A 55,478-nucleotide genomic window follows, 5' to 3' on the forward strand; every position below is an offset into this window, starting at 1 on the left:
GCCGCGGCGGGAACGCGCATCGTCTACCTGCCGGGCAATCACGACGAATTCCTGCGCGAATATCTCGGCACCTATTTCGGCGAGATCGAGCTGGTCGACCGCACGATCCACACATCAGCGACCGGCAAGACCTATCTCGTCATCCATGGCGACCAGTTCGACGTGGTGGTGATGAACATGAAGTGGCTCGCCCATGTGGGCGACTGGGCCTATAACGCGGCCCTGCGCGTCAACATTGCCATCAACTGGGTGCGCCGGCGTATCGGGCTGCAATACTGGTCGCTGAGCGCCTGGGCCAAGCAGAAGGTCAAGAATGCCGTCTCGGTCATCGGGCGCTTCGAGGAGGCGCTGGTGCACGAGGCCAAGCAGGTGGGCGTCGATGGCGTCATCTGCGGCCATATCCACTTCGCCGACATTCACGACCGGCTGGGCATCCAGTACATCAATACTGGCGACTGGGTGGAGAGCTGCACGGCCATCGTCGAGAATCACGACGGGCATTTCGAGCTGATCAAGTGGACCGAAATGGTCACCGCTGAACCGCGCAAGACCCGCTTGCGCAAGGTTGCCGGGCAGTAACACCGTCGCCTCAGCGTCACCCCGGCGTCATACGCGCGACGCGTGAGGGGGGCACGATCCTGGCATTGCGAGCAATCGTGGTGCCGCCATGGACATCGATCCCAGCCGTTCCTCCCGTCGCATCCTCATCGTCACCGATGCCTGGCGACCGCAGATCAATGGCGTGGTGCGCACGCTGGAAAGCCTTGCCGCGCAGTTGCGAAGCTGGGGGCATGAGGTGAGCTTCCTCACCCCCGAGCCGTTCTGGACCGTGCCGGTGCCGACCTATCCAGAAATCCGGCTGAGCCTCGTGTCGCGCCGGACCGTGTTCCATTTCATGGCGCGGACACGCGCCCATCACATCCACATTGCCACCGAGGGGCCGCTGGGCCTTCTGGCACGGCGCTATTGCCTCGAGCGCGACAAGGCCTTCACCACCAGCTTTCACACCCGCTTTCCCGAATATGCCTCGGCCCGTCTCCCGGTGCCCGAGGAGTGGAGCTATGGCTACCTTCGCTGGTTCCACGACCCGGCAGCCGCAACCATGGTGCCGACGCTGTCGCTGCGCGATGAACTGCTGGCCCACGACTTTTCGCATCTGACCCTCTGGGGCAGGGGCGTGGACGGCAATCGCTTCCGTCCGGGCCCCAAAACCATGTTCACCGACCTGGCCGGCCCGCATCTGCTGTATGTCGGCCGCGTATCGGCGGAAAAGAACGTCACGGCCTTTCTCGACCTCGACGTGCCGGGCAGCAAGATCGTGGTCGGCGACGGGCCGGATCGGGCGCATCTCGAGCGCGCCCATCCCGATGCACGCTTTGTGGGTTACCTGCATGGCGAGGCGCTCGCCGCGGCCTATCGCAGCGCCGATGTGGTCGTGTTCCCGAGCCGCACTGACACCTTCGGCAATGTCGTCACCGAGGCGCTGGCTTCGGGCACGCCGGTCGCGGCCTATCCGGTGACCGGACCGCGCGACATTCTCACCGACCAGCGGGCGGGCACAGTGTCGGAGGACCTGGCGGTGGCCGTGCGCCGATCGCTGACGCTGCGTCGCGAAGATGCGCGGGCACTGGGCGAGCAGTTCACCTGGTCGGCCAGCGCGCTGCAATTCCTGTCCGCCCTGGTCCCTGCAACGTTGCAGCAACGTCGCCTGACAAAAGCTGGCTAGGGGCAGAATTGCCCTTGCTTCGGGCGCAATTGCGAGTCAGTGGAAGAAACGCGGCGTGCTTCCCTGCGCCGGGAGTCCTTTTCAATGTCACCGGCCTTGTCGCGCTTGGATACACCCGAGCTGCGCGCTTCCATTTATCAGTTTACGGTCTATCTGCCCGGCGGCGTCGCCTCCGTTTTCCTTGGCATCTGGCTCAATGAGCATGGCCTGCCGGCCGATCAGATCGGCATCATCAATGCGCTGCCGACGCTCGCGCTGCTCTTGCTGAACATGATCGTGGGGCGCGTTGCCGATCGCGCGGATGACTGGCGCACGGCGCTGATCGTCATTTCCATGGTTTCGGCGCTGGCGCCGCTGCCGCTTTACTTCGTCTCGGAATTCTGGGGCATCCTGCTCGTCTGGTGCCTCTGCGCCACCAGCAATGGCCTCGTGGCCCCGGTCATCGATGCCGCCACGGTGCGCATGGCTCGTCGCAATGGCAGCGATTTTGGCGCCATCCGGGCCTGGGCGACAGTGGGCTATATCGTCGGCGCCGGCGGGCTGGGATTGCTGCTGAATCTCCTGGGTTCGGCGGCCTTCGTGTCGCTCTACGTCGCCATGGTGGTGTTGCGCGCCGTCCTGTCTTTCCTGCTGCCGCGCTTCCGCGCGCCGTCGCCTAAAGTGACGTTGGCCGATGCGGCGCCGGACGCCGTGCCGAGCAAGCTGCGCGATGCGCTGCAGCCGTGGTTCGTACTGCCGCTCCTCGCCTTCGCATTGGTCAATTCCTCCAATGCGATTATCGGCAGCTTTGGCGCGCTGCTCTGGCACGAGAACGGCATTCCGAGCTATTTCCTCGGCCCGCTGCTGGGCTTTGCGGCTGTCGGCGAAGCGGTACTGATGTTCGCCTGGCGGCGCTTCGGCGGCCGCGTCACGGCCCGCAACATGATCCTTGCGGGCGCGATTGCCGGCCTCGTGCGCTTCACCATCATGGCGTTCAACCCGCCCGTGGAAGTGCTGTTCATGACCCAATTGCTGCATGCCTTCAGCTTCGGCATGGGCTATTTCGGCGTCGTGCACTTCATCGCCAACTGGACCAACGAGGCCAATGCTGCCGAGGCCCAGGGCTTTGCTAACATGCTCAACCAGGCCATGGCCATGACCGCGCTGGTGGTGTTCGGCGTGCTGGTGGAGTTTTTCGGGGCACAGGCTTTCTTCTATTCCACCGTCACCTCTTTGCTTGCCGTCTGCTGCGTACTGCTCTCGCTCAAGCTCCGGCCGCCCAAGGCGCTGGTCTGACCCATTCTCCGGCGGCTTTCCGTCGCCACTCGCTTTTTTGAAGGCCGATCATGTCCCGCGCCCTGACCCTGTCGCAACCGACGCCGACGACGCGGGCAACGCTTTTCTACCTCACCTTCTACATGGCGCCCGGCGCCTCGGTGATGTTCCTGCCGATCTGGCTGAGCGAGAAGGGCATCACGCCCGAGCAGATCGGCATCATCAACGCCGTGCCGATCTTCGTCATCCTGCTGTTCAACCTGTTCATCGGCCGCATCGCCGACCGGGCCAGCGACTGGCGGCAGGTGATCGTCATCGGCGCCCTGATTGCCGGCATCGTTCCCATCGGGCTCTTCTTCGTCAGCGAGTTCTGGGGCGTGCTGCTGTTATGGACGCTGACCGTGCTGCCCATAGGCGCCATCACCCCGGTGCTGGATGCGGCGGTGATGCGGCTCGCCACCCGCACCGGTGGGGACTATGGCTTTATCCGCGCGTTCGGCACCGTCGGCTACATGGTCTTCAACGGCCTGACCGGGTTCCTCGTGGTCTGGTACGGCCCGGCGGTTTTCGTGCCGCTCTTTGTCGGGCTGGCGCTGCTCCGGGCGCTGGTGTCGCTGCAACTGCCGGCCTTCCGCGCGCCGGCGGAAGAGCCCACCGTAGCGGCAGTGACGGGCAAGGTGACGGCCAGCTCGCTGCGCGAGATCGCCAAGCCCTGGTTTATCCTGCCGCTGTTCGGCTTCTGCATGATCTTCGGCACGCATCTGGTGCTCAACGCCTTCGGCTCGCTGCTCTGGAAAGAGCAGGGCATTTCCGAAGCGGTGATCGGCCCACTGATCGCCATCGGCGCCTTTTCCGAGGCCTTCGTCATGTTCGTCTGGCGCCGCTTCGGCGGTCGGGTGACGGCGCGCAACCTGATCCTCGTTTCGGCGCTGGCCTCGGTGCTGCGCTGGCTGGCCATGGGCTTTGCGCCCGATGTCGCCTGGCTCCTGCTGCTGCAGGCGACCCATGGCATCACCTTTGCGCTCGGCTTCATGGGCTGCGTCCACTTCATCGCCAACTGGACCGATGAAGGCATTGCCGCCGAGACGCAGAGCCTCTTCGTGGTCGGCCAGCAGATCTTTTCCATCATCGCGGTGACCGGCTTCGGCGCGCTGGTGCCGCTCCTTGGCGCCCAAGCCTATTTCGTTGCCTCGGCCTTCGCCCTGGTCGGCGCCTTCTGCATCTGGCTATCGCTGCGAATGCAGCCACCCAAGGCGGGTTGAGGTTACACGGCCCGAACTTCGGCCAGCCGGCCAATGGCGTAGTCGTCCTTCCAGCAGACCGCGGCTTCCCACGCGGCGGCGGCCTGTTCAGCGGCGTCGCGCGCTTCGCCCATGAGGCCGGCGGCGTTGAAGGGCAGGGCGAGGTCCAGGTCCGGCACGTCGACATGGGCCTCGTCCCAGTCGATCAAGGTGACCCGGTCGGCGGTCATGATGATATTGGCCGGGTTGGTCGGATTGCCGTGCACGACAGCAGTCTCGCGGCCCGCCAGCCTTGCCCAGGCATGGCGGCAGCGCGCCACGGCCTCCTCCGGCATGGCGTTGAGATCGATCCGGGTGCCGGTATCGGCCGTGATGAGATCAGTAGAGCTGCGCCAGCCGGGGCGCTGCGGCCAACCTCCGGTCAGGCGATGCAGCTCGCGCAGCGTTTGCGCCACGCGTTGCCAGTCCGCCTCACTGCACGGCGGACCGCCTTCGATGAAGCTCATCACCACGATGCCATCGGCAAAGAGCCGGCCATCCGCCGTCGGAATGGGCATCGGCACCGGAAAGCCTTGGCGGTCGAGATGCGCCAGCAGCTCCGTTTCCCAGGCCAGATCGGCATCCCTCCGCGTGCCGCGGCGCGCGACGGCCTTCAGACCGTTGAGTCGTACGCTCCAGACGTCGTTGGACGAGCCGCCGGTCAGGGCCTCGATCCGCTCGACGTCGGGCCCCCAATGCCCGAGGCTTTCCCATCCCATTGGTCGCTTCCCTCCACCAAAGCGTCGGAATCTAGCGCAGGGCTTCCTCCCCAGCAACGCGGGCGACCACAACGAAAAAGCCCCGGATCGCTCCGGGGCTTTTGTCATTCATGAAGCTTCCTCAGCTCAGGCGGCCGCTGGCATGAGCGAGGGTCGTATAGACCTTCCCCTTGTCCGAGAGCAGGTATTCGCGGGTTTCGGCGGCCGGGTTGGGGCCGGCGGCAGCGCGCTTCAGCAGTTGCTCGAACTCGGTCATGTAGGCCTGGGCGGTGCGGGCGAAGTCGGGCTCGCGCTGGATGCGCTTGCGCACTTCGTCATAGGTGCCCTGGCCGGTCAGCGTATAGATGCGGCGGGTGAAGACATTGCTCTCGCCCGACTGGTAGCGGGCCCAGGCTTCGCCCAGGGCCGCATCGTCGATGGCGCGGGCGATTTCTTCGGACAGACCCGAAAGGGCCTGCGGCTGCTGGCCACCGGCCTGCTTGGCCGAAGCATTGCGCAGCACGTCGCGGAGCCATCCGCCGCCTTCGGCCTCGATCGGCTGGCGCGGGGCAGGGGCGGGGGCCGCTTGCACGGGCGTGGGTGCCGGAGCCGGCTGCTCGATCACTGCAGCGCTGCGGATCGGATCGACCAGCGGCTGGCGGGCCGGTTCGGGACGCCAGGCTTCACGCGCGGGTTCCGGACGCTGTTCCTGGCGCGGCGGCTGGTAGGCCGGCGGTTCGGGCTGGCGCGGCTCGGGGGCACGGGCGGCGCGCTGCGGGGCGCGACGATCGGTGAGATCGTGGCTGGCCGGCTGGGCGCGCACGATGGCGTTGAGCTCGCTGAGGGCCTCGATCTGCTCGGCAACCACGCGGCGCATAGCGGCGGCGCTGGCGCGGGTTTCCTCGGGCAGTTCGTTGACGCCACGGGCCAGTTCGGCGCGGGTGGCTTCGAGCTCGCTGCCCACTTCGCGGGCCGTTTCGCGCATGGCGCGGGCGGTCTCAGCGAAGCGCTGGGTGGCTTCCTCGATGGCGCGCTGCATTTCCATGGCCATGCGCTGCTGGGCTTCCTGCAGGGCCTGGTTGGCGCGGCGGCTTTCGGCATCCGCCGTCTCGTGGAATTCGCCGAGCTTGCCGGTGACTTCGCCGGTGGTCTCGTCGAGCACGCGGCGCAACTGGCCGGTATTCGACGCGATGGCGTTGCGCACCGAGCTGGTCGAGTCCGAAATCGTGTCAGCCAGCGAGCTGGTGGTCGAGGTGAGCACGTCGGTGACGCTGCCGGCGGTCGAGGCCAGGACGTCGCTGACGCGACCGGCATTGTCTTCCAGCGCCGAATTGACCTGTTCGGTCTGGTCGGCAAGGGCCATGCGCACCTGGGCCGAAGTCTGGCTGAGGGCGGCGGCGGCGGCCTCGGCGGCGCGCTGCACCGCATTGTCCATCTGCGAGACGTTGGAGTTGAGCGCGGAGGTGAAGCGCTCGTTGGTGGCGTAGAGTGCGTCGTTGACGCTGCCGGCGTTCTTTTCGAGCGCCTCGGTGACCTGGCTGGTGGTCACGGCAAGCGCGTCGGTCACGGTATGGGTCGTGGCGTTGAGCGCCTCGTCCATGGCGCGACGGGCACCGATCAGGCGGCGTTCGGTATCGTTGACCGTGTCGGCGATCGACTGGGCAAACAGGCGCATGCGGCCGTCGATATCGTCGGCACGAGCGGCAAAGCTCTGGGCCAGCGCATCCATGGCACCGCGGCGATCCTCGAGGTTTTCGAGGGCGGTGGCGCTCGATGCGTCGAGCGACTGGGCGGCCTGGTTGAGGCCGGCGGCTTCGGTGTCGAGACGCCCGAGGATCGAGCCGAACTGCTCGACCATGCCGCGGATCGAGCTCTGCAGCGCGCCCACGTGCTGGGTGACCATGGTGCCGGCCTGTTCGGTCTGGCCCATCGCTTCGCGCATGGTGTTCGAATAGCTGGCCGTCTGCTGGGCGACGCTGGTTTCGAGGCTGGCGAGATTGGCGGTCGAGGCGTCGAGCACGCGCTGCAGCAGCAGGTTCGAGTCGTTGAGCTTGTTGAGGGCGTTGGTGACGTCGGTGAGGATGCGCGTCGTCGAAACCGACATGATGGCTTCGGCTTCGCGGGCATTCTCGCCCAGGGCGTCGCGCAGGAGGTTGCCGTGGCTGGCGAGGGCCGTCTGCAGCTCAGCGGACCGGGAATTGACCAGCTCCGAGAACTGGCTGGTGTGCTGTTCGACGGAGCGGTTGATGGTTTCGAGGCGGGACTCGATGGCATCGGCGGCGTTGACCGCCCGGACCGAGACCAGTTGGTCGATATTGGTGGCCGCCAGACGGATCTGTTCGAGCGCGCCGCGAACGGCGGCGTCCATGCGGTTGGCGGTGTTCTCGACATCGGCCGAGATGGCGCCGGTGGCCGCGGTGATGCGGGTGGCAATGGTTTCCTCGATGCGGTCGGCGCCCGCTTCGAGATCGGCCATGGACTGGGTGATCGAGGTGCTGATCGAGGCGTTGAGCGCGGCGAGGCGCTCGGCGGTGATGTCGGCACGGGCGGTGATGGCCTCGGGCAGGGTGCCCAGGCGCTGGTCGACCATGTCGGCAATGGCCTTGCGGGCCGAATTGACGCCGGTCTCGATGAGCTCGGCGGCCTGGCGGGCGCTTTCGCCCACGGTGAGGCTGGCGCTCTCGATGCGTGCGGCGACGCCGGCCTCGGCGTCGGAAATGCGGGTAATGGCGCTGTCGAGACCGGCGCCAAGTGTCTCGTTGACGCTGCCGACCTGGTTGGCGACACGGCTCGACATCTCGTCGAGGCGCGCTTCCATGCTGGAGGTGACCTGGCGCAGCGACCCTTCGATGCTGTCGCGGGCGCGGGCACCATGCTGGTCGAGCGTGTCGGCCAGTTCGCTGGTGTGCAGGCCGATGGTCTCGCCCATCGAGGCGGTGTGGGTCGCCAGTGTGTCGGAAAGGGCCTGGGTGCGGGCGGCAAGCGCGTCCGAAAGCTGCTGGGTGCGGGTATTGACCGCGCCGGCCAGTTCCTGGGTGCGCAGATCGAGGCGGCCGACGAGATCGCCGCCGCTGTTTTCGATCTGGCTGGCGAGGGCCGTGGTGCGCTCGTCGATCTGGCTGGACAGGGCCGCAGTCCGCTCGTCGAGCTGGCCGGCCAATGCGCCGGTGCGTTCTTCGAGCCGGTTGACCAGGGTAATGGTGCGCTCGTCAACCTGGCTGGCAAAGTCGCCGGTGCGGGTCTCGAGTTCGAGCGAGAGCGCATTGGTGCGCTCGGAAATGGTGTCGGCAAGGCGCTGGGTGCGGCCGGCAATAGCCTGGTCGAAGGTCTGCGTGCCGGTCAACAGCGTGTCGCCCAGTTCCTGCGAACGCAGGCGGATGGCTTCGCCCAGCTCGGCGCCACGGCTGGTGAGGGTTTCCTCGAGCGCGCTGGTGCGGGTGAGGAAGGTCTCTTCCAGGGCGCTGGTGCGGCTGGTGATCGCTTCGCCCACCTCGATGGCGCGGCTCGACAGCATGGCATCGAGCCTGCCGGTACGGGTGTCGAGCGCTTCGCTCAGGAGTTCGGCATGGCCGTCGAGATTATCCGAAATCTGCTGGGTGCGGCTGTTGAGCGTTTCGGTCAGGGCAGCGGTCTTGGCGCCGATGACGTCGCTCAGCTCCCGCGTGCGCTCGGCAACGATGTCGTTGAAGCGACCGGATTCCTCGTTCAGCGCCATTTCCAGCACATTGGCCCGGGCGGCAAAGCTGACACCCTGCTTGTCGAGGCGCTGGACCAGGTCCTCGCCCTTGTCGCCAATGACGTTGTCGAGGGCGTGCAGCTTGTCGTCGAGCAGGCCCGTGATCTCGGTGAGGCGCTGGTCGAAGAGGCTGAGCGAGTCCTGCCCGGCGGTCGAGAGCGTGAGGCGCGCGCGCTCGGACGTGTCGTCGAGGGCGCCATTGATCTCGATGATCGCCGATTGCAGGCGGCTGTCGAGGGAATTGAGCTGGATCGAGACGGATTCGTCGAGCTGGCGGGTGAGGGTGGCCAGCAGCAGTTCGGCCTCGGTGGAGCGGCTCGAAATGTCGCCCGAGACGCGGGCGCCGATGGCTTCGAGCGCTTCGCTGACCTCGAGGCCGCGATCGCGCAGCAGGTCGACCAGAGTGGTGCCGCCCTCGGAAAGGAGGTTGGCCAGGGCCGAGGTGCGATCCTCGATGGCCGAGGAAAGGGCGCCAGTATGAGTTTCCAGCGTGCCGGTCATGCGCGCGGCGCGGCTGTCCAGCGCCTCGGTCAGATCGGCCATGCGGCTGTCGATCGCCGAGGTGATTTCGAGCGTGCGGTTCTCGAAATTGCGGGCGGTGCTGGCGGCATGGTCCTCGAAGCCGAGCGACAGGCGGCCGGCGCTGTCGTCGAGCGCGGTGAGGAAGTCGCTGGTGCGGTTGTCGACGAGGTTCACGAAGCCATCGGCGCGTTCGGAAAAGCCGATGGTCAGCGTATTGCCGGCGGTTTCGAGGGCGCGGGTCAGGTTGCCGCCGCTTTCGACGATGGTGCCGGCAATGCGCTGGCTGATCATGTCGAGATCGAAGACGAGGCCGGTATGGCTTTCGGTGATGGCCTCGCGCACGCGCTCGGTATTGGTGAGCACGCTTTCGCGCTGGCTGGCCAGTTCGGCAATCAGCGCACGCATGCGCGATTCATTGTCGGAATAGGTGCGTTCGAGCGCGGTGACCTCGTTATGGATCATCACTTCGAGTTCGCCGGCGCGGGAGAGGGCGCGTTCGAGCCCGTCGCCCAGGGCGTTCACCTCGCGGCGAACAGCCTGGCCCACCGAGGCAACCTTGTCGGCGGCGGTCACTTCGGGCTCGGCCAGGCGAATGGCGGCCTGGGTGATCGAGGAGGCGGCGTTGCGCAGGTCGGCGGCGCGGCGGAACAGCGTTGCCACGGCAAAGAAGCCGAGCACCGGAATGAACATGATGGCCAGGATGGCCACGAATTCGATCGACCCGAGGAAGGGGCCGGGATTGGCCATCTGGGCGCCGTAGCGCATCCAGGCGACGACGCCGACCGCGGCGATCCAGACGATCGACAGCAGCAGCGCGAGCCAGTTGGGCGCGGCGGACGAGCGATCCTGGAGGCTGTAAAGGAGTTTCGAGGCCGACACGCGGTCGTCATTGGCGACTGCGCTGGCCTGCTGGGCAATGCGATCGGCGGCGCGCAGACGTTCGGACCGGGCCGGATCAGGCTTCTTGTCCTGCTTTTTTTCCTGCTTCTTGTCCTGAGCGGGCTGTGCCGGCGGGTCCAGATTGAAGACCGAATCCTTCAGGGCATCCTCTACGGCCGAAAAGGCCAAGGCTGCCGGGTCGTTCTGGGGGGTCGGATTCTTCGCCATACTCTTTACAACTCTCGCGTCGGCACAACAGCTTCACGGCGGGCTTTACGAGTAGTCATGGCAGGCCCGCCCTTTCCGGGCCGGTCGCCAAACCGGAACAATTCGATGCAAATGCCCCGCATCGTTCCCCCAACCCTCGCCGCCGCGCGCTGGTTCAAAGCTCATTCATACATTCAATTTTATGCAAACCGAACGGTTTCTTACCCAAAGGTTAATTTTCGGGTGGGAAACGTTAAGGAATGGATGGGCAAACAAAGGCAAAGATGTGGCTTAATCCCCTGTTCATGCCCTCGCCATTAGGCTTGTGCACAAGGTGGGCTCCGGGCCTGCCGGCATAGGCAGGAGCAAGCCAGAATGGCGCAGAGAGCATTCATCGAATATGCGTCGCAGGAGAGCGCCAAGCGGCCCATGCGGCCGGTGGATCTGGTGCACCTCGCCAAGCAGTGCCTGGGCGACGAAAACCTCGAGCTCGAAATCCTGCGTCTCTTCGAAACGACGCTCACCACCTATTTCGGGCGGCTGAAGCTGGCGACCGGCTTCGATGACCTCGCCATCAATCTCCATTCCATCAAGGGCGCCGCCGCGGGTGTAGGGGCCTGGGGAATTGCCGACCTTGCGGCAGCCCTCGAGAAGGACCTCAAGGCCGGACGGCCGTTGGCGCCTGAACGCATCGAGGACCTGGGCATGGAAGTCGAGGAAGTGCGCGACTTCATCGCCCGGATGCTGGCGAGCGACGCCGGCTGATATCGCCTCATCGTTATGCTTTGAGGCCGGGAGCCCGGCTTAATCGCCCATTAAGCATAATCGCCGACAGTTCTATCCAGGAACTGGAGGTCACCATGCGTCTGTCTTTCGTGGTTGCAGCACTCGCCGTCATTGCGTCCCCGGCGATGGCCGCGGACTATCCCTATTATCAGCCGCCGAACTTCGACTTCGAAGAGGATCGCGCCGCAGGCGGATGGACGGGCCAGTATCTCGGTATCACCGTGGGTGGGCTGAGGCCGCGTATCGACGTGCCCGGCGCCACCGTCATCGAGGGTAATGGCATTGTCGGCGGCGTCTTCGCCGGCGTCAATTTCCAGCAGGATAACGGGCTCGTGCTCGGCGCCGAAGCGGATGCCGAATATGCCGGCTTCCACGGGACCGGCACCTGCGCCGTCGCCACCTGGACCTGCCGCGGTACGCTCGAATACCAGGGGTCGCTGCGCGGCCGCGTCGGCTTTGCCGTCGATGCCTTCCACGTCTACGGCACGGCGGGCCTCGCCGTCGCCCATATCGGCGGCTCGACCACCAGCCCGGCCAATGCGCAATTCCGCGATTCCGATACGTTTATCGGCTGGACGGCGGGTGTTGGCGCCGAAGTGGCGTTCTCCGACGCCTGGTTCGTGCGCGCGGAATACCGCTACACCGACTATGGCAGCCGTGACATGACCTTCGACGGCGCCTATCCCGGCGTCAAGGCAACCTCCCACGCCGTGCGCGCCGGCCTCGCCTACCGGTTCTGACGGCCAGGGCCTTTAGTGACCCCCGGTCTTCTGCCTAGGTGCGGAAGACCGGCACCACCCGGACCAGCAGCCCGCGGTTTGACCGCGGCATTGCCAGCGCCTATAGAGCGCCCCATATGAAGTCGGGTATCGTCGGGCCTCTCGCCCGCGACAGCATTCAGCAGATCCATGTCCATGTCCAATGCCGCCGCGGTCTCGCCCCGGCCTACCGCCGAACCTTTTCGCCTGCGTCGTACCTTCGCGATCATCTCGCACCCTGACGCCGGCAAGACCACGCTGACCGAGCGGCTGCTGGCCGCGGCGGGCGCGATCCAGCAGGCGGGCGCCGTGCGTGGCAAGGCCGGTCAGCGCTCGACCCGCTCGGACTGGATGGAAATGGAGCAGCAGCGCGGCATTTCCATCACCTCCTCGGTGATGACCTTCGACTATGACGGGCTGACGCTGAACCTGCTCGACACCCCGGGCCACTCGGACTTTTCCGAGGACACCTATCGTACGCTGACCGCCGTGGACGCCGCCATCATGGTCATCGACGCGGCCAAGGGCATTGAATCGCAGACGCTGAAGCTCTTCGAAGTCTGCCGCCTGCGCGATATCCCGATCATCACCTTCATCAACAAGGTGGACCGCGAGGGCCAGGCGCCGCTCGACCTGATCGACGAGATCCAATCCAAGCTGGCGCTCGACCTGACGCCAGTGCTCTGGCCCATCGGGCAGGGCGTCGATTTCGGCGGCTATATCGACCTCGTGGAAAAGCGGGTGCTCAATCCGCAGGGCAAGATCATTGCGGAGTTCGAAAGCCTCGAAGACCTGCTGGATGTGGAAGAGCTGGTCGACAATCCCGTCTTCATGACGGCGCTCGAAACGCTGGAAATGGCCCAGGCCATGCTGCCCGGCTTCGATCTCGAGACGTTCCACCAGGGCCATTTGAGCCCGGTGCTGTTCGGTTCGGCGCTCAAGGGCGTTTCGGTGGCCGAGCTCCTGCGCACCCTGGGGGACTGGGGTCCGGAACCGCGGCCGCAGCCGGCATTGCCGGCGCCGATCGAGCCCAATGACAAGAAGGTCACCGGCTTCGTGTTCAAGGTGCAGGCGAACATGGACGCCAATCACCGCGACCGCATCGGCTTCGTGCGCCTCTGCTCGGGCAAGTTCGAGCGCGGCATGCGCCTCAAGAACGTGCGCTCGGGCAAGGACATGGCTGTGTCCAATCCGATGTTCTTTTTCGGCAATAATCGCGAGCTCGCCGAGGAAGCGGTGGCGGGCGACATTGTCGGCATTCCCAATCACGGCACGCTGTCGGTGGGCGACACGCTGACCGAGGGCGCCAATATCAATGTGACCGGCATTCCAAATTTCGCGCCGGAAATCATCCGCCGCGTGCGCCTCACCGACGCGATGAAGACCAAGCAGATGTCCAAGGCGCTCTCGGATCTCGCCGAGGAAGGCGTCACCCAGGTGTTCCGCCGCATGGTGGGCGCCGACTGGATTGTGGGCGTGGTGGGCCAGCTCCAGCTTGAAGTTCTGGCCAGCCGAGTGGCCGGCGAATACGGCGTGCCGATCACCTTCGAAAGCATGGGTTTTGAAGTGGCGCGCTGGGTCGAAAGTGACGATCCGGAAGAGCTGAAGCGCTTCATCACGGCTCAAAAGGTCAACATGGCCGAGGACCGCACCGAGGCACCGGTCTTTCTCGCGCAGAATGCGTGGTGGGCGGATCGGGCCAAGCAGGACTGGCCAAAGATCCGCTTCCTCACCACCAAGGAACGGCATTGAGCGCACCCGATCGCATCGGCGAATTCGTGGCGGCCTTCGGCAACGCCTTTGCCGATGGCTCAATCGTTCGGCTGAAGCTGGGCGGCTATCACGGGCCGGAAGCCGATCTCAAATCGGTCGAGGGTCGCAAGGTCGCGATCAAGGCAGGCGAGCGCCTGAGCCTGGTCTTCCGCTACAAGACGCGCGACATCACCAAGAATCTCACCGCCGACGAGGCCGCCGCCTTCCTTGCCGAAGGGCTTGCCGCGCAGTATCGCAGCGCCCGGCTGGAAACGACCGGCTTCGACCTGCAGTTCGAGCGGCAGGGCGACAAGCAGCGCCTCAAGCGCAGTGAAGTGGCGGGCCGCGAAGCTGTCGATGCCGGTCACGACAGGACGAAAAATCGGGCGCTGACGGACACTTCGGCTCACTGGCTGCATGCTCTTGGCATTACTGGCAAGGACGGCGCCGTGCGCAATGATGCGCAGGACAAGTTCCGCCAGATCAACAAGATGGTCGAGATTTTTGCCCCGCTGATTCAGCAGCTTAAGGCAAAGAATCCGCGCATTCTCGATATGGGTGCGGGCAAGGGCTACCTCGATTTCGCGCTCTACGACTACCTCGCCAACCGCGCCGGGCAGTCGACCGAGATTGTCGGCGTCGAACTGCGCCCGGCGCTGGTGGAATCCGGAAATGCGCTGGCCAAGGAGAGCGGCTTTGCCGGCTTGCGCTTCGAGGCAGGCAGCATCCTCGACTGTGACGCGAGCGGCGCCGATGCGGTCATTGCGCTCCATGCCTGCGACACGGCGACTGATGATGCGATCTATCAGGGTATCAAGGCGGGGGCAGGGCTCATCGCCGTCGCCCCCTGCTGCCACAAGCAGATCCGACGCCAGATCGAGGCCGGCAAGCCCGATGCCAATCTCGACTTCCTCCTGCGCCATGGCACATTCATGGAAAAGCAGGCCGAAATGGTCACCGACGGCCTGCGCGCGCTGCTGCTCGAAGCCAATGGCTATCGCACGAAGGTGTTCGAGTTCGTCTCCGACGCCCATACGCCCAAGAACAATCTGATCGTCGCGCAGAAGGGCAATGCCGGCTCGCGCGCGGCGGCACTTGAGCGCATCGCGGCGGTCAAGGCTATGTTTGGCGTCGAAAAGCACTATCTTGAAGGTCTCCTCGACCTCTGATTATCGACTGATACAGGCTCCCCATGACCAAGATCACCTATGTCACCAGTTCGGGTGAACGCATTGAGACCGACGGCCAGAATGGCTCGACGGTAATGGAAACCGCGATCATGAATGCCGTTCCCGGCATCGTGGCCGAATGCGGCGGCGCCTGCACCTGCGCGACCTGTCACGTCTATATCGATGATGCCTGGCGCGAGACTGTCGGCGGCCCTTCGATGATGGAGGAAGACATGCTCGACTTTGCCTTCGACGTGAAGGATTCGAGCCGCTTGAGCTGCCAGATCAAGGTCCGCGATGCGCTGGACGGGCTGGTCGTACACGTGCCGACGCGGCAGGGGTGAGGCGGGCTTTCACTCGACGAGCCATACCCCATGTCACCCCGGCGAAGGCCGGGGCCCATCTTGAGGTTTCAGGATGGATCCCGGCTTCCGCCGGGATTACAGCCAGTGGGTGGGACAAGTTTCACGCTAAAAGCACCTGTTGTACACATAAGGCGCCGCCCAATCGGGCTCGCCCTCATCCACCGCGTCGTAGAGGTAAAACTGATCCGGCGTGACCCATAGGGCGAAAAAGGCGGGGCCGCCGGCAATCGGCTTCCAGTCGGTGCCGTCACCCGTGGCGATCAGTTCGATGGCCGCGTCCGCTTCGGTCTCACCCGGGCCAAGGTAGACTATGTGGGAATTGTCGGCTGGCTCGATCCGCACCGGCAGATCGCAGATGGCGAGATTGGTGCTGGGATCGGTCACATCCCGCGTAGGAACGGTGATGGACCAGGCGCCGACAAAGGGCGCTGCCTTGCCCGGTTCGATTGCGTTGTCGACGACCGGCCTTGGCAGCGGCGCCATGGCGGCGGCGCCCGGAATGCCGAGCAGCAGTGCGATGGTCAGGGCAGGGAGCAGGTTTCGCTGTGTCATGACTGGGTCCATGCGATGGCGAGGTGGTCCGATTTTAAGCCATCCGAGGCAAAATATTCTATGCCCGTCTCCGGCAAAGATTCATTTGGCGGCACGGCCTGCAAATTGTCGCTGACGTTCCACGCGCGGCGTCTGTAGGGAAATATATAAGCTATTGATTTTCAACATCTTGTTGGCATGTGGCGGTTAGACTATTTTCCCGCATCTCTGGAACAGGACGACTATGGGCTCCCTCAACACATTTCCGTTGAGTTTTAAGGTCAAGGGCAAGCGCATCATCATCGTCGGCGGCGCCGACGAGGCCCTGAACAAAGTCCGGTTGGTCGCTAAGACGACAAGTTCCATAGAGATTTATTCCCGCCAGATCGAGGTCGATTTTTCCGCATTCCCGGTGGCCCTTTTCGAGCGGGCGCTGCGCGCCGAAGACATTGCCGGCGCGGCTTTGGTGTTCGTTGCCGAAGAGAGCGCCGATGCCGAATTGGCGAAGGCCGAGGCGCGGCGGCTCAATATTCCGCTCAATGTCGTCGACGTGCCCGCTGAATGCGATTTCTACACGCCCTCCATCGTCGAGCGCGCGCCGCTGACCGTCGCCATCTCGACCGAGGGCGATGCACCGGTGCTGGCGCGGCTGGTGCGGGCGCAGATCGAGGCGCTGCTCTCGCCGGGCCTCGGGAAAATCGCGAGTCTCGCCGGTGGCTTGCGGCAGCGCGTTGAGGGCCTGATTCACGACGGCGCGGCCCGCCGTCGCTTTTACGAAGACCTCGTCACGCGCCCCGGCATGGACCGCGCCGGCGCCGAAGCCTTGCTGGATACCCATGCGAAAAACGGTTCGGGGCAGGGGGTGGTCTGGCTGATCGGCGCCGGTCCGGGCGCCGAAGACCTCCTCACGCTGCGCGCCCAGCGCCTGCTGCAGCAGGCCGACGTCATCGTGCATGACCAGCTCGTGCCGCCGGCCGTGGTCGAGATGGGCCGCCGCGATGCCGAGCAAATCTGTGTCGGCAAGGCGCGTGGGCATCACTCCTTCAGCCAGGCGCAGATCAATACGCTGATCGTGCGCCTCGCCGGCGAAGGCAAGCGCGTGGCGCGGCTCAAATCCGGCGATCCGATGATCTTCGGCCGCGCTGGCGAAGAAATTGCCGCCCTGCGCAAGGCCGGTATTGCCTACGAAATCGTGCCGGGGGTCAGTGCGGCTATGGCCGCCGCCGCCGATACGGCGACGCCGGTGACCCTGCGGAAAGTGTCGAGCGGCTTTGTGGTCGCCACGGCGCATGGCGCCGAAGACAGCGATCTGGCCCACTGGGCGGCGCTCGCCGGTTCGGGCCTGACGCTGGCGCTCTACATGGGCAAGGCCATCGCCGCCGATGTTGCGGCGCGGCTCGTGGCGCATGGCGCTGCTTCGAGCCTGCCCGTCGGCATTGTGGTCAATGCCGGCCGCGCCGACCACACATCCTATGCCGGCACGCTGGGCGCGCTGGCCAATGGCGCCGTCGACTTCGTCGATGGCCCAGCCGTCATACTTATCGGTCAGGCGGTTGCCGAGGGCGACTGGACCGAGGCGGCTGCGGCCGCCAGCACATCTTTCAAGGTAGCGTGATCCCATGGAAATCCTCACCGGCAACGAACTGACCTCGGGCGCCACCGTCTATCTCGACGGCGCCGGCAACTGGGTCGAGGACCTGCAGGCGGCGCGCCTTTTTGCCAAGGATCAGGCTGCCGAGCGCGATGCCGCGCTGGCCGCGACCAAGGCCGGCGGCCGGGTCATCAGCCTTGAAATCGAAGAAGTCGAGCAGGTCGAGGGCGCCATCGTGCCCAAGCGCCTGCGCGAACGCATCAGGGCGGCGGGCCCCACCGCTCCCCTCTCTCTCAACGGGCAGGCGTATGAACGCCAGCACTTAGGTGAAGACGGGCATGTATCGATATGACGAATTCGACGCCGCTTTCGTAGCGGGTCGCACGGCGCAGTTTGCAGACCAAGTGAAGCGCCGTCTTTCGGGCGAGCTTTCCGAAGACCAGTTCCGGCCGCTGCGGCTGATGAACGGGCTCTATCTGCAACTGCATGCCTATATGCTGCGCGTCGCCGTGCCCTACGGCACGCTGTCGAGCCGCCAGATGCGCAAGCTTGCCCATATCGCGCGCACTTATGATCGTGGCTACGGCCATTTCACCACGCGTCAGAACATCCAGTACAACTGGCCCAGGCTCAAGGATATTCCCGTCATCCTCGACGAGCTGGCCAGCGTGGAAATGCACGCCATCCAGACCTCGGGCAATTGCATCCGCAATGTCACCACGGACCAGTTCGCCGGCGCCGCTGCCGACGAGATCATCGATCCTCGCCCGGTCGCCGAAATCCTGCGCCAGTGGTCGAGCCTGCATCCGGAATTCTCGTATCTCCCGCGCAAGTTCAAGATCGCCATTACCGGCGCGCCGCACGACCGCGCCGCCATCCGTTTCCACGATATCGGCCTTCAGGCGGCGGTGAATGCTGCCGGTGAAATCGGCTGGGAAGTCTGGGTCGGCGGTGGCCTGGGGCGTACGCCGATGATCGCCAAGCTGATCAACAGCTTCGTGCCCAACGAGCACCTCTTGGCTTATCTCGAATCCATCATGCGCGTTTACAACCGCTATGGCCGCCGGGACAATAAGTACAAGGCGCGCATCAAGATCCTGGTGCACGAGGAAGGCCTCGAAAGCATCAAGGGCCAGGTGGAAGCCGAATTCGCCGAAGTGCGTGGCGGCGTGCTGACCCTGCCGCAGGAAGAGCTCGATCGCATCTCGGCCTATTTCGCCGCACCGGCCTTCGCGCCCCAGGCCATGACGAAGATCGACGTGGCCTACGAATCCATCGTCGATCCTGCCTATGGCCGCTGGCTCGACAACAACATCAACGCCCATGCCCAGCCCGGCTATGCCTCGGTGACGATTTCGCTGAAGCCCGTGGGCGGCGCGCCAGGCGACGCGAGCGATGCGCAGATGGATGTGGTCGCCGATCTCGCCGAAAAGTATTCGTTCGACGAGTTGCGCGTCACCCACGAACAGAACCTGGTTCTGCCCCATGTGGCGCTCAGCGACCTGCGCACCATCTATGACGTGCTGGTCAAGGCCGAGCTGGCCGAGGGCAACAACAACCTCATCACCGACATGATCTGCTGCCCGGGGCTCGATTTCTGCGCCCTGGCCAATGCCCGCTCGATCCCGATCGCGCAGGAAATTTCGCGCAAGTTCGCCGCGCCGGACCGGCAGAAGGATATCGGCGACCTCAAGATCAAGATTTCCGGCTGCATCAATGCATGCGGCCACCACCATGTGGGCCATATCGGCATTTTGGGCGTCGAGAAGAAGGGCGGCGAGCTCTACCAGATCACCCTGGGCGGCGACGCCACCGAGCAGGCTTCGTTGGGCAAGATCATCGGCCCCGGCTTCGAGGCCGAGCAGGTGCCCGGCGCCATCGAAAAACTGGTGGATTTCTACATCACCCAGCGCCAGGGCGCGGATGAGACCTTCATCCAGGCCTATCGGCGCCTGGGCGAGGCTCCGTTCAAGGAGGCGCTGTATGGGAATGCTTGATGCCCTGTTCACCTCTCCCTCTGGGGGAGAGGTCGGCGCGAACGCGCCGGGTGAGGGGGCCTTTGTCCCCGCGTCCGTTGCAAGGCCCCCTCACCCGACCCGAGTGGGTCGACCTCTCCCCCAAGGGAGAGGTGGCGCTGGCGCGCCTCTGGTTGCGGAGATTTTCCATGGCAATGCCTAAACTCGCTCCGGCGCCTGCCGCCCATGACAAGCTCAAGGCGCTCGGCATCCTGGCGCTTAACGGCATGTTCGACGAAATGGACGCGGTCGGCGTGCTGCGCTACGCCATCACCGAAGTGCTGCCCGGAGACCTGGCCATCGTTTCGTCCTTCGGCGCCGACTCCGCCGTGCTGCTCCACATGGTGGCGCAGGTCGATCCGTCGCTGCCGGTCTATTTCCTCGAAACCGGCAAGCATTTCCCAGAGACGCTCGCCTATGTCGAGACGCTCAAGACAACGCTTGGCCTCAGCAATGTCCGGGCGATCTTGCCCGATGCCAAGGATGTGCTGCGCTTCGATCCCAATGGCGATCTCTGGGAGACCGATCCGGATTCGTGCTGCCATATCCGCAAGACCGAGCCGCTTGAGCCGATCACCGAGCAGTTCGGCGGCTGGGTCACCGGCCGCAAGCGTTACCAGACCACCGAACGCGGGGTGCTGCCGCATTTCGAATTGACCAGCGATGATCGCATCAAGGTCAATCCGCTGGCCTATTTTTCCGACGCCGACGTCGTCGAATACCGCCAGGCGCACCGCTTGCCCGAGCATCCGCTCTATGCCAAAGGCTACAAGTCCATTGGCTGCGCGCCCTGCACCTCGGTTGTGGCCGAAGGCGAGGATCCGCGCGCGGGACGGTGGCGCGGCCTCAACAAGAAGGAATGCGGCATCCATTATGACTTCAGTGGAGCGATCGCAAACCCGATGACTGCTGCAGCCCGCCACACCCTCTGGAAAGATGGGGCTTTCATCGCCGATCCATTCAAGGACTGGGAAGAAGGCGCCAATCCGTCCGAGGCGCGCTACGTCCATGTGCCGCTGCCGGTGTTTCTGGCCAATCGCGCCGAGTTCCTCGCCAACCCGCATCCCCTCGGGCTCCTGGTCTCGCCGGGAGAAAAGATCGAGGATGTGGCCGACGATCTGGCGCGGTTCGCTTCGGTTGCGGTCCGGTTCCCGGCCTTCTCGGACGGACGTGGCTATTCGACGGCGCGGCTCCTGGTCGAGCGGCTGAAGTATGCCGGCGAAATCAGGGCTGTAGGCGATGTTCTGCAGGATCAGATTCCGCATATGCGGCGCTGCGGCTTCAATGCCCTCGTGGTCACGCACGAGCCCACCCGCCAGGCGCTGATCGAGAACCGCCTGCCGGAAATGGCGCTGTTCTACCAGCCCGTCGGCGTCACCGAAGTGCCGGTCGGCACTCGGCCCTTCCTTCGCCGCGTCTCCTAGGGTAATTGGAGCGCGTTACTCATATTAACCACAGGGTCAGTCCCGCGACAGCGGGAACCCCCGTTACCTGAAACAGAGGTTCCCGCTTTGCGGGAATGACGCCGGGATGGGATGGCTACCACCCGGCGAGACAGAAATGAAACAAGATGAGCACTGAGATCACCACCGATGTCGTCGTCATTGGCGCGGGCCCCTGCGGGCTGTTTGCGGCCTTCGAACTCGGTCTGCTGGACATCAAATGCCATTTCATCGACATTCTCGACCGTCCCGGCGGCCAGTGCGCCGAGCTCTATCCCGAAAAGCCGATCTACGACATTCCGGGCTTTCCCGTGGTCACCGGCCAGCAGCTCACCGATAACCTGATGGCGCAGATCGCGCCCTTTGCGCCCGAATTCCACTTCTCGCGCATGGTCAATTCGATCGAGAAGCAGGCCGATGGCAGCTTCCGTCTGGAAACCGATGCCGACGAAATCTTCCACACCAAGGTGGTGGTGATCGCGGCCGGCGGCGGCTCGTTCCAGCCCAAGCGCCCGCCGGTGGCCGATATCGAGCAGTTCGAGAACAAGTCGGTCTTCTATGCCGTGCGCAAGATGGAAGATTTCCGCGACCAGGACGTGGTGATCGTCGGCGGCGGTGACTCCGCGCTGGACTGGACGCTGAACTTGGCCCCCATCGTGCGCACGCTGACCCTCGTGCACCGTCGTGATGCCTTCAAGGCCGCGCCTGCCTCGGTCAACAAGATGAAGGAACTGGTCGCCGACGGGAAGATCAACTTCCAGCTCGGCCAGATCGCCAAGCTCGACGGCGAAGATGGGCAGATCAATCACGTGCACCTGACCACAGATGCCGGCGACCTCTCGATCCCGGCGACGCGCCTGCTGCCGTTCTTCGGCCTCACCATGAAGCTCGGCCCGGTGGCCGATTGGGGGCTCGAACTCAACGACAATACCATCGTCGTCGACACCGAGAAGTTCGAGACCTCGGTGCCCGGCATCTACGCCATCGGCGACATCAACTACTATCCGGGCAAGCTCAAGCTGATCCTCTCGGGCTTCCACGAGGCCGCGCTGATGGCCCAGGCCGCCAAGGCCGTCATCTCGCCGGGCGAGCGCGTGGTGTTCCAGTACACGACCTCGAGCACCAAGCTGCAGAAGAAGCTCGGCGTGGCCTGAGGGTCCAGACTCCCCCCTCCGTCGTCATTGCCCGGCTTGTCCGGGCAATCCATCTTGACGATGTATGGACCACCCGAACAAGTCGGGTGGTGACGAAGGAATGGATATGCTTGCGGGTCGCCCACCAACCCGCTATCCCCATCGCGCTGTTGAGGAGCGCCCCATGAAGATCACCGTTACCGACCAGGCTGGCGACGTGCACGAACTCGAAGGGCTCGAAGGCTGGCGCGTGATGGAGGTCATTCGCGACTGGGGCCTCAACATCAAGGCCGAGTGCGGCGGCGCCTGTTCCTGCGCCACCTGCCACGTCTATGTCGATCCGGCCTGGCTCGACGCCGTCGGCGCGCCCAGCGACGAGGAAGAGGACATGCTCGACAGCGTCGGCGACGTGAAGAGCAATTCGCGCCTCTCCTGCCAGATCCTCTGCTCCGATGCGCTGGACGGGCTGACGCTCACACTGGCTCCCAGCGCCGCCAAGGATTTTTAGTCCGGGCTTTCTTCTCCCTATCGGGGAGAAGGTGGCGCGTAGCGCCGGATGAGGGGCTTCGAACTGTCCCGTAGGGTCAATCGCTCCGGCGGAGCGATTGAAAGTGAGAAGGCCATGAGAGCTGTGCTCGAATGGCAGCTTCCGCCGGCGCGGGGGTTGCGGGGAGCCTCCCCTCACCGACCCGGCTTCGCCAGGCCACCTCTCCCCAATGGGAGAGGAACGCGGGAGCCTCCGGTCGGCCCCTATGCCTCTGCAGCATTGTCCATGCCTTAACACCTATCGTCGATGATGAGGAAATACTGTAGTCCTCATAATAACATAGGTTAATCATGGTCGCGTCCTGCCAGGGCTGCCGCAACGGCGAAGACTTTCCCGTTCCCTTTACGATGGCCTTTCATCCCATCATCGATATGAGTGCCGGTGCGGTCTGGGGCTATGAGGCGCTGGTCCGTGGTATCGCGGGGCAGGGCGCGGGTTCGGTGTTGTCCGCAGTCACCGAGGCCAACCGCTATGTCTTCGACCAGGCCTGCCGGGTGAAGGCCATCGAACTGGCCGGCCAACACCTGCCGCCGTCGTCCACGTCGCGCCTCTCGATCAACTTCATGCCCAATGCCGTGTACGAACCGCGCGCCTGCATCCGCGCTACCCTCGCGGCAGCGGCGCGCGTGCAGTTCAATCCCAATCGCCTGATGTTCGAATTCACCGAGAACGAGCGCATGGTGGATGCCGGCCATGTCGCCAATATCGTCGCCGAATACAAGCGCATGGGCTTCATGACGGCGCTCGACGATTTCGGCGCGGGCTATGCGGGCCTGGGCCTGCTCGCCAAATTCCAGCCGGACCTCATCAAGATCGACATGGAGCTGCTGCGCGGGGTCGACAGCTCTCCGGCCCGCCAGGCCATCGTCGCTGCCATTGTCGGCATGGCGAGGCAAATGGGCATTCTGGTGTTGGCGGAGGGCGTAGAAACGGAGGCCGAAATGGTCACCCTGCGGGCGGCTGGCATATCTCTGTTCCAAGGCTACTTCTTCGCCCAGCCGCAGCTCGAGACCTTCGAGACCCCGTCACTGCTGGCTGCCTGAGCCACGCCCCGCATCGGCCGTTACCTTCACCAGTTCGGGGATGAAATCCCGCACGGTCGGTTGCGACAGCACTTCGAAGGGCAGGGGGCGGACCACGCGCATGGCGGCAATGCCGACGCGCACGGTCATCAGCCCGTTGACCACGCCTTCGCCCAGCCTTACGGACAGCTTGGCGGCAAGGCCCTGGCCCACGAGCTGCTCGACCACGCCATCGGTGAGCACCAGACCGCCGGTGACGGCCAGATGCGCGAGCACCGACCCGGCCAGCCGCCAGAAGCCGAAAAAGCCCGGACGGGCCCCGTAGAGCGCGGCGATCGCGCCGGCGAGACGCACGCTTTCATAGATGACAAAGGCGATGTCGATCAGCGCGCGGGGCGAAACCGCCGTTACCAGCGCCACGCGCCGTGCCGATGCGGCCACCAGCGCCTTGGAGCGCGCATCCAGCGGCGCCATCAGGCTCCGCTCGGCCAGCGCGATGACCTCGTTTCCGTCGAACAGGTTATCGAGATGGCCGTTGAGGTTGTCGCGACCGCGGGCCAGGTCGGGGCGGCCGGCATAGACACCGTTGAGATGATCCGCCACCGCTCCGGCCAATTTGCGGTCATTGTCCGCATGGGCGCGGGCGGCATCGGCGCGCGTGGCGTCCAGAACCGAGAGGCGGCGCAGCGCCAGCATTTCGCGGATGACCAGCGCCACCACGGCAACCAGGAAGGCGCCGAGCACGCCCAGGCCCAGCCAGCCCAGCCATTCATTGGTGGCAAACAGGTCGCGGATCAGCCGGTCGGCGGCCAGTCCGAGACCTGCTGAAATGAGGATGCCACCCGTCGTCCAGGCCAGCTTCCCGAGCCAGCCCAAGCGGCGGGGCACCGGCGCGACGAGTTCTGGTTCTGCGGGTGGCTCGAAGCTGGTTTCGACGATTTCGGCCCGGTCCGGCCTGAAGGCGCGCGGCGCGCGGAAGGCGTCCGACGCTGTGTCGGGTCTGTCCACAGGACGGGCTACGGGACGCTTCATGCCATCCAGTCTCCGATGAGATAATCGAGGGCGCGGTCGAGCCGTATATGAGGCAGGACCAGGTCGCCGGCAGCGTTGCGCTCGAGCTTTTGCGGCGGCGTGAAGCGGAGGAAGTTGAGCGCCACGGGCTGTCCATCCTCGAACAATGAATCCGGCCGCTCCGGCAAGTCACCGGGAAACAAGGCGATTTCGGATCGGCCGTCATAGGTCACGCCATCCAGCACCTCGCCCGCCAGGGGCGTGCCGACCAGTGTGGGCAGCGTTTCTCCGCCTTCGCGGATCGTGCCTTCGCTGGTGGCGCGGATGCCTGCCATGGCGATGGATTTGGTTTCAGCACCCGCAAAGCTCGCCCGCTTGCGCGCATTGGCGACGAGGCGGTTGAGAATAGCCTCCAGCCGGTCGTGGCTGGTGTGGTGGACATGGTCGGCCTTGGTGGCCGCGAAGAGGATGCGATCGATGTTTCGCGTGAAGGGACGCAGCAGCGGGTTGGTCTCGCCCTGCCGGAAGCAGGAGAGTACGGCGGTGAGCGCAGTCTCGAGGTCGTTGACGGCTTCGGGGCCGGTATTGAGCGCGCGCAGCGTGTCGACCAGCACCACCTGCCGATCGAGCCGGGCGAAGTGATCGCGGAAGAAGGGCCGGATGACCTGCGCTTTGTAGGCCTCGTAGCGGTGCTCCAGCATGGCGTAGAGGCTGCCATTGCGCACGGCGCCCGGTGGCCTGGGCAAGGGCGCGAAGGTGAGGGCCGGCGAGCCCTCAAGGTCGCCGGGCAGCAGGAACCGCCCCGGCGGCAGGGTGGAAAGCGCCCCATGCTCGCGGCTGCGCCGCAGATAGGTGGTAAAGGTCGCGGCCAACTGTTCCGCGGCCATGTCGCTGGCGTCACGCGACACATCGATGCTGTCGAGGGCGGCGAGGAAATCCCCGGCCTCCCGGGAATGTCCCGGCAGGCGGGCGCGGGCCAGCGCCTCGGCGCTCCATTCGGCAAAGCCGAGGCCCAGCAGCGGCAGGTCGAGCAGCCATTCGCCGGGATAGTCGACAATGTCGAGATTGAGCGTGGCCGGCCCGGTCATCCCGGCCCACCACTTGGCCGACTGGTATTTCAGCACCAGCCGCAATTGCGAAATCCGCCGTGTGCCCTCGGGCCATACGGGCGGGTTGGCCGATAGGGAAGCGAGGTGCTGCTCATAGGCAAAGCGCGGAATGGTGGCGTCGGGATATTCGGCCAGTCTGGCGCCGATGAAGCGACCATCGGCCAGCGGCGCAAAGCCCGGCAGGCGGCCTTGCGTCAAAAGGTTATGCACCAGCGCGGTGATGAAGATGGTCTTGCCGGCGCGGCTGAGCCCGGTCACCCCCAGCCGCAGCGTTGGCGTCAGCACGCCCGTGGCGCTGTCGGCCAGGTTTGCGAGGGCGATGCCCAGTTCGTCGGTGATCGTGGTCGGCGGCTGCGGCAAGGCGAATGTCCTCGTGGTCATAGCAAGTTAAGGCCGCGAGGTCGGTTTACAAGAGAGCCGGGGGCAATCAGGCCGAAAATGAATGCGGGGCCCTGCAGCCCCGCATTGCCTAACTACCGATTTCGTCGAGCCGATACGGCGTCGTCTGGTAGATTTCGTTGATCCAGTTCTGGAACAACAGGTGCGCATGGCTGCGCCAGCGGTTCTCGGGCTCCGCCGTGGTGTCGCCATTGGGGAACAGGTTTACCGGCGGCGGGGTGTCGAGCCCGGCCTTGACGTCGCGCTCATATTCGTCGGCCAGCGAGCGGTTGTCATATTCGAGGTGATTGAGGAAATAGACCGCGCGCTCGTTGCGGTCGCCCAGCATGCAGAGGCCGATATCGGGATTGTCGATCAGCACTTCGAGGCCATCGCCAAGGCTCTCGCGATCGATGTCGTTGTACCGCGACACCGGGATCATCGGGCTGTCGGACATGCCGCGCAGGAAGGGCGAGCGCGGATTGTGGATCTGGTGGCGGAAGACGCCAAAAGCCTTCCTGTCCATGCGATAGCGGCGGGCGCCATGGAAATGGTGCAGCGCCGCCTGGGCGCCCCAGCAGATGAACATGGTGTGGTGCACATTGGTGCGCGTCCACGCCATGATCTCGAGCATTTCCGGCCAGTACCGTACCTCTTCGAAGGGCAGGTTGGCGATCGGCGCGCCGGTGACGATGAAGCCGTCGAACCGGCGCTCCTTCACCTCTTCCCAGGTCTGGTAGAAGGAGTTGAGATAGTCTTCCGACGTGTTCTTGGACTGGTGATCGGTCACCCGCACCAGGCTGAGATTGATCTGCAGCGGCGTCGCGCCGATCAGCCGGGCGAACTGGGTCTCGGTCCGCTCCTTGTTGGGCATCAGGTTCAGGAGGCCGAATTCGAGCGGGCGGATGTCCTGCCGCGCGGCGCGGCTGGAATCCATGACATAGACGCCCTCGCTTTCGAGGGTCTTGCGGGCAGGCAGGTTGTCGGGAATTCTGATAGGCATGTCAGCCTCTTAACAGGGTGCGATGAGAAAGCGATTCAGCGGTGCGCGTCATCCCCTCGGGGACACGCGCTAGCGCATTCGTTTCTCGATCGCCGCCGCGACGAGATCGACGAATTCGTCGCCGTCGCGCACGGTGGCGAGGTCGCTGGCTTCCACGACATAGCCGAAATTGTCCGCCAGCGCCTGGTAGCGCGGCAGCCGGTCATGCAGCAGCGCCTCGAACCCCCAGGCGCCAAAGCCGGCCGGGTCGACGTCACAATCGTCAGTTATGCCGTTCATGCGCTTGTACTCGGCCCATTTCTCCACGAGGAACGGCGGGCGGTAATACATGGGCTTGGGCGATTTCTTGAACCGCTTGACCAGCTCCGTGGCGTCCTTGTCGGTGCCGCGGATATAGAGCAGGGCGGTGCTGGCAGTCAGCGTCTTGACCACCGGGTCTTCCGGATTGGCCGGGTCGATGACCTCGATCAGCGAGCCGCCTGTATCGGCGATGAAGTCGTCATAGCCGTAGAGCGCCTTGGCCCGTTCGATGAAATAGGGCACGTCGCACAGCGCCGCGACTTCGGCCACCCGGTGCTGTTCCTGCCGGCGCTGGTATTCCTCGAGCGGCAATCCCCCGCGCGCCGGATCGCCCGGCGTGCCGAGATAGGTCGAGAGGGGGTCGAGATTGTCGAAGGTGATGTTGGACGAGATGTAGATCGAGTCCGTGCGCAGGAGCTGCGCCAGGAACGGGACCTTCATGGCCTCGCGCTTGAAATTGTCGACGATGAACTCGCCCATATAGCGGGTGCCGATGCGGTAATCGGCCGAATAGTGAAACCAGTGGTCGGCGCGCAGCATGTTGCTGAGCCGCGTCTTGCCGACGCCAGCCATGCCGAACACGGTCATCGCCCGGCGCGGGGCCTTCACGAACTCATCGACGCTGGAAAACAGCATTATTCTGGACCCGACTGGCCGTCGTCCTTCTGGGATTTCGACCGTCGATGTAATGCAAGCGCCGCGCTTTCACAACCGGCGCGTGGCTGTCCCGGCGCGAGGCCGGGACAGCGGAAGGGCTCAATAGAGCTGGCGGATTTCGATCTCGCAGGGGTCACCCGGCATGGCGATGCGCGGCATGCGCTTGGCCCATTCGACCGCCTCGTCGCGATTGCGGACGTCGCTGACGGTATAGCCGGCGACGATCTGGCCGGGTTCGTCGAAGGGGCCGTCAATCCGCGTGACAGTGTCGGTGCCGATGCCGCGGAGCCGGACACCACCCTCGCCGCTGGGATAGATCCCGACGGCATCGAGCAGCAGGCCGGCGGCGGCAAGTTCCGCATTGTACCTTGCCATGGCCTCGCCGAGGCCGGCCGGCCCTTCGCCGCCGGCTTCGGTCACCGGATTGGATTTCACGAGCAGGACGAACTTCATGTGATGTTCCTTTTTCAGTTGCGATCGTAGACGAGCCCCATGGCCCCGCCGGGGAAGGGTGTGACGCTGCGCAGGGTGAGGTGCAGGGGTGGTCCCGCGGGAAACAGCGCTTCGCCGCCGCCCAGGGTGACGGGATGAACCAGCAATATGTACTGGTCGATCAGGCGCGCCTCGGAGAGGGATCGGGCAAAGCGCGGCCCGCCATGCGCCAGTATGTCTTTGCCGCTCTCGCCCTTGAGGCGGGGGATGGCGGCGGCGATATCCTCCCGCGTGATCGATGCCTTGGCCCAGGTGGTCGATGTCAGCGACTGCGAGAAGACCAGTTTGTCGATCTCGTTCATCGGCTCTGCAAAGGGCAGGTCGGAGATCGGCCAGGTGGCTTCCATCTCCCGGAAAACACCTGTTCCCATGATGTGCAGATCGGCGTCCCAGAGGGCGTTGACGACCCATTCGGTGGCCTGCTCGTCAAAGCTGGGGCCCATCCATCCTTCGACATCGCCATCCGGGCCGACGACGTAGCCGTCCAGCGACATGGACATTTTCAGTTTGAGCTTTCGCATGGTCTCTCCTTGGTTGAAGCGTTTGGTGCGGGCGCTAGCCGGTAGGGGCGTGGGCATGGAGCAAGGCGGCGAGAAAGCCGACACTGGCGAGGAAGCTCGCGCCGGTGCGCAGGTGATTGAGCGGCGTCCAGCGCTCCAGATAATCGGTCCAGGTGGTCCGCCGGCGGTCGTTGGCGAGCTGGTCATTGAGCGGGACATTGCCGATCACGGTGGTGCCGAACATGCCAAGGACATAGACCGTGCCAGCCATGATCATGGTCCAGTCGCTGGTCGATGCCCGGTTGAAGTCGGCGATGCCGATGACGACCAGGATGGCCGCGAGCAGCGTCGATCCGAAGAAGAACGGCATGAAGGCCGATCGCAGGATGACCAGGTTGACCGAGCGCATCGCCACGGCCCCGGCGTCGGAAGCGTCCGCCAGGGCCCGCATGATGAAGGCCGAAAAGGCGAAATAAATGCCGCCCATCGTGGCGCAGGACAGGGCCGCGATGGCCAGCATGACTTCAGTGGCGATGGTCATGGGGCTGCCGCCTCACTGGCCCATACGCCCGATGCCATGACAGCGGCGACATAGGCCTCAAAGCTGCGCGGTGGGCGGCCCAGGGCCCCCATGACGCCCGTCGACATGTGGGTATTGCGACCGTCGAGAACCTCAGTCGTGAGGATTTCAAGCAATTGCACATAGGGGGCCGGCACCTGGGCGGCGTTGAGGGCCGCGACATAGTCCGGGATGGAGAGGGGTAAGGTTTGGATCGGTCGACCCAGCGCCCTGGCGATCACGGCGAGGGCGTCGCGAAAGGTGATCAGGTCGGGCCCGGTGACGTCATAGAGCTTTCGCGAATGACCGGGTTCAATCAGCGCGGCTGTGACGATGTCGGCGATGTCCTCGATATCGATAAAGGGCTCGGGCACATCGAACCGGGGGAAGTGCACCCGGCCAGCGCGGATTTCATCGGCGAAGAACCCTTCGCTGAAATTCTGCGCAAACCAGCTCGAGCGCACGATTGTCCACTCGGCGCCTGACGACATGAGGGCGTTCTCGGCGGCCAGCGCTTCTGCCTCGCCGCGCCCGGTCAGCAGAACGAGGCGCCTGAGGCCCGAGGATAGGCAGAACTCGGTGAAGCGCCGGACCACTGGCAGCGCGCCGGGCAGGGCGATATCAGGGGCATAGGCTAGATAAGCACGATCGGCACCCGCAATGGCCTGGGCCCATGTCGCCTCGTCATGCCAGTCAAAGGTCGGGCTGGTCGAGCGGGACAACGCGCGCACCGGGTGTCCCGCATGCCTGAGCCGCCGGACGACGCGGCTACCGGTTTTGCCGGTGCCACCAACGATCAATATGGTCATTTTTGTAACTCCTGGACTGTGTCCTGGCGGTCTGGGGATGCTCAGGCTGCCGCGACCACTTCGACTTCCACCAGCCAGTCGGGCGAAAGGGTCTCGACCACGATGGCCGTTGTCGGTACGCGATGCGCCCCCAGGGCGCGCAGCCGCGCCTGGCTGTTGGCGGGTACGTAGGCGACGTCGCGGAGGTAGCTGGTCACACGCACGATGTTGGCTGCGGTCATGCCGGCTTCGGCGAGGATGCGGCCGATATTGCCCCAGATGAGCTCGAGCTGGGTGGCAAGATCGCTGGGGGCGCTGCCATCATCGGCCAGGCCCATCGTCCCGCTGACGAAGAGCAGACGTCCTGCGCCCTGCACTTCCATGGCGTGCACATAGTCGGGCGTGGCGGGGTAGATCCCTGTCGCCGGATTTCTCGTTATCGCTTCCACGTGAACCTCCTTGTCTGATACAAGGAAAGCACAGACTTTTGTTCTGCCAATAGCGAGAAATGCCGAATGGACTACGAAACAGAAGCTATTCGCCCCAGGCAGGTGTCGACCCGCTCGCTCGATGCCTTTGACCGAAAGATATTAGGTGTCCTGGTGAAGGATGCGCGGTTGCCCTATGCGGAAATCGGCAACCTGGTGGGACTTTCGCCTCCGGCCGTGCACGACCGGGTGAAGAAGCTGCGCGAGGCAGGCATCATCAGGGGTGTTCACGCCAGCGTGGATGGCCCGGCCGTGGGCAAGCCGCTTCTTGCCTATGTGCATGTGGATGCCGAAGGCTGGGGGAAGAGCCAGCGGATGATGCGGCTCCAGGCGTTTCCGGAGGTGGAGGAGATGCATTCGGTCGCGGGCGACACTTGCGTCGTTCTCAAGGTCCGCACGGCCGACACGCATGCCCTCGAACACCTGCTTTTGCAGATCTACATCCTGCCGGGGGTGAAGGGCACCAAGAGCTATATCGTCCTGTCGACCTATCTCGAGCGCCCGGTGCAGGCCGAGGTGACGGGCACCTGGCCAAGCGTGCCGATGCCCGATGATTGAGCCGTGGCGTCCTACGGCGACCGGACCGACAGGCCGGTGGCCAGGGCCCATAGCGCAATGAAGCTTGCCACCGTGGCGCTGTTGCCCCAGCCGACTGCACTATAGAACTGGGCTGCGTCGGGTCCGAAAAACAGCGACGGGATAAAGGCCGCATTGGCAAGCGCGAAGGACAGTGCAAGCCAGCGCAGCCATTCCGGGAACCGGTCGTCGGATGCCAGCAGCCGCCACAGTGCCAGGAGCATGATGGCCGTGAGCAGGCGCGGCACCGATCCATGCAGCAGCATCGACCCATAGGCGAGGGGGCCGTCGACCGTGGGATCGATGGGCGGCCCCGAATTGCCGATGACCGCACCGGCTTCCATCGATCTGGCCACCAGCGACACCGCCCCATAGGTCAGTGCGCAGCCCCAATAGAGCGAAATGAGCCAGTTCTGCTCCCCGCGCTGCTCCAGAACCCCCTTGAGAGCCGCGAAGAATACCAGGAAGGCTCCGAAGGTCATGAGATTGATCATGGTGCGGGTCAGCACCATCCAGGGTGGCGGCGCGCCGTCCACCACGAAGTAGAGCGGGATGCTGGCCAGGGTGCCGATGCCGATCGCGATGCCCGCGATCCGCGTCCAGGAGAGTGGTGAAGAGGTGACCCCTGTGCCGGGGGTCGGATGGGTCATCTGCTGCATGTCTTTGGGCCCGCTGCCAGTGATTTTCCGGCATGGTGCAGAAGTCTCGTGCGGGCGTGAAGCCGCTCCTGGTCCCTGCTTCGCAAATACAGACGGTGTTCGCCAGCGCCGGCCCTCACCGGGTGTGACGGTTCATCCGAGCGGAATGACGTTCGGTTTCTGACGCTGGGGACCCCAACCGGCAATATCTGCCGCCAGCCCGGACTCAATTGCCGCCTTGCCGCCGCATTTCCGCGCGTCGAGCGTAGAAACCTCAGCGAATTCAATGGTTCAGGGGTTTGGCATCGCCCTTGCATTGGTGAATGCGAACGCGCCTTGCGGTGCAATGGGGATTACGGAGTTACAGATGGGCATCTATGGCGCTCTTTCCAGTGCGGTGACCGGCCTGCGGGCGCAGAGCCACGCACTGGAGAACATTTCGGGCAATATCGCCAATTCGCAGACCACCGGCTACAAGCGGATGGAGACGAGCTTCCTCGATCTCATTCCCGATGCGCCGCTGAAGTCGCAGGTGCCGGGTGCGGTTCTGGCGCAGTCGCGCGCCACCAACAATATTCAGGGCGATATCCAGACCAGCTCGAACGAGACCTATGTCGCGCTCAATTCCACCGGCTTTTTCGTGGTGGAGCCCAAGGTCGGCCAGTCGGACGGCAATTCGGTGTTTGCCGGCTCGAACTACTTCACCCGCCGCGGTGACTTCGAGATCGACAAGGATGGTCTCTTGGTCAACGGCGCCGGCTATTACCTCAAGGGTCTGCCGATCGATCCGGCTACGGGCAACATCTCCGGTTCCGTGCCCGAGGTGATCCAGCTTTCCAACGCCTTCCTGCCGGCCAACCGCACCACCACCATCAACTACCAGTCGAACCTGCCGCAGCTCCCCAAGACGGCCAGCTACAAGGCCAATGTCTACAATAGCGAGCTGCTCGGCGCCGAGAATTTCGGTGCGACCAAGACGACCGCCAGCCTCACCGGCGCCGCGGCGCCGCCGCTGGTCGGGACCAATGCCGGCAACACGGTGTTCGCGCCCGGCCGGCAGATGACGGTTACCGTCAATGGCGTGGCCGTGAACTTCAAGTTCTATGACAGCACGGTCGTGCCCTCGACCATGCCGGCCGATGGTGTCGCCATCGACGTGGCCGCGACCAACGATATCGACGACGTCTTGGCCAGCATGCAGGCCGAGCTGCGCGACTTCGGTGGCGGAGCGGCAGCCTCGGCGACCGTCAAGCTGACCGGCGGGCAGTTCGAAGTGACCCTGGGTCAGGATTACCACGCCAGCTTCTCCATTACGGGCACTACCCCGGCCCTCGCAACGGCCCTGGGCATCGACCCGGTCAACGAAGTGTCGTCTGACCCGACCCTCGGTACGGTCAACACCATTTCGGCCGATGATGCCGACGATTTCGTCGCCAACACCATCTCCGGCGGCGCCATCACGGTCTATGCCAGCAATGGTGCGCCGGTGAACGTGCAATTGCGCTGGGCCAAGGTCGACAGCGCCGCCTCGGGCGGCACGGACCGCTGGAACCTGTTCTACCTCTCGGACAGCACCGCTGTCGGCGGCTCGCCGGAATGGACCAATATCGGCCAGGAATACGAGTTCAACAGCAACGGTTCGCTCTCCACCAGCGTGCCGCAGGCCACCATCGATGATCTGCGCGTCAATGGCGTGCTGATCGGCGACGTGGTCTTGGCTCACGACACCAATGGCGTCTCGCAGTTCGCCGACGTCAACGGCACGGTGACGGTGTCGACGCTCAACCAGAACGGCTATGGCGCCGGTGAATTCCTTTCCGTCGCCATCACCGATAGTGGCCGCGTCGTGGCCACCTATTCGAATGGCGAGCGCATCGAAATGGCGCAGGTGGTGACCGCCCAGTTCAACGGCGTCAACTCGCTCAAGCGCCTCGATGGCGGCGTTTATGAAGCGACGTCGGAATCGGGCGAGCCGATCTTCGATCTCTCCGGTTCGGGCATTATCGGCGGCGCGCTGGAAGCCTCCAATACCGACATTTCCGACGAGTTCACCAAGCTGATCATCACCCAGCAGGCCTATTCGGCCGGCACCCGCATCGTCTCGACCGCCGACGAGATGCTGCAGGAAGCCCTGAACATGATCCGCTGACGCGGATCCTGACTTAGTGGTCCGGGGCATGCTGCCCCGGGCCTGTTTCCTCTTCGAGGGCCGCTTGCATGGGTCTGATTTCGTCGCTTTCCAACGCTGTTTCCGGGCTTCGGACCAGCCAGGATTCCATTACGATCCTGAGCCGCAACGTCGCCAATGCCGGCACGCCCGGCTACCATCGGCAGTCGCTGAACATCATCGACTATTCGTCGGTCAACAGCACCTATGCGCGCTCGGCCGGTGTCGATCGTGCGTTCAACATCAGCCTTCAGACCTATTACAACCGCCAGGTGTCGGACACGGCCTCGTCCAATGTCATGGGCGATTACCTCAACAAGCTGCAGGGATATCTGGGCAAGCCCGGCTCGGCTGGCTCGCTCGATACCATGTTCGGTTCGTTCAAGAATTCTCTCCAGGCGCTGGCCACCAGCCCGGACGACTATCCGACCCGCGCCAATGTGGTTGCCGAGGCCCAGGCCATGGCGCAGCGGCTCAACTCCCTCTCCGGTGTGATCCAGGAGCTTCGCCAGGAAACCGAGACGCGCATCGCCAATGACGTGTCGGAAGTGAATGCCATGCTCATCTCGCTCAACGAGGTGAACAACCGCATGCTCGACTTGGGCATGACCGACACCGCCCGCGCCCAGCTCTATGACCAGCGCGACCGCCTCGTGGCGGCGGTGGCCGAGGTCATCGACGTACAGGCCGAATACCGCCCGAACGGCACGGTGGCGCTGATGACGCGCTCCGGTGTCGGCCTGCTGGACAATGGCTTTTCCACCTTCAAGTTCACCACGGCGGGCGCGCTGTCGCCTACCGCGCAGGCCAATATCGATCCCGAGAAGAGCAAGGTCGGCACGCTGTCGCTGACCACGCCCTCGGGCCTAACCATCGATCTCGTGCAGCAGGGCGTGCTCCAAGGCGGCGAGCTGGCCGGCCTCGTCAACCTGCGCGACAAGATCCTGGTCGAGGCGCAGAACCAGCTCGACGAGATCGCCGCGGGCCTCGCTTCGGCATTCAATACCATTACCACCCCGGGCACGGCGGCCGCCGGCGGCGGCGGTGCGACGGGCCTTTCGGCAGATATTTCCCACCTCAAGCCCGGCAACGACGTCCTCCTCAGTTACACGCAGAACGGGGCGACCCAGCGTGTCCGCATCATCAACAGCGCCAATGGCGAGGATTTCATCGACGCCAGCGGCCAGCGCGTGATCTCGGTGGATTTCGGCACGCCGCCCGATGTCGCGGCTGTTGCCGCGACGCTCGATGGCAAGCTGCCCGGCCTCGCCATCACGGCCAATGCCGATGGACACCTCCAGGTGCTCGATGATGGTACCCTTGGCGGCAAGTTCGATGTCACGGGGCTCACCACCCGCGCTTCGGCCAGTGGCACCCAACAGGGTGACATGGCCATGGCCTTGTTCGTGGACCAGGGCAATTCGGCCTTCACCGACAATCTCGATACCGACCCGCCGCAGATCGTGGGCTTTGCCGCCCGTATCTCGGTCAATCCGGCGGTGATCTCGGACAATCGCCTTCTGGTGCAGTTCGATATCGATCGCACCCTGGGCGACGCGGCGCGGCCCGAATACCTGCTCAACCAGCTCAAGTCGATGAGCTTTGTCTCCGGTTCGTCGCCGGCCGCCAATGAGGGGCGACACCAGCTCAACGGTACGGTCGAGCAGCTCATCGAGCAGGTGCTCAACTACCAGGGCACGACCATCGGCTCGGCCCTCACCAACCGCGACAACCGGCAGCTCACGCTCGACACCATCACCACGCAGATGGAGAGCGAATACGGGGTCAACATGGACGAGGAAATGGCGCGGCTGACCGAGCTGCAGAGCGCCTATGCGGCCAATGCCCGTGTGGTGTCGGTGGTCAAGGAACTGCTCGACACGCTGTTTGCGTCGACTTGAAGGAGTAGCGCGTCATGATCGTCAACAAGTCGATGTTCCCGCTGCAGACCGGGTTCGGCGTCATCTCCAAGATGCAGGACAAGTTCGCGCTGCTGCAGATGCAGCTTGGTACCGGCGAAAAGGCGCAGACCCTGGCCGATGTGGGCCGCGATCTGCCGGTCTCGCTGTCGGTGCGCTCGCGCCTCAACACCATTGCCGGCTACAATGCCAGCATCGAACAGGTCGACCTGCGCCTCTCCTTCTACGACAACGCGCTGACGCGGCTCGACAAGATCGAGGGCGAAGCCCGTAACTCGGCCGTGCAGGGCCAGTACGGTTCGAGCAATATCAACATGGCGACCATCTCCGGGCTGTCGAAGGCACGGCTCGACGAAATGGTGACGCTGCTCAATTCCGACGTCGGCGGACGCTATCTCTTCGGCGGTTCGGTGACCGACAGGGCGCCGCTACCCACGACCACCGAGCTGCTCGATGGCGCGGGCGGTCGCGCCGGCTATCGCACCGTGGTGACCGAGCGCCAGGCGGCCGATCTCGGCAATCTGGGGCAGGGCCGTCTGGTGACGACCGTGGCGCCCGCCGCACCGGCCCTGCCTGCCGACCCGGTCGTGGTCACCCTGGCCGAGGACGGCGATCATCCCTTCGGCTACAAGCTTTCCACGGCGTCCTCCATCGGCGCCAATATCGGCCTGGTGCGCGACCTCGAGTCCTCGCCGGCCGATATCACCTTCACTTTCCCGGGGGATCCGGGCACCGTGGCAGAGGGCGACAGCATAACCCTCGGTTTCACGCTGCCTGATGGCACCGAAACGCAGATCACCCTCAAGGCCGTGTCTGCCGCCAATGCGACGGGGGCCACCAATGAATTTGTCATCGGTACCGCCGCTGCAACGGCGACGTTCGACACGGCGACCAACTTCAACAATGCCCTCAAGGCGACGCTGAAGGAGACCGCCGAGAGCGAGCTCAAGGCTGCCTCGACCTACGCGGCATCGCAGAATTTCTTCAATGCCGCTGGCGAGCCGGTGCTGCGCGTGGACCTGGGGTCGCCGGCCGACCCATACAGCGCCACGAGCCTCCGCGTCGCCACCAAGACCGATACGGTCATGTGGTATGGCGGCGAGACGGCAGCCGTGTCGGCCGTCGGCATGGGCCGCCTGACGTCGGCCCGGGACGACGGCAATGTGACGCTGACCCAGAACATGCCGACCTCCTCGGCCCATGGCTTTCAGATCACCAATGTGGGCTTTACCGCCACCAATGCCGGCGCGGTCAGCGCGGTGCGCAATGCCGGTCCGCCGGTCAACATGTCGGTTGCCTTCGACGATGCCTTCACCCTGGTGCCGGGCAACAATGTCCGTCTCGAGCTGACCGAGCCCGGCGGCAAGACGCGCGAAGTCACGCTGACGGCGGTGAGCGGCAAGGCTGGCCCGGGGCAGTTCTCCATCGGCGTCGACGAGGCCGAGACCGCGGCCAATTTCGAGAAGGCCATGATCCGCTCGGTGACCGAGGCCGCGGCCGATGCCGAGGGCAATCCGCGCCAGTCGGTGACGGCTGCGGTCGAGGATTCCGGTCGCGTCGCCTATGGCATGCAGGCCAATGAGAGCGGCTATCTGCGCATGATGCGCTCGCTGGCGGCGATGACGGTTGAAACCTATCCCGAGATCACCAATGCCGCCGATCCCAATTCGGTCGATCTCGATCCGGCCAAGCAGCGCTTCGACGCCATGGCCCGCCGCCAGCAGCTCGAACTCTCCGAAAGCCGCAATTCCGAACGTGGCTCGATCGAGCTCATCACCATGGAACTGGGCGTGGCCCGTGCCGGCCTCAAGGCCGCCGGTGACCGCCACACCAACTACAAGGCCCAGCTCGACAATCTCCTGAGCGACGTCGAGACGGTGAACAAGGAAGACGTGGCCATGGAAATCCTGGCTCTCCAGACACGCCTCACCGCCAGCTACCAGATGACCGCCATGGTCAGCAAACTGAGCCTGGTGAACTACCTCTAAGGCAGGGCGGCCTCATCGGTCCAGGTGCTCACACCCCACCGCACCGCCCTCGGGCTCGACCCGAGGGCCACTCACAACACGCACGATGTGCCGATGGCCACAGGTCCTCGGGTCAAGCCCGAGGACGGCATCGCGGTTGTGGAGGGTGAAACGCATGCAAGCCCCCAAAACAAAAAGCCCCGCATTGCTGCGGGGCTTTTTCTGGCCACGACCCAGCGGCTCACATGCCGCGCAGGCCCGCCGCAATCTGTCGGTTGAGCTGCACCAACACGGTGAGCTGTTCGGCCTGGGGAACGCCCTCATAAAGGATCTCGCGCGTCTGGTTCATTACGAACATCCCCAGGTTGGCGATATTCTGCTTCACTTCCACGGGCAGGGGGCTGTCGTCCTGGGTCACCGCGGACATGAAGATGGTCCAGAGCTTGCGGTTGAAGGTCAGGGCAGACCGCAATTCGTCCTGGGTGGAGGTCTCCCACTCATCCTTGACCTTCTGCAGGCCGGCTGCGGCCTTCATCAACAGGGCAGATTCACGCTGGCGCGGGGATTCGACGACTTTCGCAGTCTGATTATACGCCTGGGCGCCGGTTTGATGCATGATTGAGCAGGTCCTGTTCGTATTCGATAAGCTTCTGCGACGCTTTCAAAGCCTTGTACAAGGACCCGGTTAATATCTCGTTATTGATTTGGTCGACAATCGGTAGAGAACTGGGCACTGCGGCCACAAAGTCTCTCGACATCTCGTTGTAGCTTTCCTGGGCCTTGGCCGTATCGTCATCGATATACATGAGCTGAACAGCCAGATAGATGCGCTTGGCCGGCGTATTCGCCGTATCCGACGTCAGGATATCCTTCTCGCGCAGGATGGGCGCATTGCCGTCGATGAAGAGGCGGGTACGCTGGTCGGAATTGGTGATGATGCAATTGCCGATCAGCAGCTTCTCGCCGGGTTTGAGTTCAACCTTGAGCGCCATGGCCTTGCCCCCGACTGCTGATGTTATCCGCCCTGCATAGCCCGAGATTGCGGCAAAAACAACGAAGGCGGGCTGTGGGCCCGCCTCCTAAATTTATGCGTGGTAAGCGATTTACTGCAGAAGCTGCAGGATCGACTGATCGGCCTGGCTGGCCAGCGACAGCGAGTTCTGCGAGAGCTGCTGACGGGTCTGGAGGGCCAGCAGGTTCGCGGCTTCCGTGTTCATGTCGGCCAGGGTCAGGTTACCGGCGCCGGTCTCGAGCGTGTTGATCATCGCCTCGGTGAAGCCCTTGCGATTCTGCACGATGGACAGGTTCGAACCGAAGGTCGAAGCCTGCGAGCGGACTTCATCGAGAGCCGCCTTGAGGCCAGTCAGCAGTTCGTCGATGGTGACGTCGCTGTCGAGCTGCTCTTCTTCCAGTTCGGTCGGCACGCCCAGGTTCAGCGCATTGACGGTCTCACCTTCCTTGGTCTGGATGTCGATGGCCGAGGTGCCGGTCTCGTTGAAGGTGATGGTCAGCTTGTCGCCGCGCAGCAGGTTGATGCCGTTGAACGAAGCGTCGTCCGAGAGCTTGTCGAGCTGGTCGCGCAGTTCATTGAACTGGCTGGTGAGGCCGGCGCGGACGGAGTTGCCGAGGATCTCGCCGGCACCGGTCGAGACACCGTCAATCTTGCCGTTCGACGAGACGCCCTCGATTTCCAGCTTCTGCGTCGACTGGTTCTCGATGCGCAGCTTTCCGTTATCGTTGGAGGCACGGACCTTGCCGTAAAGCTCGTTGGTAGTGCCATCGGCCTTGGTCTTGGAATTGATCTCGGCAACCAGTTCGTCGACTGTCTTGACCACGCCCGAAGCGTCGCCGGCAGCCTTGGCTGCAACGTTTGTGCGGTCGCCGACGAGACCGAACACCGCGTCAGCACCACCGCCACCGACGGTCGGGGCAGCCCCGTTGTCGGGACCGGAAATGGTGATCTTGCCATCGGCAGCGGTGGCCTTGAGACCAGCAGCAGCGCCGGCGGTCTTGAGAGCAGCGTTGATGGCGTCGGCGGCCTGCGAGGCAGTCTTGTGATCATCGCCGTTCAGGGTCACGGCGACGCCGTTGACGGTGATGGCATGGGTGCCGGCATTGGTGCCGTTGTCGGTGATGTTGGTGGCGGCGTCCACGGTCAGGCCGATGGAAGCGGTCGCCGCGTTGGCGGTGATGCCGATGGTCTGAGCGAGGCCGGTCTTGGCAGGGTCGCTGTCGTAGAACTCGAGGGTGCCCGAGTTGTTGCGGGCACGCACGGTCGAACCGGTCGCAGTCAGGTCGTTGTTGAACGCAGTGGCGGCCTGATCAGCGGTGTAGGTGCCAGCTTCCAGGGTGATGGAACGGGGGGTGCCGTTATCGTTGATCGAGAACGTCTGGTCCGTGGCGACGGTGCGAGTGGCACCCCAGGCAGCGTTGGCCACGGCAATGGCGCCGGTCGAGACGGCAGCGGCGGTGAAGTCGTCACCGACGATGGACGCATTGCTGGCCTTGGTGAGCGCTACATCGACTTCGGTGGTCCCGAAGGCGCCGCCCGAGAGGGTCAGCTCGCGGGTCTGGCCGGCAATGCCGGTGATGTCAGCAGCGTCAAGGGAGAAGGAGGCGGTCTGGAAGGACTTGTCCTGACGGGCCTGGCGCAGGGTCGACTGCATCGATTCCAAGGTCTTGGTCATGGCCGAGAGGCCATTGTCCGCCGCCTGCAGAGTCTGGATGCCGTTGGCCATCGAGTCGATCAGCGCACCGAGGTCGCTGGCGCGGTTGGTGAGGCCCTTGGCCGTGAACCAGCTGGAAGGATTGTCCAGAGCCGAATTCACCTTGTTACCAGTGGCGAGACGATTCTGCGTCGTCGCCATCATGTCGGCGGTGCCCTTGAGCGAGAGAAGATTGGCCCGCACGGCCTTCGAGAGAGAGATGTCAGCCATCTAATGCAATCCTTGCCTCAGGCCGTTCCGGCCCCTTGGCAAAAAGAGTTAACCGCAGTTTCTTAAAGGGGCGTTAACCATGCGGATTGACGGCTCATAAACCATAAAAAAACCACGGAAATGCTGGGCGAAATAGGGAAGGGGCGGGTCTTGCGACCCGCCCCTATTGGTTGAACTGCGATTCTTCCGATTAACGGATGAGCTGCAGGATCGACTGATCGGCCTGGCTCGCCAGCGAGAGCGAGTTCTGCGACAGGGACTGACGGGTCTGCAGAGCCAGGAGGTTCGCAGCTTCCGTGTTCATGTCGGCCAGGGTCAGGTTGCCGGCGCCGTCTTCCAGGGTGTTGATCATCGCGTTGGTGAAGGTCTGGCGATTCTCGACGATGGAGAGGTTCGAACCGAAGGTCGAAGCCTGCGAACGGACGTCGTTCAGCGCGCTCTTGAGCTTGCTGAGTTCGGCGTCGATCTTGGCATCGCTGTCCAGGTCTTCTTCTTCAAGAGTGGTGGAGACGCCCAGGTTGGACGAGTTGATGGTATCACCGTCCTTGGTCTGGATGTCGATCGACGACGTACCAGTTTCGTTGAAGGTGATGGCCAGCTTGTCGCCGCGCAGCAGGTTGATACCGTTGAACGAAGCGTCATCGGCAATCTTGTCGAGCTGGTCGCGCAGTTCGTTGAACTGAGCGGACAGGCCCGCACGGACGGAGTTGCCGAGGATCTCACCGGCACCGGTCGAGACGCCGTCCACCTTGCCCTCAGAGGACACACCTTCGATTTCCAGCTTCTGCGTCGACTGGTTCTCGATGCGCAGCTTGCCGTTGTCGTTGGAGGCACGGACCTTGCCGTAGAGCTCGTTGGCAGTGCCATCGGCCTTGGTCTTGGAATTGATCTCGGCAACCAGTTCGTCGACGGTCTTGACCACGCCCGAGGCGTCGCCGGCGTCCTTGGCGGCAACGTTGGTACGGTCACCAACGACACCGAACACCGCGTCAGCACCACCGCCACCGATGGTCGGGGCAGCACCGTTGTCAGGGCCAGCAATCGTCAGCTTACCATTGGCAGCAGTGGCCTTGAGGCCAGCAGCAGCACCGGCAGCCTTGAGAGCAGCGTTGATGGCATCGGCGGCCTGCGAGGCAGTCTTGTGGTCATCGCCGTTCAGGGTCACGGCGACGCCGTTGACGGTGATGGCCTGGGTGCCCGCATTGGTGCCGTTGTCGGTGATGTTGGTGGCGGCGTCCACGGTCAAGCCGATAGAAGCGGTCGCCGCGTTAGCGGTGATGCCGATGGTCTGAGCGAGGCCGGTCTTGGCAGGATCGCTATCGTAGAACTCGAGGGTACCCGAGTCGTTACGAGCGCGAACGGTCGAACCGGCGGCGGTCAGGTCGTTGTTGAACGCAGTGGCGGCCTGATCAGCGGTATAGGTGCCGGCTTCCAGGGTGATGGAGCGGGCAGCGCCGTTATCGTTGATCGAGAACGTCTGGTCCGTGGCGACGGTGCGGGTGGCACCCCATGCAGCGTTGGCAACAGCTTCGGCACCAGTCGAAGCGGCAGCGGCGGTGAAGTCGTCACCGACGATGGACGCATTGGCAGCCTTGGTGAGCGCAACCTTGACTTCTTCAGTGCCGAAAGCACCGCCCGAGAGGGTCAGCTCGCGGGTCTGGCCGGCAGTGCCGGTGATGTCAGCAGCGTCAAGCGAGAAGGACGCGGTCTGGAAGGACTTGTCCTGACGGGCCTGGCGCAGCGTCGACTGCATCGATTCCAGGGTCTTGGTCATGGCCGAGAGGCCATTGTCAGCGGCTTCAAGGGTCTTGACGCCGTTGGCCATGGAGTCGAGCAGGGCACCCAGATCGCTTGCGCGGTTGGTGAGGCCCTTGGCAGTGAACCAGCTGGAAGGATTGTCCAGAGCCGAATTCACCTTGTTACCAGTGGCGAGACGGTTCTGGGTGGAAGCCATCATGTCGGCAGTGCCCTTGAGGGACAGCAGGTTCGAGCGGACGGCTTTGGAAAGCGAGATATCAGCCATTTGGCTTTTCCTTTTCTAGGATACGCAAACAAACACACCTCTTCCTGAGGCTGGGGCGATCCTCATCCGGCAGGCTCTAAGGAACGGTTAAATGGATGCCGAAATATTGGGCAAATACTGCGTGGGAATTTATCGCGCCAAAACAAAAAGACCCCGGAAGCCGGGGCTTTTGTGTAGGGTGACCGATGGCGGTTCTAGCAAAGCGTTAACTTAAGCCAGAAGGTCCTTGAGCCGGGCCTGGGACTCCTGCGGAATTTCCGCCGAGCCGATGCGGCGGAGCAGTTCTTCCATGGACCGTGGCGTCGGCGAGAGGGCGCCGGCAATGACGGCGGCCGCAAAGTCGGCGGTGCGATTGCGCTCAGGTTCTGGCGGCTGCTCGTCGGCCTTTGGCTTCTTGTTGAAGGGCAGGGACTCGCGGTCGCCGGGCTTGGCACCGGCTGCGGATTTCTGCGGGCCTTCGGGCAGCACCGTACGCTCGCCCATGGCGGGACGATAGCGGTAGTCCGCGGTCTGCGTTGCGCCCGATGATACGGGCTCGACGGCGAGGTTCAAAACCATGACGTTTCCCCGAATGCACTTATTCGCGGAAACCCTAAGTCCTGCCCCTTATTCTCGCGTAACCATCGCGTTGCGCATTTGAGTCAAATGTCTGCCATCACAAGGCGCGGTTGACGGCGATGCCCTTGGCCGAGGAGGCGCTGTCCGAGGCCACGGCGCCGGTGGTGCCATAGGTCTTGGCGCGGTTCTGCTGGCCCACCATGCGGGCCACATCGGTGAGCACATCCTCGGTGACCGACTTGGCCGTGGCCAGCACGCGCAGGTTTTCCGCCATTTGCGTGGCCAGGCTCTCGTGTCCGGCACGCAAGCGGGCCAGCGCCGCCGGCGCTTCGGCGGTGAGCCGCGCGCCCTGGCGCTGGATAGCGCGGGCAAAAGTCACATAGTCCTGAGCCAGCCTTGTCTTGTCAGGCGTCAATTGACCCGCCTGGCGCATATGGCCGGCGCGCAGCAGCGTCGTTTCCTGGTTCATCACGTCGACCAGGGCCGACAGGGCCTGTTCGGCATGGATGCACAGCTCTTCGGCGGGCAGAGCGTCAAGGGCGGCAAGGCGGGCGGCTGCGGTCATTTTCCGTACACTCCGGTACTAGCGACAATATTGGATTGGGTCAGGCCACGGCTGGCGTTGGCGGCTTCCTGCAGGGCGATCATCTGCCCCATGAGGTCATCGGCGAGGCCGATGCCGCCGCTTTGTGCCATGGTATTGGCGAGCTGTTCGGCCTGCATGGAGCGCCAGGTCTCCTCGCCGAAGCCGCCACCGAAATTCTCGTCGCCCTTGATCGAGGCGAACATTTCCTTGGTCAGCATGTTGAGAAACACGCCTTCCATGTCCTCGGCCTGTTTGCGGATGGTGAGGAGCTGGGCCGGCGACAGGCTGGAAGTGGTCGGGTTGATCTCGGTCATCACAGCACCTCGATCTCGGCCTGCAGGGCGCCGGTCGCCTTGATGGCCTGGAGGATGGCGATGAGGTCACGCGGGGAGATCCCCAGTGCGTTGAGTCCGTCCACCAGTTGCTGCAGCGTCACCGATTCATTGACCACCTGAAGGGCCGTGTCGGACTGGTTGACGTTGAGCGTCGTGTTGGGCTCCTCGGCGGTGACGCCCAGGCTCAGCGGATTGGGCTGAACGATCTCGGGGTTTTCCGCGATGGTCACGGTGAGGTTGGACTGGGCGACGGCGACGCTGGACACGCGCACATCCTTGCCCATGACGATGATGCCGGAATTCTCGTCGATGACGATCTTGGCGACCTGGTCGGTCTGGACGATCAGCAGTTCGATATCGGTCAAGAGGTCGACGATATTGCCGTTGAAATTGCGGGGCAGGGTCAGGCGCACCGTGGCCGGGTCTTCGGGCACGGCGGTCGGGGCGCCGATGAAGTCGTTGATTGCCAGCGCGATACGGCGCGCCGTGGTGAGGTCGGGGTTGCGCAGTGCCAGGCGCAGCGAATGCTGCGAACCGAGGTGGAAGTCGATTTCGCGCTCGATCAGCGCGCCGGAGGAAATGCGGCCGGTGGTCGGCACGCCCGAGACGATGCTGGCTGCCTCGCCCTCGGCGCTGAAGCCGTTGATGGTCACCGCGCCCTGGGCAATGGCATAGACTTCGCCATCGGCGCCGAGCAGCGGGGTCACCAGCAGCGTGCCGCCCTGCAGGCTGTCGGCATCGCCAAGCGCGGCCACCGATACGTCCATGCGCGAGCCCTGGGTGGCGAACGGCCGGAGGTTGGCAGTGACCATGACGGCCGCGACATTGGCGGTACGGACGTTCTCGCCCTGGGTATTGACGCCCAGCCGTTCCAGCATCGATTGCAGCGATTGCTTGGTGAAGGGGGAATTGTTGAGGCTGTCGCCGGTGCCGTTGAGGCCGACGACCAGGCCATAGCCCACGAGCTGGTTCTCGCGGACGCCTTCGACGTCGACAATGTCCTTGATGCGCGCCGGGGCGGCCTGGGCCGGGGTCAGCGGCGACAGGACCAGGGCGGCGCTGAGGACGGTGGCGGCGATGGTGCGAAGCAGGCGGTTCGGCATTTTCTTCCCCGAATGTGCCGTTCCATCCCCATGGCGCGGCCTTCGCAGGGATCAATGCCAGAAGCGTGCCAGTTTCCGCCGTTGGCTCCAAAGCATTGAAATTGTAGGTTTTTGCTGGAGTGGCGCTTGCCGGCCGGCAATCCCCAATGGCTGGGGCTGCAATTTTTGCCGGGCACGTTAATGCCTTGTTAACCGTGGTGGGCAGATTTTGCCGTCAACGCCCATCCCTCAGGTGAGTCAGGACCCTTGCGCATTGATGGCCCCAATCGATCCAGCGGCATCGCTGGCCGGAACGCTGTCGGCAAGGCTGGCACCGGTCCCGCCTTCGTGCCGGTGGGGTCCGAGGGCACGACGCGGGTCAATACGGCAGCGCCGGTGGCGCCTGCTGCCGGTCTCGACGCCATTCTGGCCCTCCAGGCCGTTGGCGATTTTTCCGAAAGCCGGCGCAAGGCCGTCAAGCGCGGCACCAGTCTCCTTGATCTGCTGGAAGCGATGAAGGCCGACTTGCTGGTCGGGCGGCCGTCGCCGGGGCGGCTCGATGCCATGGTCACTCAGCTCGGCGTGCTGCGCGAGCGGGTGGAGCCGGGCCTCGATGCCCTGATCGACGATATCGAGCTGCGCGTGCGGGTCGAACTGGCCAAGCTGGGGCGCTTCCCACAGTTGTGATTCGGCAACGTTTGGCAGTTTCGTCATCAAGCTGTTGCGAGTTGCGGTCTATGCGCCTGACGCGTCGGATTTTCCTGCGTTAACGAGACGTAACCACGGCGCTTGCCGGGCGCGATGTGGGCGCATATATAGGCCGCCAAGGGCGCATTGGAGTTGAGTCTGCTGATGTCTTCGGTTGAACTTACGGATTATCGACCCAGCGAGGACGAGCCGTTCATGAACCCGCGCCAGCGGGAATACTTCCGGAATAAGCTTCACGCCTGGAAGGACGAGATTCTGCGCGAAAGCCGCCTGACTCTCGAAAACCTCCAGGAAGAAAGCCAGAACCACCCCGACATGGCCGACCGGGCCAGTTCCGAAAGCGATCGCTCGCTGGAACTGCGGACCCGCGATCGCCAGCGCAAGCTGATCTCCAAGATCGACTCGGCGCTCAAGCGCATCGATGACGGGACCTACGGCTATTGCGAGGAGACGGGCGATCCCATCGGCCTGGCGCGGCTCGATGCCCGCCCGACCGCGACGCTGAGCCTCGAGGCCCAGGAACTGCACGAGCGCCGCGAAAAGGTCTATCGCGACGAATAACCGGACCACCGGCAGGAATTGAAAAAGCCCGCAGTGATGCGGGCTTTTTGTTTTCCGGTCAGCGGCCGAAGTGCTCGCGATTGCGGTCGTGGATTTCCTGGATTTCCGGGGTCATGTGCTCTTCGAAGGCGTCGAGCTCGAAGACGGGGCGGATTTCAATTTCGCTTTCGCCAAGCATCGGATTGGGGCAGCGCTTCACCCATTCGACCGCTTCGTCCATGTCGCGCACTTCCCAGATCCAGTAGCCCGACACCAGTTCCTTGGTTTCGGCGAAGGGACCGTCGATCACCGAGCGGTCCGAACCGCTGAAGCGGATGCGCTTGGCCTTGATGGACGGCTGCAGGCCGTCGCCGCCCAGCATGATGCCGGCATTGATCAGCTCTTCATTGTACCGCCCCATGGCCTCGAGCAGGTCGGAATCCGGCATGATGCCCTGTTCACTGTCGGCGGTGGCTTTGACGAAGACGATGACACGCATTTTCTGCTCCTCAGGACGAAGGCGACATTGCCTCCCTGCCGAGCCGACGAGTGGCCGGGGGAGGCTTCGACATTTTTTCTCGCACATTTTTCCGTGCGCAGAAAAGCAAAAGGCGGAGCCCGGGGGCCCCGCCGTGTTGCCGGAGGTTTCGCGCTGGTCAGAAGCCGAAGACGGTGGTGATGCCCGACTGGTTGTTGCCGTTCTGCACGCACTGGGCATTGCTGGTCTTGCCGAACTGGAACAGACCGCAATTGTTGTTGTTGCCGTTCTGGTGGATCGTGCCGTTGTGGCCATCGCCCTCCTGCCAGATCAGGCCGTGATTGCCCGACCCGTTCTGGCTGCCCCCGGCGGAATTGCCGTTGCCGTTCTGGTGGACATTGGCGCCGTTGGCCGAAAGACCCTGGACCAGCGAGAAGACCTGGAGCCCGAGGCCGAGCGCCTGGGCCTGGTCGGGGTCGGTGGGGGAAAAGCCGATGGCGATCTGCCCGGCGGCCATGGCCGGTCCGGCGGAGGTGGCGATCAGGGCTGCGGTGAAGGCGGCGGCGATGGTCCTGGTGAAGCGAATGGTCATTTTGAAGTCTCCCGGTTTGCGTTCCCTGCCGGGTCTCCCCAGCGCTTGAGATGACCTTAGGGGGCTCGGGCTGAACCGGTTCGGAGCATTGCGTTCAGACATCGTTCATCCAGCAGGTCCTGGCCGGGGTCCGGTCAAAAAGAAGAGCCCCGCCGAAGCGGGGCAGTTTGGGGAAGGTAACGGGGAAGGTCAGGTGCGGGTGGTCAGCGGCGCGGAGCAGTCATACTGCTTGCCGCCACTGGTAATCGTGAAGTCGATGTCCACATTCGATCCCGCGCCGACCATGATCTGGCCCACGGAAATCGGGGTATTGGCCGCGGCGGAAAAGCCACCGCCCTGGCTGACATTGGATGAGCCGCCATTGCCCAAGCTCTTGAGCGCAAAGCGATATTCGCCCTGGATGGCGACCGGGCTCTGCACCACGCCTTCAATGGCCAGCAGGCCCTGCTGGGAAGTCTTGCTGACGCCGCAGGCGAGGCCCGACGAGCCGCTATTGGCGTGGGCGACGCCGGCCAGGGCGAGGGCGCCGAGGGCCAGGGCGGCTAAACGGAAACTGGACTGAACCATGATGTCCTCCTCGGGACGCTGAAGGCGGGGCCGGAGTTAACCGGCCCCAAGCCCTTGAAGTTACGGGCAAACCTGCACGAAGGCGCTGACATTGTTGGAGCCGTGCTGGGTCAGGTTGGCATTGCAGCCCTTGCCCACCTGCACGCCGGCCGCGACATTGCCATTGCCGTCCTGGGTGAGGATGGTGTTGTGGTTGGTGCCAAACTGGCCGACGCCGCCCTGGTTGTTCCAGCCGTTCTGCCAGACATCGCCGGTATTATTGGTGCCGTCCTGGCCGATGGCGGAAGTGTTGTTGCCGCCGTTCTGGTTGGAAATAGCGGTGTTCCACTTGCCCTTCTGGTAGGCGCCGAACTTGTTGTTCCAGCCATTCTGGCCGCCGCCGACAGCGTGGCCGAAACCGTACTGCTCGATATAGAGGCTATTAGCCATTGCCGGGGCAGCGGCGCCGATGATGGCGGTGGCAGTCAGGGCGGTGATGAGAAGCTTGCGGATCATTTGACGTCTCCTTTTGGGCTGCGGTCCCTCCGACCGCGTCGTTGATGGAGACTGTTTTATGGGGCTGATCCGGAACGGCTCCTGAAGTGACGATTCAGGTTCGGTTCATGAACAAGGCATCGGAAAGTGATTCCGCTGCTTCACGCCAATGTCTGGAAATACGTGATTTTTGGCTATTCAGGCTGCCTCAGGCCGAAGACGGTCCCGTTGGGATCGCTGACATAGCTGAGCTTCCCCTGACCCGGAATCGTGCTGATCTGGCCGAACGTCTTGCCCCCGCCGGCCAGTGCCCGCTCAAGCGCGGCTTCGATATCATCGACGGCAAACCAGGCAATCGTTGCTTGCGACTGGTAGCTGTTGCCCATCACCGCGCCGACGGGGCCATTGGTGCCTGTCAGTATCAGGTAATTGGCGATAAAGGGCGATGTGTTGCTCTCGACTGCCAGCACATCGGCATAAAAGCTGGCAGTTTCAGCGGCGTTGGCGGCGGTGATTTCGACGTGAACGAGCGTGGTCATGCGTATGTCCTGTGGTGATGACCCAGACTAGTCGCCCCGCGCCTCCAAATTCTTGGACAAATCCGACATGGGCTGGTGCATCATGCGCGCAATACCGTTCAGCGTTTGGGTGAAATGTTGCGGGGTAACGCCGGTGAAACGGCGAAAGTCCCGATTGGCGTGTGCCTGATCGTAATAGCCCTGCAGAAGCGCCAACTGCGCAAGGCCATTACCTCGCATTTGTCCCAGCAGCCCGCCGACGAGGGCCTGGTATCGCGCAATCATCAGGGCAGACTTGGGTGAGATGCCGACGTGATTGCGGAACAGGCGGTAGAGCTGACTGTGGGTCAGGCCGGCTGTGTCGGCCCAGGAACTGATGTTGGCGGGAAGGTCGCTGTCGAGGCAGGCATAGACGCGGGAGAGGTCACTTACGGCTTTTTGCGGCAAGGGTTGGAAACGGGCGGAAAGCCACTTTTCCAATGCCCGCACCGCGCCTTCGCTGGCGCCCAGCCGCACCAGATCAGTGTCAAGCTCCTGGGTGACTTTTGTGTCCGGCCACGCTGCCAGCGGGACATGTTCGTCTATGTGTGGTGCGAGGCCGAATGCAGTCGGGCCAAACGGGCTCAGTTGTGCGGCCACCAGCTTTACGGAACCGCGCTGGCCAATGATGACGGGGCCAGTGCCAATACCAGAAAGTCCACTGACATTGGGTGTTTCTGCGAAAGTCTCGGGGTTTTTTCGGATGCCGGGGTCGGCCAGGCTGACAATGATGGTCGGGCGACCATTGGGAACGAGAATTTCTTCGTGCCAGCGGTCGCCCAGGTCTGCATCGACCAGCCAGAAGTGCTCCACATAGGCCGCCAGAGCGTCCCCTGGCGTGAAGCGTTGGTAGCGCATGATGGTCAGCCGCCGTAGCGCTTGCGCAGATGCGCCTTGAAGTGGTCGGCATTGAGCGGTTCGCCAGTAGCGCGGGTAATGAGATCGGGCGTCGCACAGCGGGAGGCCTGGCTCCAGACCTTGTCGGCGCGCCACTGGTTGATGGCGCCGAATTCCCCCTGGCGCATCTGCTCGCGCATGTCGGGAATGTCCTTTTCCATTGCCGCGCCAAGCTGGGCCGCGATCATGGCGCCGAGCGTGTAGCTAGGGAAATAGCCGAAGGCGCCGCCGGGCCAATGCACGTCCTGCATCGGGCCGTCCTTGAAGTCGTTGATGGTGGAAATGCCCAGATATTCGGTCATCTTGGCGTCCCAGGCCTCAGGGATCTGGCTGGCTTCCAGCTTGCCCGAGACCAGGTCCTGCTCGAGTTCGTAGCGCAAGATGACGTGCAGCGGGTAGGTGACCTCGTCCGCATCGACGCGGATATAGCCGCGCTCGACGAAGTTCACTTCGTTGAGCACGTCGGCAATGTCCCAGCCCGGCAGGGCGTCGTCGCCCAGATGCAGGTGCACCTGCGGCAACAGGAATTCCCAGAACTCCGGGCTGCGGGCGAGCTGCATTTCCACGAACAGGCTCTGGCTCTCATGCATGCCCATGCCGCGCGCCTTGCCCAGCGGCCAGTGCGACCAGTCCTTGGGCAGTCCCTGTTCGTAGAGGGCGTGGCCGGTTTCGTGCAGAACGCCCATGAGCGAGGAGAGGAATTCATCGGTGCGATAGCGCGTGGTCATGCGCACGTCGGTGGGCACGCCGCCGCAGAATGGGTGATGCGAAACCGCCAGCGAACCATGGGTGAAATCGAAGCCGACGGCGCGCATGGCCGCAAGGCCCAGTTCGCGCTGCCGTTCGATGGGGAAGGGGGCGTTGAGCGCCTTGCGCGGACGCGCCGCGAGGCGCTGTTCCTGCACCGAAAGGGCTGTCGGCACAAAATCCTTGAGGAAAGTCTTGAGGTCGTCGAAGACGACGTCGATCTCGGCGACCCGGTTGCCCGGATCATACTGGTCCATCAGCGCGTCATACGCGCCCAGTCCCGTAGCCGCCGAGCGCAGGGCCGCTTCTTCGCGCACCAGCGCCACGACACCTTCGAGCGCCGGCAGGAAACTATCCCAGTCTCCCTTGGCGCGCAGGTCGCGCCAGAGCTGTTCGGATCGCATGGTCGCCGCTGTCCGGCGCTCGACAAATTCGGTCGGCAGGCAGGTGGCATTGACATAGGCGCGTTCTAACTCGTTGACGGCCAGCTTCTGGTCGTCGTCCAGATCCTCGTTGCGCGCTTCGCCGATCCAGTCGGCGATCTCTGGCGCCGTGGCCTGGGCATGGTACATGCCGGCCAGGTTGGACATGGCTTCGGCCCGCTTCTCGCCGCCGCCGACCGCCATATGGGTCGCTTCGTCGGCGCCTAGGATGGACAGGGCGTGCTCAAGCGCCTCCAGCCTGCGGCCAAGATTGTCGAGTTTCTGAAAGGACATTGCACGCTCCTGTGAACCGTCTCTGGTTCCCACAGTCGCGCCGGAGGATCAAGCGCCGTCAGCAGCGCGCCTATTTGTTGGGCCGCTCCGAGCGCCAAGCGTAGATCGCCCCGCCCAGCGCCATGCCGATCCCGACGCCGATTGCTATGCCCATGCCGATATTATCCATGGCAGCGCCGATAGCCACGCCAACCGCCGCGCCAATGGCAATCCCAACGCCGAAGCTCATCTGATTTCCGCCTTCCTGCATCGGTTACGACTTCCGCCAGAGGCGCGGCAGCAGGAGTCCGCCGACAAGTGCGCCAAAAAACGCGCCAAGGAAGATACCTACCAAGGTATTGCCCATGGCCACTCCAATGCCTCCGCCAATGCCGGTGCCGAGCATGGTTACGATCATCATTGGCATGCCGTTCTCCTTGCCTCTCGTTCAGATTGAACAGGCCAAGGCCCTGAGAGTTCCCAAAAAAGGGAGAGGCGCAGCCGGGGAAGCTGCGCCTCGTGGGGAAGAGGCTCCGCGCCTGGGGAAGCAGGAGCCGCTGGAATGGCCCGGCGCGTTCTGCGCTTGGGGCCGTGCCGTACCATTCTGGTCCGGCCGGGGAGCGGCGGCGCGATGGGGGCTGCGCCGCCGGAGGGAAACTGCCTCAGAAGGGCAGGATCGCGTCGAGGGCCTGCTGCCCATAGCGTGGCTGCTGCACATCGGTGATCTGGCCGCGGCCGCCGTAGGAAATGCGGGCTTCGGCGATCTTAGTCGAGGCGATCGTGTTGTTGGCCTGGATGTCCGAGGGGCGGACGATGCCGGCCACAATCAGATCGCGGACCTCGAAGTTGACCCGCACTTCCTGGCGGCCTTCGATCACCAGGTTGCCATTGGGCAGCACCTGGGTGACGACGGCGGCGACCGAGGTTTCGAGGGCCTCACTGCGGTTCACCGAGCCGTTGCCGCTATCACGGGTGCCGGAAGTGAGGTCAATCGCCGAGCTCGGGTCGATCTGGCCCTGCGAGACATTGTCGACCACGGCGCCGAAAATGCCGCCCATGCCGGCCGAGTTGGACGAGGTTCGATTGCGGTTGGTGGTGTTGCTGATCTCGGCGCTGTCGTCGATGGTCACCAGAACCGTGAGGATGTCGCCGATGCGGTGGGCGCGTTCGTCCTTGAAGAAGCCCTTGGCCGAAGTGCGGTAGAGCGAATTGGGCTGATAGGTATCGGCAATGGGCTCGGGCATGGGCATGCGCACCGGCTGGTAGCCGGCCGTCGTGGTCGGGTCGGCAATGGCGGTCAGCGCAGGGGCCTGGCCGACATTGGCGAGGCGATCGATGGTGTTGCAGCCGGCGAGGACGGCAGTCAGGGTCAGGATGGTGGCGATCTTGGCGATGTTCATTTGCATCTGTCCCTTCGATTAGAGGCCGGCAAGCGTGACGGGCGCGGTGGACACTTCCACTGCCCCGGGCGCGACGACGGTGGCGCTGATGACGCGCCGGGAAACAAGGTTGAGGACCTGCAGCGGGGCGCCGGCGGCGCCGCTGGTTACGGCCTGGCCCTTGACGGTCAGGGTCATCGGACCCTGGCGGTAGTAGATGGTGACGAGGTCATTCTTTGCGACGGCGAGCGGAACCGAGACATCGCTGGCGTTCAGCAGCATGCCGTCGCGGCTCTGGCGGTTGAGCGCCATGCCCACGAGCTGGTCGAGGCCGGCAACGCCCTGTGCGTCGGCCTGCTGGATCGGCAGCGGGCGCATGACGATATGGTCTGGGCGCAGCACGGTGCCGGCCGGCAGGCCCGCGACGAGATGCGGCGCCTCGATGCTGATCTGCACCGTGCCGGCGAGGTCCAGCGGCTGGGCGACGCCCGCCAGCATGAAGCGGGCCGAAAAGGTGCCGTTGCCGGGCAGGTAGCGCAGGTTCTCGAGGCGGGCAGGGGTGTCGGTAGTCGCAACGTTGATGGCGTCGACGGGATCGGCAAAGAGCAGGTCGATGCTCATGCCATCGCCCAGGATGCCGCGGCTGCGCATATCCTCGGCGATCAGCCCGGCCAGCATGTCGTGGTCGACAACCGAAGCGGCGCGGGACACCTGCACCTGAACCAGGCCATTGGCTTCAAAGCGGGTGAGGCCGACGCGGGCGGCGGCCGAGCGGATGGCGGTGAGGTCGACATTGCCGGTGGTCCCGGGCATCGGCGCCCGGAACAGCGGCTGTTCGGCCAGCATGCCCGCATCGTCGAACATGTCGCCCACGGTGACCACCGGGCCGGAGATGGTGATCTCGGCCTTGAGCACGGGAGCCGCGAAGGCCGGCATGGCAATCGTGAGGCTCAGGGCGGCGGCGAGGGTACGGATCGTGTTCATCGTCACTCTCCTCAGCTCAACTGGCTCGTTGCCTGCATCATCTGGTCGGCGCCGGAGATGACGCGGGCATTCATCTCGTAGGCGCGCTGGGCCGCGATGAGGTCGGCGATTTCGGTGACCGAATTGACGTTGGCCATTTCCAGGTAGCCCTGCAGCAGGTCGCCGGTGCCGTCGACATTGGGCACGCTGACCTGGGCCGGGCCGCTGGCAGCGGTTTCGAGGAAGAGGTTGTCGCCCATCGACTCGAGGCCGGACTTGTTGACGAAGCGGGCAAGCTGGAGCTGGCCGAGCTGTGTCGGGGTGGCGTCGGTGCCGATATAGGCTTCCACGGTGCCGTCGGGCGAGATCGAGACGCCGCGGGCATTGTCCGGTACGCTGATGCCGGGGTCGAGCTCATAACCGCTCGAATTGACCAGCGTGCCCTCGGCATCGCGCAGGAACGAGCCGTCGCGGGTATAGGCCGTGCGTCCGTCGGGCAACTGGATCATGAAGAAGCCTTCGCCGCGGATGGCGACGTCCAGTTCGCCTTCGGTCATGTTGACCGAGCCCTGGCTCATGACGCGCGGCGTGGCGACGGTGCGCACGCCCGAGCCGATCTCGAGGCCGGCGGGAACCATGGTGCCCTCGGCCGAAGTCTGCGAGCCGGCGCGGGTGATCTGCTGGTAGAGCAGATCCTGGAACTCCGCACGCTGCCGCTTGTAGCCGGTGGTGCGCATGTTCGCGATGTTGTTGGAGATGACTTCGACATTGCGTTCCTGGGCGCCCATGCCGGTCGATGCGATATAGAGAGCTTTCATCGGTCTGGTCCTCAGGTTCAGGCGTTGGCGTCGCCAAGGCGGCGGATGGCGTCACTGCGCAGGTCATCCTGCTTCTTGGCGAGGGACGCGGCGGACTCGTAAGAGCGCTGCACGCGGATCATTTCGGCCATTTCGGCCACGCCGGAGACGTTGGAGCGCTCCACATGGCCCTGCATGACGCGGGTGGCGGTAGCGACCTGTGGCTGGCCGCCCGAAAACAGGTTCGAGCCTTCGCGCGTCAGCTCCTGAGCATTGGCGAATTCGACAATGCGCAACTGGCCCTTGGCGCCGACGCTGGAGGAGACGGCGCCATCGGCCGCGATGGTGATGCCGGTTTCCTCGGGGCCGAAGGTGATGGGGCCGCCATTGCCGAGCACCGGGTTTCCGGAGAGATCCACCAGCGTGCCCTGGTTGTTGATCTGGAAGGAGCCGGCGCGGGTCCAGCGTTCGCCGCCGGGCGTCTGCACGGCGAAGAAACCTTCGCCATTGAGGGCGACATCGAGTTCGTTGCCGGTCTGGGTGACGGCGCCGCCGGAGAGGTCGTGGACCGTCGCCCAGTCCTGCACATAGGAGAGCGG

General features: G+C 64.1%; 56 protein-coding genes (2 of these 56 cut by a window edge). 22 read left to right on the forward strand and 34 right to left on the reverse strand.

Features of this window, described 5'->3' with window-relative positions; translation table 11 throughout:
* From JEQ47_RS03980 to JEQ47_RS03995, 4 genes are all read left to right on the forward strand, one after another.
* Positions 1–579, forward strand: the 3' portion of a protein-coding gene (locus JEQ47_RS03980) for a UDP-2,3-diacylglucosamine diphosphatase (protein WP_198875083.1). 222 nt of this gene lie to the left of the window's left edge; only the last 579 of its 801 coding nucleotides appear in the window; its start codon lies off the left edge, out of view; the stop codon is at positions 577–579.
* Positions 580–667: 88 nt separating this feature from the next.
* Complete coding sequence (locus tag JEQ47_RS03985; protein ID WP_198875084.1) at positions 668–1,726, forward strand: glycosyltransferase family 4 protein; 1,059 nt, start codon at positions 668–670, stop codon at positions 1,724–1,726.
* Between the two features lie 84 nt (positions 1,727–1,810).
* Positions 1,811–3,001 (forward strand): MFS transporter, encoded by a 1,191-nt coding sequence (locus JEQ47_RS03990; RefSeq protein WP_198875085.1) that lies wholly within the window; start codon positions 1,811–1,813, stop codon positions 2,999–3,001.
* A gap of 50 nt (positions 3,002–3,051) precedes the next feature.
* Positions 3,052–4,242 carry an MFS transporter gene (locus JEQ47_RS03995; RefSeq protein WP_198875086.1) on the forward strand — a complete coding sequence of 397 codons (1,191 nt, stop codon included), beginning with the start codon at positions 3,052–3,054 and terminating at the stop codon, positions 4,240–4,242.
* A gap of 2 nt (positions 4,243–4,244) precedes the next feature.
* Here the strand turns inward: JEQ47_RS03995 and JEQ47_RS04000 are convergent, their stop codons facing one another.
* Positions 4,245–4,979, reverse strand: a complete 735-nt coding sequence (locus JEQ47_RS04000; RefSeq protein ID WP_198875087.1) for a phosphotransferase enzyme family protein — start codon at positions 4,977–4,979, stop codon at positions 4,245–4,247.
* Between the two features lie 121 nt (positions 4,980–5,100).
* Positions 5,101–10,323: an apolipoprotein A-IV repeat region-like domain-containing protein gene (locus tag JEQ47_RS04005; RefSeq protein ID WP_198875088.1), complete on the reverse strand. Its 5,223-nt coding sequence runs from the start codon at positions 10,321–10,323 to the stop codon at positions 5,101–5,103.
* A gap of 354 nt (positions 10,324–10,677) precedes the next feature.
* Between JEQ47_RS04005 and JEQ47_RS04010 the strand changes: the two genes are divergently transcribed.
* The 5 genes from JEQ47_RS04010 to JEQ47_RS04030 all read left to right on the forward strand — a co-directional run bounded on the left by JEQ47_RS04010 (position 10,678) and on the right by JEQ47_RS04030 (position 15,111).
* Positions 10,678–11,067, forward strand: coding sequence for an Hpt domain-containing protein (locus JEQ47_RS04010; protein ID WP_198875089.1), 390 nt, complete (start codon positions 10,678–10,680; stop codon positions 11,065–11,067).
* Between the two features lie 95 nt (positions 11,068–11,162).
* Complete coding sequence (locus tag JEQ47_RS04015; protein ID WP_198875090.1) at positions 11,163–11,828, forward strand: outer membrane protein; 666 nt, start codon at positions 11,163–11,165, stop codon at positions 11,826–11,828.
* 174 nt (positions 11,829–12,002) lie between these two features.
* Positions 12,003–13,598: a peptide chain release factor 3 gene (locus JEQ47_RS04020; protein WP_198875091.1), complete on the forward strand. Its 1,596-nt coding sequence runs from the start codon at positions 12,003–12,005 to the stop codon at positions 13,596–13,598.
* Complete coding sequence (locus tag JEQ47_RS04025) at positions 13,595–14,767, forward strand: class I SAM-dependent methyltransferase (RefSeq protein WP_198875092.1); 1,173 nt, start codon at positions 13,595–13,597, stop codon at positions 14,765–14,767. The genes JEQ47_RS04020 and JEQ47_RS04025 overlap by 4 nt, the downstream gene beginning before the upstream one ends.
* 23 nt (positions 14,768–14,790) lie before the next feature.
* The gene (locus JEQ47_RS04030) at positions 14,791–15,111 is read left to right on the forward strand and encodes a 2Fe-2S iron-sulfur cluster-binding protein (protein WP_198875093.1); all 321 of its coding nucleotides are present in this window, start codon (positions 14,791–14,793) and stop codon (positions 15,109–15,111) included.
* Between the two features lie 126 nt (positions 15,112–15,237).
* Here JEQ47_RS04030 and JEQ47_RS04035 read toward each other — a convergent pair whose 3' ends face one another.
* Positions 15,238–15,684, reverse strand: a complete 447-nt coding sequence (locus JEQ47_RS04035) for a hypothetical protein (RefSeq protein WP_198875094.1) — start codon at positions 15,682–15,684, stop codon at positions 15,238–15,240.
* Between the two features lie 223 nt (positions 15,685–15,907).
* Here JEQ47_RS04035 and cysG point away from each other — a divergent pair, with 223 nt between their 5' ends.
* From cysG to JEQ47_RS04070, 7 genes are all read left to right on the forward strand, one after another.
* Positions 15,908–17,278, forward strand: coding sequence for a siroheme synthase CysG (cysG, locus tag JEQ47_RS04040; protein ID WP_198875095.1), 1,371 nt, complete (start codon positions 15,908–15,910; stop codon positions 17,276–17,278).
* Between the two features lie 4 nt (positions 17,279–17,282).
* Positions 17,283–17,606 carry a DUF2849 domain-containing protein gene (locus tag JEQ47_RS04045; RefSeq protein WP_198875096.1) on the forward strand — a complete coding sequence of 108 codons (324 nt, stop codon included), beginning with the start codon at positions 17,283–17,285 and terminating at the stop codon, positions 17,604–17,606.
* Positions 17,593–19,251, forward strand: a complete 1,659-nt coding sequence (locus tag JEQ47_RS04050; RefSeq protein ID WP_198875097.1) for a nitrite/sulfite reductase — start codon at positions 17,593–17,595, stop codon at positions 19,249–19,251. The genes JEQ47_RS04045 and JEQ47_RS04050 overlap by 14 nt, the downstream gene beginning before the upstream one ends.
* 167 nt (positions 19,252–19,418) lie before the next feature.
* Positions 19,419–20,693, forward strand: coding sequence for a phosphoadenylyl-sulfate reductase (locus JEQ47_RS04055; protein WP_198875098.1), 1,275 nt, complete (start codon positions 19,419–19,421; stop codon positions 20,691–20,693).
* Between the two features lie 146 nt (positions 20,694–20,839).
* Positions 20,840–21,865 (forward strand): NAD(P)/FAD-dependent oxidoreductase, encoded by a 1,026-nt coding sequence (locus JEQ47_RS04060; protein ID WP_198875099.1) that lies wholly within the window; start codon positions 20,840–20,842, stop codon positions 21,863–21,865.
* A gap of 163 nt (positions 21,866–22,028) precedes the next feature.
* Positions 22,029–22,352, forward strand: coding sequence for a 2Fe-2S iron-sulfur cluster-binding protein (locus tag JEQ47_RS04065; protein ID WP_198875100.1), 324 nt, complete (start codon positions 22,029–22,031; stop codon positions 22,350–22,352).
* A gap of 329 nt (positions 22,353–22,681) precedes the next feature.
* A complete protein-coding gene (locus JEQ47_RS04070; RefSeq protein WP_198875101.1) occupies positions 22,682–23,434 on the forward strand; it encodes an EAL domain-containing protein in 753 nt (250 codons plus the stop codon).
* On the opposite strand, the gene JEQ47_RS04075 is transcribed toward JEQ47_RS04070, so the two are convergent.
* From JEQ47_RS04075 to JEQ47_RS04115, 9 genes are all read right to left on the reverse strand, one after another.
* On the reverse strand, positions 23,417–24,445 hold the full coding sequence (locus JEQ47_RS04075; protein ID WP_198875102.1) for a YcjF family protein: 1,029 nt from the start codon (positions 24,443–24,445) through the stop codon (positions 23,417–23,419). The two genes, JEQ47_RS04070 and JEQ47_RS04075, sit on opposite strands and share 18 nt — an antisense overlap.
* Positions 24,442–25,914, reverse strand: a complete 1,473-nt coding sequence (locus tag JEQ47_RS04080) for a YcjX family GTP-binding protein (RefSeq protein WP_198875103.1) — start codon at positions 25,912–25,914, stop codon at positions 24,442–24,444. The genes JEQ47_RS04075 and JEQ47_RS04080 overlap by 4 nt, the downstream gene beginning before the upstream one ends.
* 88 nt (positions 25,915–26,002) lie before the next feature.
* The gene (locus JEQ47_RS04085) at positions 26,003–26,914 is read right to left on the reverse strand and encodes a homoserine O-succinyltransferase (RefSeq protein ID WP_198875104.1); all 912 of its coding nucleotides are present in this window, start codon (positions 26,912–26,914) and stop codon (positions 26,003–26,005) included.
* Positions 26,915–26,983: 69 nt separating this feature from the next.
* Positions 26,984–27,850 carry an ATPase gene (locus JEQ47_RS04090; RefSeq protein ID WP_198875105.1) on the reverse strand — a complete coding sequence of 289 codons (867 nt, stop codon included), beginning with the start codon at positions 27,848–27,850 and terminating at the stop codon, positions 26,984–26,986.
* Between the two features lie 120 nt (positions 27,851–27,970).
* Positions 27,971–28,324 (reverse strand): YciI family protein, encoded by a 354-nt coding sequence (locus JEQ47_RS04095; RefSeq protein WP_198875106.1) that lies wholly within the window; start codon positions 28,322–28,324, stop codon positions 27,971–27,973.
* Between the two features lie 14 nt (positions 28,325–28,338).
* Positions 28,339–28,884 (reverse strand): dihydrofolate reductase family protein, encoded by a 546-nt coding sequence (locus JEQ47_RS04100; protein ID WP_198875107.1) that lies wholly within the window; start codon positions 28,882–28,884, stop codon positions 28,339–28,341.
* Positions 28,885–28,918: 34 nt separating this feature from the next.
* Entirely contained in the window at positions 28,919–29,404 is a 486-nt protein-coding gene (locus JEQ47_RS04105) for an anthrone oxygenase family protein (RefSeq protein WP_198875108.1), read from the reverse strand.
* Entirely contained in the window at positions 29,401–30,231 is an 831-nt protein-coding gene (locus JEQ47_RS04110) for an SDR family oxidoreductase (RefSeq protein ID WP_198875109.1), read from the reverse strand. Before JEQ47_RS04110 ends, JEQ47_RS04105 begins: the two co-directional genes overlap by 4 nt.
* A 41-nt stretch (positions 30,232–30,272) precedes the next feature.
* Positions 30,273–30,659, reverse strand: a complete 387-nt coding sequence (locus JEQ47_RS04115) for a RidA family protein (protein ID WP_198875110.1) — start codon at positions 30,657–30,659, stop codon at positions 30,273–30,275.
* A gap of 66 nt (positions 30,660–30,725) precedes the next feature.
* Between JEQ47_RS04115 and JEQ47_RS04120 the strand changes: the two genes are divergently transcribed.
* Entirely contained in the window at positions 30,726–31,256 is a 531-nt protein-coding gene (locus tag JEQ47_RS04120; protein ID WP_198875111.1) for an Lrp/AsnC family transcriptional regulator, read from the forward strand.
* Between the two features lie 11 nt (positions 31,257–31,267).
* Here the strand turns inward: JEQ47_RS04120 and JEQ47_RS04125 are convergent, their stop codons facing one another.
* Complete coding sequence (locus JEQ47_RS04125) at positions 31,268–31,924, reverse strand: hypothetical protein (protein WP_198875112.1); 657 nt, start codon at positions 31,922–31,924, stop codon at positions 31,268–31,270.
* Between the two features lie 355 nt (positions 31,925–32,279).
* Here JEQ47_RS04125 and JEQ47_RS04130 point away from each other — a divergent pair, with 355 nt between their 5' ends.
* From JEQ47_RS04130 to JEQ47_RS04140, 3 genes are all read left to right on the forward strand, one after another.
* Complete coding sequence (locus JEQ47_RS04130) at positions 32,280–34,061, forward strand: flagellar hook protein FlgE (RefSeq protein WP_198875113.1); 1,782 nt, start codon at positions 32,280–32,282, stop codon at positions 34,059–34,061.
* A 68-nt stretch (positions 34,062–34,129) separates the two neighbouring features.
* Positions 34,130–35,980, forward strand: coding sequence for a flagellar hook-associated protein FlgK (gene flgK / locus JEQ47_RS04135; RefSeq protein WP_198875114.1), 1,851 nt, complete (start codon positions 34,130–34,132; stop codon positions 35,978–35,980).
* A 14-nt stretch (positions 35,981–35,994) separates the two neighbouring features.
* Entirely contained in the window at positions 35,995–37,986 is a 1,992-nt protein-coding gene (locus JEQ47_RS04140; protein ID WP_198875115.1) for a hypothetical protein, read from the forward strand.
* A gap of 220 nt (positions 37,987–38,206) precedes the next feature.
* On the opposite strand, the gene flaF is transcribed toward JEQ47_RS04140, so the two are convergent.
* The 8 genes from flaF to JEQ47_RS04180 form a co-directional block, all read right to left on the reverse strand.
* Positions 38,207–38,581 (reverse strand): flagellar biosynthesis regulator FlaF, encoded by a 375-nt coding sequence (gene flaF / locus JEQ47_RS04145; RefSeq protein ID WP_198875116.1) that lies wholly within the window; start codon positions 38,579–38,581, stop codon positions 38,207–38,209.
* Complete coding sequence (gene flbT, locus JEQ47_RS04150) at positions 38,553–38,957, reverse strand: flagellar biosynthesis repressor FlbT (protein WP_198875117.1); 405 nt, start codon at positions 38,955–38,957, stop codon at positions 38,553–38,555. Before flbT ends, flaF begins: the two co-directional genes overlap by 29 nt.
* Before the next feature lie 111 nt (positions 38,958–39,068).
* Positions 39,069–40,901, reverse strand: a complete 1,833-nt coding sequence (locus tag JEQ47_RS04155; protein WP_198875118.1) for a flagellin N-terminal helical domain-containing protein — start codon at positions 40,899–40,901, stop codon at positions 39,069–39,071.
* A gap of 190 nt (positions 40,902–41,091) precedes the next feature.
* Positions 41,092–42,924 carry a flagellin N-terminal helical domain-containing protein gene (locus tag JEQ47_RS04160; protein ID WP_198875119.1) on the reverse strand — a complete coding sequence of 611 codons (1,833 nt, stop codon included), beginning with the start codon at positions 42,922–42,924 and terminating at the stop codon, positions 41,092–41,094.
* Between the two features lie 210 nt (positions 42,925–43,134).
* Positions 43,135–43,482 (reverse strand): hypothetical protein, encoded by a 348-nt coding sequence (locus tag JEQ47_RS04165; RefSeq protein WP_198875120.1) that lies wholly within the window; start codon positions 43,480–43,482, stop codon positions 43,135–43,137.
* A 97-nt stretch (positions 43,483–43,579) separates the two neighbouring features.
* A complete protein-coding gene (locus JEQ47_RS04170) occupies positions 43,580–44,047 on the reverse strand; it encodes a hypothetical protein (protein WP_198875121.1) in 468 nt (155 codons plus the stop codon).
* The gene (locus tag JEQ47_RS04175; protein WP_198875122.1) at positions 44,044–44,382 is read right to left on the reverse strand and encodes a rod-binding protein; all 339 of its coding nucleotides are present in this window, start codon (positions 44,380–44,382) and stop codon (positions 44,044–44,046) included. The genes JEQ47_RS04170 and JEQ47_RS04175 overlap by 4 nt, the downstream gene beginning before the upstream one ends.
* Positions 44,382–45,506: a flagellar basal body P-ring protein FlgI gene (locus tag JEQ47_RS04180; RefSeq protein ID WP_198875123.1), complete on the reverse strand. Its 1,125-nt coding sequence runs from the start codon at positions 45,504–45,506 to the stop codon at positions 44,382–44,384. The genes JEQ47_RS04175 and JEQ47_RS04180 overlap by 1 nt, the downstream gene beginning before the upstream one ends.
* A gap of 246 nt (positions 45,507–45,752) precedes the next feature.
* On the opposite strand from JEQ47_RS04180, the gene JEQ47_RS04185 reads away from it, so the two are divergent.
* Together JEQ47_RS04185 and dksA are read left to right on the forward strand one after the other, a co-directional pair.
* The gene (locus tag JEQ47_RS04185; protein ID WP_198875124.1) at positions 45,753–46,172 is read left to right on the forward strand and encodes a flagellar assembly protein FliX; all 420 of its coding nucleotides are present in this window, start codon (positions 45,753–45,755) and stop codon (positions 46,170–46,172) included.
* Between the two features lie 165 nt (positions 46,173–46,337).
* Entirely contained in the window at positions 46,338–46,754 is a 417-nt protein-coding gene (dksA, locus tag JEQ47_RS04190) for an RNA polymerase-binding protein DksA (protein ID WP_198875125.1), read from the forward strand.
* A gap of 58 nt (positions 46,755–46,812) precedes the next feature.
* Here the strand turns inward: dksA and JEQ47_RS04195 are convergent, their stop codons facing one another.
* From JEQ47_RS04195 to flgF, 13 genes are all read right to left on the reverse strand, one after another.
* Positions 46,813–47,232 (reverse strand): YciI family protein, encoded by a 420-nt coding sequence (locus JEQ47_RS04195; protein WP_198875126.1) that lies wholly within the window; start codon positions 47,230–47,232, stop codon positions 46,813–46,815.
* A gap of 157 nt (positions 47,233–47,389) precedes the next feature.
* Complete coding sequence (locus JEQ47_RS04200; protein WP_198875127.1) at positions 47,390–47,803, reverse strand: curlin; 414 nt, start codon at positions 47,801–47,803, stop codon at positions 47,390–47,392.
* Positions 47,804–47,992: 189 nt separating this feature from the next.
* Positions 47,993–48,370 (reverse strand): curli-like amyloid fiber formation chaperone CsgH, encoded by a 378-nt coding sequence (gene csgH / locus JEQ47_RS04205; protein ID WP_198875128.1) that lies wholly within the window; start codon positions 48,368–48,370, stop codon positions 47,993–47,995.
* A 60-nt stretch (positions 48,371–48,430) separates the two neighbouring features.
* Positions 48,431–48,865 carry a curlin gene (locus tag JEQ47_RS04210; protein ID WP_198875129.1) on the reverse strand — a complete coding sequence of 145 codons (435 nt, stop codon included), beginning with the start codon at positions 48,863–48,865 and terminating at the stop codon, positions 48,431–48,433.
* Positions 48,866–49,038: 173 nt separating this feature from the next.
* Positions 49,039–49,383 (reverse strand): VOC family protein, encoded by a 345-nt coding sequence (locus JEQ47_RS04215; RefSeq protein WP_198875130.1) that lies wholly within the window; start codon positions 49,381–49,383, stop codon positions 49,039–49,041.
* 27 nt (positions 49,384–49,410) lie between these two features.
* Positions 49,411–50,259: an AraC family transcriptional regulator gene (locus JEQ47_RS04220; RefSeq protein ID WP_198875131.1), complete on the reverse strand. Its 849-nt coding sequence runs from the start codon at positions 50,257–50,259 to the stop codon at positions 49,411–49,413.
* A 5-nt stretch (positions 50,260–50,264) separates the two neighbouring features.
* Positions 50,265–51,761: a carboxypeptidase M32 gene (locus JEQ47_RS04225; protein WP_198875132.1), complete on the reverse strand. Its 1,497-nt coding sequence runs from the start codon at positions 51,759–51,761 to the stop codon at positions 50,265–50,267.
* 70 nt (positions 51,762–51,831) lie between these two features.
* Positions 51,832–51,990, reverse strand: coding sequence for a hypothetical protein (locus JEQ47_RS04230; protein WP_198875133.1), 159 nt, complete (start codon positions 51,988–51,990; stop codon positions 51,832–51,834).
* A gap of 24 nt (positions 51,991–52,014) precedes the next feature.
* Positions 52,015–52,167: a hypothetical protein gene (locus tag JEQ47_RS04235; RefSeq protein WP_198875134.1), complete on the reverse strand. Its 153-nt coding sequence runs from the start codon at positions 52,165–52,167 to the stop codon at positions 52,015–52,017.
* Positions 52,168–52,402: 235 nt separating this feature from the next.
* The gene (flgH, locus tag JEQ47_RS04240) at positions 52,403–53,140 is read right to left on the reverse strand and encodes a flagellar basal body L-ring protein FlgH (RefSeq protein ID WP_198875135.1); all 738 of its coding nucleotides are present in this window, start codon (positions 53,138–53,140) and stop codon (positions 52,403–52,405) included.
* An 18-nt stretch (positions 53,141–53,158) separates the two neighbouring features.
* On the reverse strand, positions 53,159–54,103 hold the full coding sequence (gene flgA, locus JEQ47_RS04245) for a flagellar basal body P-ring formation chaperone FlgA (protein WP_198875136.1): 945 nt from the start codon (positions 54,101–54,103) through the stop codon (positions 53,159–53,161).
* Between the two features lie 11 nt (positions 54,104–54,114).
* Positions 54,115–54,900, reverse strand: coding sequence for a flagellar basal-body rod protein FlgG (gene flgG / locus JEQ47_RS04250; protein WP_198875137.1), 786 nt, complete (start codon positions 54,898–54,900; stop codon positions 54,115–54,117).
* Positions 54,901–54,917: 17 nt separating this feature from the next.
* Positions 54,918–55,478 carry the 3' portion of a flagellar basal-body rod protein FlgF gene (gene flgF, locus JEQ47_RS04255; protein ID WP_198875722.1) on the reverse strand. The gene runs 177 nt beyond the window's last position, so 561 of the gene's 738 nt are visible here — the last part of the coding sequence; its start codon lies beyond the right edge, outside the window — the gene reads right to left on this strand; its stop codon occupies positions 54,918–54,920.

Origin of the sequence: Devosia sediminis (genome assembly GCF_016411825.1) — a bacterium.
GTDB classification, from domain to species: domain Bacteria; phylum Pseudomonadota; class Alphaproteobacteria; order Rhizobiales; family Devosiaceae; genus Devosia; species Devosia sediminis.

Bases quoted from the DNA above. Each gene is read 5' to 3' on its own strand.
- JEQ47_RS03985 (WP_198875084.1), top strand. From the start codon at position 668: ATGGACATCGATCCCAGCCGTTCCTCCCGTCGCATCCTCATCGTCACC.
- JEQ47_RS03990 (WP_198875085.1), top strand. From the start codon at position 1,811: ATGTCACCGGCCTTGTCGCGCTTGGATACACCCGAGCTGCGCGCTTCC.
- JEQ47_RS03995 (WP_198875086.1), top strand. From the start codon at position 3,052: ATGTCCCGCGCCCTGACCCTGTCGCAACCGACGCCGACGACGCGGGCA.
- JEQ47_RS04000 (WP_198875087.1), bottom strand. From the start codon at position 4,979: ATGGGATGGGAAAGCCTCGGGCATTGGGGGCCCGACGTCGAGCGGATC.
- JEQ47_RS04005 (WP_198875088.1), bottom strand. From the start codon at position 10,323: ATGGCGAAGAATCCGACCCCCCAGAACGACCCGGCAGCCTTGGCCTTT.
- JEQ47_RS04010 (WP_198875089.1), top strand. From the start codon at position 10,678: ATGGCGCAGAGAGCATTCATCGAATATGCGTCGCAGGAGAGCGCCAAG.
- JEQ47_RS04015 (WP_198875090.1), top strand. From the start codon at position 11,163: ATGCGTCTGTCTTTCGTGGTTGCAGCACTCGCCGTCATTGCGTCCCCG.
- JEQ47_RS04020 (WP_198875091.1), top strand. From the start codon at position 12,003: ATGTCCAATGCCGCCGCGGTCTCGCCCCGGCCTACCGCCGAACCTTTT.
- JEQ47_RS04030 (WP_198875093.1), top strand. From the start codon at position 14,791: ATGACCAAGATCACCTATGTCACCAGTTCGGGTGAACGCATTGAGACC.
- JEQ47_RS04035 (WP_198875094.1), bottom strand. From the start codon at position 15,684: ATGACACAGCGAAACCTGCTCCCTGCCCTGACCATCGCACTGCTGCTC.
- cysG (WP_198875095.1), top strand. From the start codon at position 15,908: ATGGGCTCCCTCAACACATTTCCGTTGAGTTTTAAGGTCAAGGGCAAG.
- JEQ47_RS04045 (WP_198875096.1), top strand. From the start codon at position 17,283: ATGGAAATCCTCACCGGCAACGAACTGACCTCGGGCGCCACCGTCTAT.
- JEQ47_RS04050 (WP_198875097.1), top strand. From the start codon at position 17,593: ATGTATCGATATGACGAATTCGACGCCGCTTTCGTAGCGGGTCGCACG.
- JEQ47_RS04055 (WP_198875098.1), top strand. From the start codon at position 19,419: ATGGCAATGCCTAAACTCGCTCCGGCGCCTGCCGCCCATGACAAGCTC.
- JEQ47_RS04060 (WP_198875099.1), top strand. From the start codon at position 20,840: ATGAGCACTGAGATCACCACCGATGTCGTCGTCATTGGCGCGGGCCCC.
- JEQ47_RS04065 (WP_198875100.1), top strand. From the start codon at position 22,029: ATGAAGATCACCGTTACCGACCAGGCTGGCGACGTGCACGAACTCGAA.
- JEQ47_RS04070 (WP_198875101.1), top strand. From the start codon at position 22,682: ATGGTCGCGTCCTGCCAGGGCTGCCGCAACGGCGAAGACTTTCCCGTT.
- JEQ47_RS04075 (WP_198875102.1), bottom strand. From the start codon at position 24,445: ATGAAGCGTCCCGTAGCCCGTCCTGTGGACAGACCCGACACAGCGTCG.
- JEQ47_RS04080 (WP_198875103.1), bottom strand. From the start codon at position 25,914: ATGACCACGAGGACATTCGCCTTGCCGCAGCCGCCGACCACGATCACC.
- JEQ47_RS04085 (WP_198875104.1), bottom strand. From the start codon at position 26,914: ATGCCTATCAGAATTCCCGACAACCTGCCTGCCCGCAAGACCCTCGAA.
- JEQ47_RS04090 (WP_198875105.1), bottom strand. From the start codon at position 27,850: ATGCTGTTTTCCAGCGTCGATGAGTTCGTGAAGGCCCCGCGCCGGGCG.
- JEQ47_RS04095 (WP_198875106.1), bottom strand. From the start codon at position 28,324: ATGAAGTTCGTCCTGCTCGTGAAATCCAATCCGGTGACCGAAGCCGGC.
- JEQ47_RS04100 (WP_198875107.1), bottom strand. From the start codon at position 28,884: ATGCGAAAGCTCAAACTGAAAATGTCCATGTCGCTGGACGGCTACGTC.
- JEQ47_RS04105 (WP_198875108.1), bottom strand. From the start codon at position 29,404: ATGACCATCGCCACTGAAGTCATGCTGGCCATCGCGGCCCTGTCCTGC.
- JEQ47_RS04110 (WP_198875109.1), bottom strand. From the start codon at position 30,231: ATGACCATATTGATCGTTGGTGGCACCGGCAAAACCGGTAGCCGCGTC.
- JEQ47_RS04120 (WP_198875111.1), top strand. From the start codon at position 30,726: ATGGACTACGAAACAGAAGCTATTCGCCCCAGGCAGGTGTCGACCCGC.
- JEQ47_RS04125 (WP_198875112.1), bottom strand. From the start codon at position 31,924: ATGACCCATCCGACCCCCGGCACAGGGGTCACCTCTTCACCACTCTCC.
- JEQ47_RS04130 (WP_198875113.1), top strand. From the start codon at position 32,280: ATGGGCATCTATGGCGCTCTTTCCAGTGCGGTGACCGGCCTGCGGGCG.
- flgK (WP_198875114.1), top strand. From the start codon at position 34,130: ATGGGTCTGATTTCGTCGCTTTCCAACGCTGTTTCCGGGCTTCGGACC.
- JEQ47_RS04140 (WP_198875115.1), top strand. From the start codon at position 35,995: ATGATCGTCAACAAGTCGATGTTCCCGCTGCAGACCGGGTTCGGCGTC.
- flaF (WP_198875116.1), bottom strand. From the start codon at position 38,581: ATGCATCAAACCGGCGCCCAGGCGTATAATCAGACTGCGAAAGTCGTC.
- flbT (WP_198875117.1), bottom strand. From the start codon at position 38,957: ATGGCGCTCAAGGTTGAACTCAAACCCGGCGAGAAGCTGCTGATCGGC.
- JEQ47_RS04155 (WP_198875118.1), bottom strand. From the start codon at position 40,901: ATGGCTGACATCTCTCTCTCGAAGGCCGTGCGGGCCAATCTTCTCTCG.
- JEQ47_RS04160 (WP_198875119.1), bottom strand. From the start codon at position 42,924: ATGGCTGATATCTCGCTTTCCAAAGCCGTCCGCTCGAACCTGCTGTCC.
- JEQ47_RS04165 (WP_198875120.1), bottom strand. From the start codon at position 43,482: ATGGTTTTGAACCTCGCCGTCGAGCCCGTATCATCGGGCGCAACGCAG.
- JEQ47_RS04170 (WP_198875121.1), bottom strand. From the start codon at position 44,047: ATGACCGCAGCCGCCCGCCTTGCCGCCCTTGACGCTCTGCCCGCCGAA.
- JEQ47_RS04175 (WP_198875122.1), bottom strand. From the start codon at position 44,382: ATGACCGAGATCAACCCGACCACTTCCAGCCTGTCGCCGGCCCAGCTC.
- JEQ47_RS04180 (WP_198875123.1), bottom strand. From the start codon at position 45,506: ATGCCGAACCGCCTGCTTCGCACCATCGCCGCCACCGTCCTCAGCGCC.
- dksA (WP_198875125.1), top strand. From the start codon at position 46,338: ATGTCTTCGGTTGAACTTACGGATTATCGACCCAGCGAGGACGAGCCG.
- JEQ47_RS04195 (WP_198875126.1), bottom strand. From the start codon at position 47,232: ATGCGTGTCATCGTCTTCGTCAAAGCCACCGCCGACAGTGAACAGGGC.
- JEQ47_RS04200 (WP_198875127.1), bottom strand. From the start codon at position 47,803: ATGACCATTCGCTTCACCAGGACCATCGCCGCCGCCTTCACCGCAGCC.
- csgH (WP_198875128.1), bottom strand. From the start codon at position 48,370: ATGGTTCAGTCCAGTTTCCGTTTAGCCGCCCTGGCCCTCGGCGCCCTC.
- JEQ47_RS04210 (WP_198875129.1), bottom strand. From the start codon at position 48,865: ATGATCCGCAAGCTTCTCATCACCGCCCTGACTGCCACCGCCATCATC.
- JEQ47_RS04215 (WP_198875130.1), bottom strand. From the start codon at position 49,383: ATGACCACGCTCGTTCACGTCGAAATCACCGCCGCCAACGCCGCTGAA.
- JEQ47_RS04220 (WP_198875131.1), bottom strand. From the start codon at position 50,259: ATGCGCTACCAACGCTTCACGCCAGGGGACGCTCTGGCGGCCTATGTG.
- JEQ47_RS04225 (WP_198875132.1), bottom strand. From the start codon at position 51,761: ATGTCCTTTCAGAAACTCGACAATCTTGGCCGCAGGCTGGAGGCGCTT.
- JEQ47_RS04230 (WP_198875133.1), bottom strand. From the start codon at position 51,990: ATGAGCTTCGGCGTTGGGATTGCCATTGGCGCGGCGGTTGGCGTGGCT.
- JEQ47_RS04235 (WP_198875134.1), bottom strand. From the start codon at position 52,167: ATGCCAATGATGATCGTAACCATGCTCGGCACCGGCATTGGCGGAGGC.
- flgH (WP_198875135.1), bottom strand. From the start codon at position 53,140: ATGAACATCGCCAAGATCGCCACCATCCTGACCCTGACTGCCGTCCTC.
- flgA (WP_198875136.1), bottom strand. From the start codon at position 54,103: ATGAACACGATCCGTACCCTCGCCGCCGCCCTGAGCCTCACGATTGCC.
- flgG (WP_198875137.1), bottom strand. From the start codon at position 54,900: ATGAAAGCTCTCTATATCGCATCGACCGGCATGGGCGCCCAGGAACGC.